Here is a 56230-nt window from a genome sequence, read left to right as displayed (position 1 = left end):
GGAGAGGAGAGGAGAGGAGAAGTTAGGTATCGGAGTCGGGCTCAACACGGCCTTCTGCCGCACGCGCAACCGCGACGTTCTCGGCGACATCGTGAACGCGGACGACCGCTGCGCCGCGGTCGGCGGCGATCGCCGTCCCCCCGAGCGTCGGCGCAAGGCGATCGTCGTCGGCGTAATCGACCGCCTCGAACATCGACTTGCGGGAGTGCCCGATCAGAACGGGACAGTCGAGGGCCTCGAACTCGGCGGTCCGGTCGATCAGCTCGAACGATTCGGCCGGCGACTTCCCGAAGCCGCACCCCGGGTCGATGACGATCTTGTCGCCGTCGATACCAGCGCGCTGAGCCCGAATGAGCTGCTCGGAGAGTTCCTCAAGGACGTCTTCGACGACGTCGTCGTAGGTGGTCGTGCGGTCCGGGTCGACCGGCACAGTGAGACTGTGCATCAAGACGAGCGAGGCGTCGTGTGCGGCGACGACGAAGGGCATCTCCGGGTCGGCGAGCTGCGAGACGTCGTTGACGATGTCCGCGCCGGCGTCGAGCGCCGCGTCGGCCACGGCCGCTTTCCGGGTGTCGATCGAAATCGGGACGCCGAGGTCGGCGATCTCCTCGATGACCGGCACGACGCGGTCGATCTCCTCGTCGACAGGCACGGGCTCGGCACCTGGGCGGGTGCTCTCGCCCCCGACGTCGATGATGTCGACTCCGTCTTCGATCATCGCTTCGGCCCGGTCGACGGCCGCATCGAGGGCCTCGTACTCGCCGCCGTCGTGGAAGCTGTCGGGCGTGACGTTGAGGATGCCCATCACCGCCGTTCCGTCGGTAGCGAGCGGCTCCAGGCCCGCCTCACGAGGCGGTTCGACGGGATCGAGGCGGTCTTCGAGTTGCGTCGCGAGGCGGCGGAGTCCGAGGCCGTCCGCCGAGAGCGTCCGTGCGAGGTCCCGGAACTGCGCGGTTGTCCCGGCGAGCACCGTCGCCACCAACTTCTCCGGGCTGCCAGCCGTCGAGCGGTAGCACTGCCCGCCGATGTCCGAGAGGTGGTCGGCCACGCGTTCGGCCTGCTCTTTGCGAAGGTAGGTCCGGAAGACCCGTCGATCGATGCCTTCGAGAGTGTCTGCAGCGGCGTCTACCGGCTGTGGTTCGTCGGCCGTCGCACCCGGGACATCGGCGTCGAAGGTGGCACCGACGAAGGCGTTCTCGACGTGCGATTGCCGCGTCCGAGAGACGGGAACGAGCCGTCGGGTCCAGCGGTCGCGGGCCTCCGCGACCGCGTACAGCGACCCGGTGACGAGGACGAAGTCGTCCTCGTCGGCTGACTCGATCGCTCGCTCCGTGGCCTCGGGAACCGACGGGACGACGTCCACCTCCGCGGCGTACTCCGCGAGTGTGTCAGCGAGGGCGTCCGGATCTTCGGCGCGGTCGAGGTCCGGCCGGGTCGCGTACGCGGTCGCGACGGGGGGAAGCGACGCAATCATCTCGTCGTAGTCCTTGTCGGACATCGCAGCGAAGACGAGATGGAGGTCGTCGTAGTCGTAGCGCTCGACGAGGTCGGCGATGGTCTCGGCAGCACCGGGGTTGTGCGAACCGTCGAGGACGGTCATCGGGTCGGTAGACATAATCTCGAATCGCCCCGGCCACAGCACCGACCGGAGACCCTCCGCGATCGTAGTGGCGTCGACGTCGGCGATCTGTCGCGCGAGCGTGGCCGCGACGCCCGCGTTGGTAGCCTGGTGAGCGCCTAACAGAGGACTCTGCGTCTCGACCGACCAGTCCGAGCCCGTGATCGAGATCTCGCTTTCGACGTCGGAATGCATCCCGACTTCGGCCGCGACGACGTCTGGGTCCGTCTCCGCGGGGCCGACAGAGATGGCGTCCGTCACCTCGCGGATCGCATTCAGGGCCGCGCCGTCGGCACCGGTGACGAGGGGCGTATCCCGGGGAGCGACCTGTGCTTTGTCGCGTGCGATCTCTTCGATGGTGTCGCCCAGTAGTTCCGTGTGCTCTAAGCTCACGCTCGTGACGGCACTGGCCACCGGGTCGACGGCGCTCGTCGCGTCGTACCGGCCGCCGATGCCGACTTCTAACACCGCCACGTCGACATCCATCTCGCTGAAGTGTCGGAGCGCCACCGCAGTGAGAACCTCGAAGTGGGTGGGCTCGTCGTCGTCCTCGCGGAGACGGTCGACGCAGGGACCGAGTTCCGCCGCGTACTCGGCGATCTTCGATTTGGGGACCTTGCGGCCATCGACGCGTACCTGCTCGCGAAAGTCGTTCAGTCCCGGCGAGGTGAATAGGCCGACGCTCACGCCCGCGCGACGGAGGACGCTTTCGAGCATCCGCGCCGTGCTGCCCTTCCCGTTCGAACCGGCGATCTGCACGCAGTCGACGTCGAGGTGCGGATCGCCGAAGTGCGAGAGCATCCGCGCCGTCGTCTCGATCCCGAGTTTGGGCCGGCGCCGCTGAAACGAGGTGAGATAGTCGGCCGCCTCGTGATACTTCATACCACGTATTCGGCAGCGGTCACCTGATTAACCTATCGCAGAGCGACCGGAACAAGAACAGTCAGAAATAGAACAAATATAGGGTCGGAGATCACGCATACGATCATATCGGATCAGAATACGCTGATGAGGGACTGTATTCACGTCACGATCGTACGTGATAAACCGTAGTGTACCCTGTAAAATAGCATTACACGTGTAGGCACGTCAATCCACGACAATAATCGTAGGTTGTCGAATTTTTTCGAAGGAGTCCGAAAAATTCGGATAGGTTCGGGTGGATGTGGCGCGCAAACGAAACACGAAATGATATATGGGATATATGTTCTCCGATACCCTTACGTGGCCTCCGAGGGTCATCCGGAGATATGACGTCGTCAGACGACAGCGAAGGCTTCCCGACAGACTACGAGATCGCACAATCAGCGGAGATGGAACCGATCGAGGACGTCCTCGACCCCTGGGGCATCGACGCCGACGACTTCGAGGCGCACGGAGATTATAAAGCGAAACTGACGCACGATACCGTCGATCGACTCCGTGATAACGCATCCGAAAAGGAAGGAAACCTCGTACTGGTAACCGGGATGACGCCCACGCCGATGGGCGAGGGCAAGACCGTCACGACGGTCGGGCTCGGACAGACGCTCAATCACGTCGGCGAGGACGCAATGATCGCGATTCGAGAGCCGTCGCTGGGGCCTGTCTTCGGCGTCAAGGGCGGCGCGGCCGGCGGCGGCTATTCGCAGGTGCTCCCGATGGAGGACATCAACCTCCACTTCACCGGCGACCTGCACGCGCTCACGTCCGCGCACAACCTCATCTCGGCGATGCTCGACGCGAAGATTTCCCAGAGCGACGAGTTCGACGTCGACATCAACGACGTGTCGTGGCCGCGCGCGCTGGATATGAACGACCGCGCGCTTCGCGACATCGTCGTCGGCCTCGGCGGGAAGACCGGCGGCACGCCGCGCGAGGAACGCTTCCTCCTCACGGCTGCCTCGGAACTGATGGCCGTGCTCTGTCTCGCAGAGGATCTCGGCGACCTCAAAGAGCGCGTCGCGCGCATCATCGTCGCCTACGGCGAGGACGGCGAGCCGATCACCGTCGACGACATCGACGCAACCGGCCCGGCCACGATGCTCCTGAAGGACGCGATCAAGCCGAACCTCGTCCAGACCATCGAGGGCACGCCCGCGTTCGTCCACGGCGGCCCGTTCGCGAACATTGCTCACGGGACGAACTCCCTGATCGCCGACAAGGCCGCCTTCGGGATGGGCGATTATCTCGTCACGGAGGCCGGATTCGGATCGGACCTCGGCGCGGAGAAGTTCATGAACATCGTCTGCCGACTCGGCGATATGACGCCGAACGCGGTCGTTCTCGTCTCGACGGTCCGCGCGCTGAAGTACCACGGTATGGGGATGTGGCCCGCAGACCTAGACGCCGTCAAGGAGGCCGGCGTCGACGAACTCGAAGCCGGCTTCGCGAACCTCGACAAGCACGTCGAGAACCTCCAGAAGTTCGGCGTCCCGGTCGTCGTCGCGCTCAACCGCTTCCCCGACGACACCGACGAAGAGATCGAGGCAGTCATCGAACACTGTCGCGAGGACCTCGGCGTCGAAATCGCCGAATCGAACGTCTTCGCCGAGGGTAGCGAAGGCGGCGTCGACCTCGCAGAGCACGTCGTCGACGCGGTCGAGGCGGGCGACGAGGACGACTTCGACCACCTGTACCCCGACGACGCGCCGATCAAAGAGAAGATCGAGACAGTCGCGACCGAGGTCTACGGAGCGGATGGCGTCAACTACACCGGCAGCGCCGAAGACGACATCGAGCGGATGGAGGAACTCGGCTTCGACGACGCGCCTGTCTGTCTCTCGAAGACGTTCCACTCGCTGAGTGACGATCCGAGCAAGAAGGGCGCCCCCGAGGGCTGGGAACTCGAAGTCCGCGAACTCTACCCCTCGGCCGGCGCAGGGTTCATCGTCGCGCTCACGGGCGACGTGCTGGATATGCCCGGGCTTCCGGCTGAACCCGCGGCTGCCGGAATGGACATCGACGAAGACGGCAACATCAGCGGCCTGTTCTAAGACGGAGGGTCGCGGCCGTTTCGTGAGTCGGTCGCGATGCCGACCCGACCGAATCTGTGTCTTTACTTTTCGGCGGCGATGACCCAGAGTGCCCGATAGAGGTCCCACAGAGTACAATCACAGCGCTCGGCGACGGCCCGGTAGGTATCGAGATAGCGTTCGTACGCGTCGGTCGTGACTGGATCGGGATACGGTTCGTCGAGTTCCCCGAGTTCGCGGAGCGTCGCCCACTGCCGCGAGTCGACGACGACGTAGCGCTCGGGGTCGATGAACTGGCAGAACGCCGATGCGATCGGGACGTCGACGCCGGCCAGGTCAGTCAGCGACGACACCATCTCGGTTGCGGTATCAGCCTCGACAGCAGCCGAGATGGCTGCGTGAACGTCCTCGTAGTCGTTCTCGTCGTACGCGTCTTCGATCGCGCGGCGGTCCGCGTTGGGAATCTCTCCCAGAAATCGGCGACCGTACCACTGCACGACCCATTCGGCGTCGCGCCAGCCGTAATCGCCGCTCGCGAACGTCTCCGGAAGCAGATCGACGTGTTCCTCCTCGACGGTCGAGAGGGCTTGCACCTCGGGATATGCGCGGCGTTTCTCGTCGACAACCGCTGCAGTGAGTTCCATACACGCGGTAGCCCCGCCAGTCGCCTCAACGTTTTCCTCCGGCGCAGAACCGAACAGGATCGGCCAGAACACAACACGTTCGTGAGTTGTCTCGATCGGTGTCGGCTCGTGTTCAGAGGTGATAGATTATCGATATATCTACAAAGAGACAACGATCGGTGGGGAGGATCTGTCGTTACAGCAGGTCGAATCGTCGGAGATGTCTCCGGATAGCCCGTTAGGCCGGAAGCCCACCGCTGGAGTCGATCGTCCGGATAAACCGGTGTACTGTATGTGAGAAAGATTCATACTTGTGGCAAGGAAGGAATACGAACGAGATGATCCATCAGCGGGAGGAGTCCAATAATGTCAAGTGAAGATCAAGATCCGGTGAAGACGATCTGTCCGTACTGTGGCGTCGGGTGCGGCATCCAGGTACAGCCAGGCGAGGAGCCGAGCGATATGCGATTTATGCCGTGGGGCGACGCCCCCGTCAACGACGGCCGCGTCTGCATCAAAGGCGGTGCGGCGACGCAGGTCGTCGACCACGAGGACCGACTCACGGAGCCGTTGATCAAGGAAGACGGCGAGTTCCGCGAGGCGTCGTGGGACGAGGCCTACGAGCGTATCGTCTCGGAGATGGAGTCCATCCGCGAGGAGCACGGCCCCGACGCGATGGGCTTTTTCGGCTCCTCGAAGACGATGAACGAGGAGAACTACCTCCTCCAGAAACTCGCGCGCCGCTACGGCACCAACAACGTCGACAACTGCACCCGGATGTGTCACGCCTCGACCGTCTGGGCGCTGCGGACGAGCCTCGGCGCGGGCGCGATGACAAACAGTATGGAGGACCTTATGAACGAGGCCGACGTGCTGTGGATCCAGGGGGCGAACCCCGCCGAACAGCACCCCATCGCGAACAGCAACTACTTCCGCCAGGCGGTGCTCGACGGCGCGACCGTCATCCAGGTCGACCCCCACGCCAACAAGACGACCCGCTCCTTCGAGATCGAGGACACCGACCGCCACCAGCACCTCCAGCTCGAACCGGGCACCGACATCCCGCTTCTCAACATCGTCCTCAAAACGGTCCTCGAAAACGACTGGGTGGACGAGGAGTTCATCGCAGAGCGCACCGAGGGCATCGAGGATCTGCGCGAGACGCTGGAAGACTTCGACAAGGAAGCCGCCGCCGAGGAGTGCGGCGTCCCGCTCGAAGACATCGAGCTCGCCGCCGAGAAGTACGCGAACGCCGACAACGCTGCCATCTTCACCGGGATGGGGATGAGCCAGCACACCTGCGGCGTCGACAACGTCCAAAACGAGATCAATCTCGCGCTCGTCACCGGCAATCTCGGTCGTCCCGGCACCGGCGTCAACCCGCTACGCGGGCAGAACAACGTCCAGGGGACGAGCGACGTCGGCGCGATGCCGAACGTCCTGCCGGGCTACCAACTCGTCGACGACGACGAGGCGCGCGAGAGCGTCGAAGACGTCTGGGGATTCGAGGTTCCCGACGAACCGGGACTGACGAACGTCGAGATCACCCACAACATCGGCGAGAAAATCCACGGGATGTACGTGATGGGCGAGAACCCCGTGATGTCCGAACCCGACGCCAACCGCGTCGCCGAGCGCTTAGAGGAAGTCGACTTCCTGATGGTGCAGGACATCTTTATGACCGAAACCGCCGAGTTCGCCGACGTCGTCCTCCCGGCGACGACGTGGGCCGAGCGGGGCGGCACCGTCACCAACACCGACCGCCGCGTCCAGCGGATGCGGCCGGTCCAGAAGGTCCACGAGAACACCAAGCACGACCTCGACATCCTCTGTGAGGTCGGGACCCGCCTGTTCGGTGAGGGCTTCGACTTCGACACCCCCGAGGAAGTGTTTGAGGAACTCCGGGAGGTCTGTCCGATCTACCACGGGATGACCTACGACCGCCTCGGGGAGGACGGCGTCCACTGGCCCTGCTACGAACCCGGCGACGAGGGCGACCCGTTCCTCTACGAGGACAGCTTCGACACCGAGAGCGGTCTCGGCCAGATCGAAGGCGTCACCCACCAGCCCCCGAAGGAGACGCCCGACGACGAGTACCCGCTCATCCTGACTACCGCGCGACTCGAAGAGCACTACAACACGGGGACGATGAGCCGGCGCTCGCCGCGCCTCAACAACCAGTACCCGGAGAACTTCGTCGACGTGCACCCGAACGACGCCGAGCGCTACGGGATCGAAGACGGCGAGAAGGTCACGATCAAATCCCGCCGCGGTGAGATCACCGTCGAGGCTCACGTCACAGAAGACATCAAAGAGGGCGTCATCTGGACGACGCCGCACTTCGCGGCCGCGTCGGCCAACCGCCTCACGAACGACGTGCTCGACGAGCGCGCGAAGATTCCGGAGTACAAGGCCGCCGCCGCCGAGATCGAAGTCGGCGTCGAGCCATCCGAGGGCAGCGACGCACCGGCCGACGACTGATCACAGCGCGCAGTCGCGACTCCCAGTTCAGTTTTTTGCGGACGGATCTGACCTCAATCGTCACAGCTCGCCAGTGACTCGCGAGCCACGGGCGTGTCGTCGTCGACGACGTCGAGGAGATCAAGTCGGTCCAGGAGCGCCCGGGTGGGAACCCCCGCTGCGCTCCAGTCGCGGGCGGCGTAGTAGCGGCGTCGCAGTCGGTCGAACCACGTCGTGTCGATGGCGCGTCCGTCCGCGGGACCGCCGGCGAGCGGACGCTCGAAGGCCGACGGGAGCGTCTCGTCCGCGGCGTCGAACCCCTCCCGGACGTTGAACAGGCGCGTGAGCGTCCAGGTGCGTTCGCCGACGCGGAGTAGTTCCGCGGGATCGGTCGGCGCTGGTGTGTCCACCGTCGAGAGCCACTCGGCCCCGAGGTCGTCTTCGAGGACGGCGCCGGCGAAGTCGTCGGCGACGAGACTCCAGAGGACCGAGGTGATCGTCTGTTCGCGGATCACCAAGCGGACGCGGTCGGCGTCGTCCCACGAATCGCCATGAAACACTTCGGTCTCGGCCGGGAGCGAGCGGCGGTGACAGGCCCCGCGGTCGCTCGTCGCGTATGCCAGCGCCATCGACGGGGATCCGCGCGGGTCGTAGGCGGGGACCTCCATCGACTTGATCGTCGGGACGAGGTCCGCACCGCCGAGCGATTCGGCGGCCGCCTCGACGCCGTCGGCGAGTGCGTCGGCGACGCCCGATTCTCGTGCAGCGATCCCCTCGATGAGATCTCGTGCCGCGTCGTCGTCGCCGAAGGTGGGCGCGCCGTCGAGCACCGGATCGAGGTCGACGGCCCCCGCATCCGCGGCGCGGATCGCCCACGCGACCGCGTTGCCGGCGCTGATGACGTCGAGGCCGAGTCGGTCGCAGACCTGTCCCAGCGTCGCGACGGCGTCGAAGTCGTCGATTCCGAGGCCCGCACCGAGCGACATCTGGGTCGCGCCGCGCGGCACCGACTCGCCAGTCTCGGTCTCGACGCGGAAGCCGCCGGGCACGTCACCCTCGCGCTCGCGGTCGACGGCCGCGTCGCGGACGGCGTCGATGCCGATGGCGTCCGCGCCGTCAAATGAGCCCTCCTGCCACCCGCGCGTGGAGAGGACGCCTACCTCGTCGGCGAAGTCGACGGTTTCCAGCGTCGCGCTCGCGGCGTGCCAGCGCCCGACGTCGGTCTCGCGGTAGCGGCGTTCGTACTCCTCGCGGAGCGCCGCGGTCTCGGAGTCGAGATCGAGCGGAGCGCCACTCGCGACGACGGCTTTCAGCCCCTTTGCTCCCATCACCGCGCCCGCGCCGCCGCGACCGGCGTGGTGGTCCCCGCCGTCGGAGGCGATCGTCGCGTATCGCACGCGGTTCTCGCCCGCGGGGCCGACGCAGGCGACCGAGCTTTCGAAGGCGTCGCAGGTCTCGACGACGTCGCGGCCCCAGAGATCGGGTGCCGGCGAGAGCGTCGCCTCGCCGTCGTCGAGTTCGAGCACGGTGGGCTCTTCGGCCTGCCCGGTGATCGCGACGCCGAGCGCGCCATCGAGCGCGCCGACGAGGTTGGCAGCGAAGTCGCCGCCGCTGTAGGAATCGAGGAACGTACCCGTCAACGGTGAGCGGGTGATCGCCGCGAACTGCGGTTCGCCGGGAAGGAGGCCGCTCAGCGGCCCAATCATAAACAGAAGGTAGTTGTCCGGGCCGAGCGGATCGGTCCCGGGTGCGAGTCGCTCGTAGAGATAGCGGGCACCGAGCCCTTTGCCGCCCACGTACTCGGCCAGCCACCGCTCCGGGATCGGGTCGCGCTCGACCGTGCCGGCGCTCAGGTCGACCCGGAGAAGATCGGTGGGAGCCGCGTCGTTCATACGAGAGACCGTAGCAGGGCGAGATTCATTAAGCGTTTGCTATGGGTAGGTTCGTGTCAGTCGCTGGACCGGGTGAGGTGTGTCGAGCGGTTCAGCGGGCGAGGTGTGTCGAGCGGTTCAGCGGGCGAGGTGTGTCGAGCGATTCGACAGGTGTTCGGTGCGGCTCGGCGGGTGCTTCGGAACGCCTCACTCGGTCGTCGCGATCGCTTCGATCTCGACGGCCGCACCCTTCGGGACGGCGCCGGCTCCAACAGCGCTGCGTGCGGGCGGTTCCTCGTCGAAGAACTCGCTGTACGCCTCGTTGAACTCGTCGAAGTCGTCGATGTCGTCGAGGAAAACAGTCGTCTTCAGCACGTCCGAGAGCGAGAGCCCCTCGGATTCGAGAATGGCTTCGACGTTGCGCAGGCACTGTCGCGTCTGGTCTGCAACCGACTCGTCGTCGAGGAGTTCGCCGTCGGTCGTCAACGGGAGCTGTCCGGCGGTGATCAGAATGCTACCGTTCGTCGTTGCCTGGCTGTACGCGCCGACTGCGGCGGGTGCGTCGTCCGTGCTGATGGTTCGCTTCATACGCAGTCGACTACCTCAGCTGGCGTCTTAAAAGTCGGTAGAGTGGCCACGACGGGCACATCGTGACAGTCTGAAAATATGTTGTGTCTTCGTCGGTTGCGTCGATAGCTCAGCGCCTCGGGGAGTCACTACCCCTGATTGATGATGACGATAGCGACGAGCGCGAGACCAATGCCGATCGCCTTCTGGAACGACAGCGGTTCACCGAGCGCGGCGACGCTGATCACGGCGGCCGTGACGAAGTACATCCCACCGATCGTCGAGACGACGGCGGTCGATCCGACCGTGACGCCGACGAACGTCGAGACGACGCCGACCGCGGCCGCGACACCCGCGACAGCGGAGTAGAGCAGTCCGCGCTGCGTCACCGCCAGCGACGCGTCGGAGTAGACTACGTAGAGGCCTGTGACCACTGTCGCGGTCAGGTACGACGCGAACGCGGCCATCTCGGGGTCGATCGTGTTCGAGGCGACGTCGCCGAAGATGATCCAAAAACCCCACGCGAGCATCGTACCCATACCGAACAGGATCGCAGGGTTCACACGGGCACACCTCCGCGTGAACGGGTCCAGCAGACGGCGACTCGTCTCCGAATTGAGACGCCGATCGGCAGACAAGCCAGTCGGAGTACTATCTGTTTTCGTGACATATTCGATGCTACACCGCTGGGGATGTTTAGCCTGCCGGTGGGACACAAAAAGACAACGAGACAACAGTACAGTTTTTATCTCCGATACTCGAAGGTATGATAGTGGTTGACTCACGCGACGAGACCGGCGAGCGGCCGTTCGAGGAGGTGTTCTATCCGACGGATCGCGTCCCGTTCGTCGAGTGGCGGGAGTTTTCGGGGGCAAAGCCGACGGTCGCGCTGACTGCCGCGGTGACGGTACTCGCGTTCGTAACCGGGCTCTCGAACCTGAGCCAGGCGCAGCCCGTCGTCGCCGGGCCGCTCGCGGGCGTCCTGCCGATGGCGGAGACGTTCGTCCGCTTTGCGGGCGTCCTGTTCGCGTTTCCACTGGGGATCGTAACGTTCGGACTCCGACGACGGAAGCGACTCGCGTGGATGGCAGCGACAGCGCTCCTTCCGGGGCTCGCACTGCTGCCGCTCACGACGGGGCGAACGACAGAGATCCCGCTGTTGCTCCTTATCCTCGTCACCTTCCCGCTCCTCGTCTGGAACCGGGAGGGGTTCGAGCAGACGCTCGACCTCTCGTCGTTTCAGATCGCGTCGCTGACCTCGATCCTGGGCGTCGGCCTCTACGGAACCGTCGGCTCCTACGGCCTCCGCGGACAGTTCATAGGTCTCGACGGCTGGGGCGACGCGATCTACTACGTCATCGTCACTATCGCGACGGTCGGCTACGGCGACATCACGCCGACGACGGCGGAAGCGAAACTGTTCTCGCTATCGGTGATCCTGTTCGGCACGGGCGCGTTCACCGTCGCAATCGGCGCGCTCATCGGCCCCGCGATCGAATCCCGGATGGCGGCTGCCTTCGGAACTATGACCGCATCAGAACTCTCACTCCTCGAGGATCACGTGGTGGTCCTCGGATACGGCGACGTGACAGAATCGTTCCTCGAACGGGTCGGCGACGAGACTGACCTCGTCGTCGTCACGCCCGACGCCGACGCCGCGTCCCGGTTGACCGATCAGGGAATCGAAGTCCTGACCGACGATCCCACGGACGAGTCGGCGCTCGAAGACGCACGAGTGGACGTCGCGAGCGGCGTCGCTGTCGCGGGCGACGACGACGCCGAGAACGTCTTAGCCGTCCTCGCGGCGCGAAACGTGAATCCCGACGTTCGGATCGTCGCCGTCGCCAACGAGGAGACGCACGTCGGCAAACTGGACGCCGTCGGAGCCGACGAGGTGATCGATCTACGGGCGATCGGCGGGCAACTCCTCGGAGCGTCCGTGTTGAATGGAAGCGCGGACGGGACCGCCCGCGACGACTTGCTGGGAGTTTCGGTGACGGGGGACCGCTCCGATGGATCGGACGACGCAACGGGCAATGCGGAGGGGACGTGACCACCGTGTCCAAAGCGGCGCCGAACTCGGCTGCAGTGACAGGCAACAGAATGATAGTGCCTCCTGCTAACAGATAACGTATGAGTACGACTGACGGCACGGGTTCCCAACAGATGTTGGCGAGCGCCCTTCTATTGGCGTTCGTCGGATCTGGCGGGGTCGTCTTGGTCGGGTTCTTCTTCCCCTCCTTCGTCGGTCAGGCGCTCGGAGGGCAGACGTGGCTCGTACTCGCACTCGTGTTTTTCGGCTCCGGTCTCGGGTATCTCGCCGCGCTGCCGTACGAGCGGATCCGCCCGGACGTCTCAAGCGAGTCGTCGCTGCTCCGCATCCGACGCGGTTCCGTGCGTGCGGTGCTCTCAGATATCGTCTCAGTCCACGATCCGGTGACACTCGGGCTACCGATACTCGTCTTCACGCTCTACTTCGGATTCCAATTCACGTTTCCCGGAACCACGGCGGCGGTCGTCGACGGCCTGACGAACTCCGTACTTCGAGGGCTGGGACCGGTGCTGTTGGGGACCGTGCTCCTGTCGGTCGGCTACTGCGCAGTGCTGCTGTTCAGCTCCTGGGGCGACGTCAAGCTCGGCGGCGAGGACGTCGAACCCACCTACACGTACCCGACGTACTTCGCGCTCGTGTTCACTGCGGGAATCGCTGCCGGCATCGTCTTCTGGGGGCCCGCAGAGGCGCTCTTTCACTATCGACAGCCGCCGCCGTACTTCGACGTGGCCGCGGGCTCTGAGGCCGCGATCGGGGCGGCGCTCGTGTACGCGCTCTTTCACTGGGGGATCTCGGCGTGGAGCGCCTACGCGGTCGTCGGGATTCCGATCGCCTACTTCGTGTTCGAGCGCGGGGCGCCCCTCCGGGTGTCGTCGATTCTGACGCCGTTCCTCGGCGTCGACGGACTGGACTCCTCGTGGAGTCGCCTCGTCGACACGCTCGCGGTGTTCGCGACGATCGGCGGCGTCGCGACCTCAATCGCGCTCGTCTCCCAGCAGTTCCTGGCGGGCGTCGAGTACCAGTGGGGCGTTCCACCCGGCGGGCTCGGTCCAGTGCTGTTCGTCGGAGGGCTGGCCGCGGTCTACGTCCTCTCTGCGGTGTCGGGGTTGCATCGGGGCATCCGCCGGATCGCGGGCCTCACTGTCGTCTTGTTCGGCCTGTTCGCGCTCTTGCTCCTCGTCGTCGGCCCGCGCTCGTTCATCGCAGAGCGCGCGGCGACCGCACTCGGGGCGTACGTCGTCAACTTCGTGCCAATGAGCCTGTACGCGACCGGGTCGTGGGTCACCGAGTGGACCGTCTGGAACTGGGCGTGGTGGTTCTCGTGGGCTCCGTTCGCGGGAATGTTCCTGGCTGCTCTGTCTCGCGGACGACGGCTGCGAACCGTCGCATTCACGAGCGTCGTGGCCACGTCGGCGGCGACCGGCGTGTGGTTCCTCGTTTTCGGCGGGACGTCGCTGTCGATCCAGCACTCCGGACGGGCTGACGTCCTCGCGGCCATCGCGGAACGCGGCGGTTCGGAGGCGGTTGCGGGCTTTCCCCTGCTGTCGGCGCTGCCGCTCGGCGACCTCCTCTTATTCTTGTTCCTGGCGCTCATCGTCGTGTTTATGGTAACCTCCGCGGACACGTCGACGCTGATCGCCGCGATTCTCGCGTCGCGGCGAGGTGTCGCTCCGTCCCGAGGAAGCATCGCGATCTGGGGTGCGTTTCAGGCCGCCGTGGCTCTTGCCGTGCTTCTCGTCGGAGGGGCGGAGACGCTCCAGGCGCTGGCCGTGCTCACGGGCGCTCCGTTCGCTATTCTGGCGCTCCTCTCGTTGTCGGGGCTGTCGCTCGCGCTCTATCGTGAGGAACGCGGCCAGGACCACACCTCGATCGTGCGGCAGGCGTTCGATCGACTGCCGGAGGTTCAAACCCACCACGACGTCGAACCGCCGGATCGGAAACAGTGAGGGAGCCGCCGGTGCGTTCTCACCGCCGATCGACAGAGGACGAGCCTCGGGTGACGTCGCTCCCACCGTCTCGACGAACAGTTCATACGCGCGGTGACGACGTTAGATCACGCTCGGTGACAACGTTAGATCACGCATCTGATACGGAATCCGCTAACGGGGTAACGACGGGTCGCCAGAGACGTCGACGCCGGCCAATCAGAGAAAACCGAAATACCCGCGTGAAAGCGGCTTTCTGAAGCGGTAGCGCGGAGTCCCTTTCCTCAAGGAGCGACCCGAGGGAGCGAGTAGGGAGAGGAGGAGCGCGTTCGTATAAATCACAACCACCTAATTATAAGTAGTCATCTTGCTACATTGAAATTGTGGCAGACGACTACGTGCGTCGGACGGCAATCACTCGTCTCGAAGTTACGGACGAGCAACGCGACTTCCTCGAAGAAACCATCTCCGAGTGGAAGCGTGGCTGCCAACTCGCCACGGATATGGCGTGGAACGTCTGCAACGCTAAGAGCGACGTCCAGCCCCTCGCCTACGACGACGTACGCGAACACACCGACCTCGGCAGTCAGCACGCGATTCTCGCCACCCACCAAGCCGCCCAAGCCATCACCGGTTGTCTCGAACGCCGCTCGGAAGGCAAGACGGTGAGCAAGCCCACCTTCACCGCACCGACCGTGAAGTACGATACGCGGACTATGACGCTGTTTGACGACGATACGGTGTCGCTCTCCACCACGGAGAGTCGCGTCCGGTGTGACCTTGCGCTGCCCGATGCCGACGACGGCTACCAACACAAGTACCTTGACTCCGACGAGTGGAGTGTCACGGAAAGCACGCTCACCGCCCGTGACGGCGAGTACTTCTTGCATATCGGCTTCCGCCGATCGAAGACCGACACCGAGCGGAACACTGCCGAGGACGGAACGGTTCTCGGGGTCGACCTCGGTATCGAAAACCTCGCCGTCACCAGTACGGCGTACTTCTTCAGCGGGCGGAAGCTAACCCACGACCTCCGTGAGTTTGAGAGGGTACGTGCTGGACTCCAACAAACCGGGACGCGAAGCGCCCACCGAACGCTCGAACAGTCGAGTGGTCGTGAACTTCGCTACGTCCGTGACGTACTCCACCAAGCGTCCAACGCTATCATAGACGAAGCACTCCGATACGACTGTGACATAATTGCGTTCGAGGACTTGACGAACCTCCGCGACCGAACCGGTGCGTCGTGGGGGCACAAATGGGCGTTCCGAACGCTGTACGAGCAAGTGGAGTACAAGGCCGAGGCAGAAGGTATCTCGGTGAAGCAAGTGGGGTCGGCGTACACGTCTCAGCGGTGCGCCGAGTGTGGGTTCACGGCGGATGAGAACCGCCCGACCCGAAACGACTTCCGGTGCGTGAAGTGCGAGGCGGAAGCGAACGCGGACTACAACGCGGCGAAGAACATCGGGATGCGGTATGTCCGTCGAGGCCAACAGTCGTCTCGACGGACGGGCAACAGTCAACTTGCCCTCAAGTCTGGAACAGTGACACCGAAGCGCGGATTTACCGCCTACCCGGAAGGGTTCGAGGCCGAGTTCACGGACAAGCCCCGTCCTCAACGAGCGCGTCAGCGCGAGTAGGGCGGGGTAGTTGACTGTGTTGACTATTCCTCCCAGATACATATCCGGGTCGAGAAGAAAGTACATTTCAGAGGATTCGTGGGACCGCACGATACCGTACGCGCGTGCCCGCGGACTACGAACATATGACAACTACGATAGACGGCAACGAGGTCGGGGATGGGATTCGAGCGGACGTATCGGACTCAGTCGAGGCGCTTCGAGACGAAGGGGTCACACCCGGACTGGCGACGGTTCTGATGAGCGACGACGGAGCGAGCAAGACGTACGTCTCGATGAAGCAGCAAGCGTGTGACGAACTCGGCATCGAGAGTTATCACCACGATATCGACCCGGGGGCTCCGGCGGAAGTGTTGTTCGACCGCATCGACGAACTGAACGCCGATCCCGACGTGCACGGAATTCTCGTCCAGATGCCCGTGCCGGACCACGTCGACGAGCGGGCCGTGTTGAACCGAATCGAACCGGAGAAAGACATCGACGGGTTCCACCCCGAAAACGTCGGTCGCCTCGTCGCGGGGAACGCGCGGTACAAGCCCTGCACCCCCCACGGCGTACAGAAGTTGTTGGAGGCCTACGACATCGAAACCGAAGGGAAAGACGCCGTCGTCGTCGGCCGCTCGGACATCGTCGGCAAACCGATGGCGAATCTGCTCATCCAGCGCGGCACGGGCGGGAACGCGACGACGACAGTGTGTCACTCGCGGACACAGGACCTCGCCGAAAAGACGCGGAACGCGGACATCGTCGTCGCGGCCGCCGGCGTTCCGGAGATGATCGACGCTGAGATGCTGAGCGAGGGCGCGGTCGTGATCGACGTCGGGATCAATCGCGTCGACGCCAACACCGAGAAAGGGTACCAACTCGTCGGCGACGTCGACTTCGAGAGTGCCAAAGAGAAAGCGAGCGCGATCACGCCCGTCCCGGGCGGCGTCGGCCCACTCACGATTGCGATGCTGATGTACAACACCGTCAAAGCTGCGAGCCTGCAGTCAGGCGTCGACGTCGACCTGCCGTAGGGAGATAGCTGGGGAGGGAGTCGAGAGCAGTCCGGTGGCTCTTTCAGCCCCCCAGTCCGAGACGCGGTATGGCCGAACCCGCCGCACACCACGTCGGCATCACTGTCTCGGATCTCGACCGCGCCGTCGCGTTCTATCGCGACGTACTAGGACTCGACGTCCTGACCCGGTTTTCCGTCGGTGGCGACGCGTTCGCGAGGGGCGTCGACGTCGACGGCGCGAGTGCCGATTTCGCTCACCTCGATGGCGGCGGCGTTCGGATCGAACTCGTGGCTTACGAGCCAACCGACGAGACGCAGGCCGAATCCGAAATACACCTGAACGCGCAGGGCGCAACGCACGTCGGCCTCTCCGTCGACGACGTAGCGGAGTTCTACGCCGAACTCCCTGAGCGCGTCGAGACGCTATCGGAGCCCCAAACGACCGAAAGCGGAACGACCATCTTCTTCCTCGAGGATCCCGAGGGGAATCTGATCGAGATACTCTCGACCTGAGGAATTTTTTCGTCGAGACCGACCACGGAACCATCACGATCGATAGTCAAGTATCCAGGATTCGAGGTGAATATTAAATGATTCTTCAATACGGATCCGGATACGTGGATGAGAAATAAAAAAACCCGAACGAGTACTGACGAAGCCTCATAACGATCCGGATACTACGAGGAAATACAATGGCTACTGCAAGCAAAAAGAACCACGCCCGCGGTGAATCGACCGAGACCGACTTCTATCTGCCTGCCGCGTCGATTTCGACGGCCCTCGACAAAGCCGGTTCTATCGTCAGCCGGCTCACGGGCGGTCACGGCGTAGTGCTGATCCCCGACTCGTACAACAAGTAATTGGACGCTCCCGCTTCGCGGGTGACGCGATGACTTATACTGAGGCAGGAGAATCTCTCTTCCCCCCTCCCTCCACTATGTCCGCTGTTCTCCGTCGATAGACGGGACGGTTCTGTCCGGATAGCGCATACGTCTCCAACGTGGATCTGTCACGATTCGCAGAGAGACGATGCGACAGGGCGCTCTGACTGATTGGGCACCCTCACGACGATGCCGAGCGGGCACACCACTATGTCCGCTGTTCTAGGTAGGATTCCGATAGGGGAAGCATCCGAGTGCAAGACACATTTTACCAGAGATAGAGCAGAGACGAGATCAACGAACCCTCCCCCTCCACTATGTCCGCTGTTCTGCCGTACCCCTTGGTCGTGTTTGCGGTGTCACTTGCAGACGGGGGAGCACACACCCCCTCCACTGTGTCCGCAGTTCTGGCGCCTAGAGGTGGTGAGGGGTGGGATAGATATTGGAGATCGTCGTGCAAACCCAAACGTCGCAGATTAGCTCAAAAACCGTCATAAGACGCGTTTTCAGTGAAGAAAGAGTAACTAGAACGGAGACGCTAATTGAGAACAGACGAGCGGAACCCCCGACGAGGCAGCTGACGCAAGTACTATACTGCCGTCGATGACACCCACCACGATGTCCGCTGTTCTGTCTATTAGCCCGTAGCCAGGTCAGTGTCGGTTCGTAGGAACCACGCACCCAACAGTTCAGTAGGTGGCGTACGGCCAACTGCATCTACCGTACGATCGGAACGCTAGCGACTACTAGGTCAAGTAGTCGCTGTGTTTTCACCACTACGGACCCCATCATCTGCAGCTATAATAAAACCAACGAAAATAATACTCCAATTATTTCCTTCCCTTCTTTGTGCTCTGAACAGCGGACATAGTGGAGGGGGTGTGTTCCCCGAGATGTTTATAAAGAACGAGAACAGCGGACACTGCGGACACGGTGGTTTTATTATCCTCGTGGCATATCAACGACGTATGGTCCTCTTCGAGCGGGACAACGAAATCTATCGCGACCGGGACGCCTTGCGGGAGGACTACCAGCCCGACGAGCTCGTGGGCCGGGACGAGGAGCTCCAGACGTACCAGGCAGCGCTCCAGCCCGTGATCAACGGTGAGCAGCCGAACAACATCTTCCTCTACGGGAAGACCGGTGTCGGCAAGACAGCGGCGACGAAGTACCTCCTTTCACACCTTCGAGAGGACGCCGCACAGTACGACGACATCGACCTCTCGGTCATCTTTCTGAACTGCGACGGTCTCACGAGCTCCTATCAGATTGCGACACGTCTCGTCAATAGCCTCCGCTCGGAAGCGAACCAGATCTCCACGACCGGATACCCGCTCGCGTCCGTCTACGAGATGCTCTGGGAGGACCTCGACGCCCGCGGAGGGACTGTCCTCGTCGTCCTCGACGAGATCGACCACGTCAACGACGACAGCATCCTCTATCAACTGCCTCGGGCTCGGGCGAACGGTGACCTCGAAACAGCGAAGGTCGGGCTCATTGGTATCTCGAACGACTTCTCCTTCCGGGACGACCTCTCCCCGAAAGTCAAGAGCTCGCTGTGTGAACAGGAGATCCACTTCCCCGCGTACAACGCGGAGAATCTGCGTGCGATCCTCGAACAGCGCGGCGACGTCGCGTTCCACGACGATGTCCTCAGCGACGAGGTCATCCCGCTCTGTGCGGCCTACGGCGCGAAAGACGCCGGTGACGCGCGCCAGTCGATCGACCTCCTGATGAAAGCGGGCGACCTCGCCCGCGACGAGGAGACCTCGGTCGTGACCGAAGAACACGTGCGGCGTGGCCGCCGTGCACTCGAACGCGGCCGCATTAAGGAGGGGATCAACGGATTGACCGAGCACGGTCATCTCGTTCTGTACGCGCTCTTGACGCTGGATCTCGACGGCGAGGCGCCGGTCCGCTCCCGCGACGTGCGTCCGCGCTACACGCGCTTCGCGGAACTCGCGAATCGTGACCCGCTCGTCCCGCGTCGGATGCGGGATCACCTGAGCGAACTCGCGATGCTCGGCATCGTCTCCGTCTCCGAACGCAACGAGGGTCGCCGCGGCGGGACGTACCGAGAGTACGCGCTCGATATGGACGTCGAACTCATTCTCTCGGCGATGATGGAGACGGTGGAACTCGTCGGCGTTCACGATTCCATCGCGTCCTACGTCGAGGAGGACGACGCCGACGGGAGCCCCACGCTCGAAGACTTCACGGAAGTCTGAGGTCACCGTCGATTGCCGCCGGTTCGTCTCTTCTGCGCCGCCCGCCACACCACTATGTCCGCTGTTCGGACCCGTTCGCCGCTGTTGCCGACCATTTCTCGGGATCCGCCAGTCTGCACCCCACCGTGTCCGCTGTTCGACTCCGATCGCCACTGTGTCTGGCCCTCTGGTTCGCGGATAACAGCGGACACAGGGGTGTGGGGGTGTTGGTATACGAGCCGAGTCCGTAGCTTTCGTTTAAATTCTGCTCACGCGTAACAACAGTTCGACGTACCCTGCACTCGACAGTTGTGTTCCTCCTTCTCATATCTATTCAGTAATTGTGTTCGCCAGTTTTGTTCATTAATTGTGTTCACTAACTACATTTGCTGTTTTTATTTACCGGTCACGTTTTGTCACCCACCTAAAAGCGATCCCGCTGCTTATAACGAGTTACCCGCATTGTGTACCCAGTGTATGTTCGGGACGAGTGGGATTCGCGGCCCAGTTGGAGATGTCGTCACGGCCGACCTCGCTCTCGACGTCGGGAGAGCGGTCGCAACAGACACTCGGACGGTCGTCGTCGGCCGCGACGCGCGGACGACGGGCGCGGTTCTCGCCGACGCCCTTTCGGCCGGCCTGCGCGAGTGCGGTACAGACGTGATTCGCCTCGGCGTCGTTTCGACGCCGACGCTCGCGCGAAGCGTAGAGTGGTTCGACGCCGACGCCGGAGTCGGAATCACGGCATCGCACAACCCCGCACCAGACAACGGAATCAAACTTTGGACACGCTCTGGGCAGTCGTTCCCTCCCGACCAGACGGCCGCTATCGAGGATCGACTCGCGTCGGACGTGGTCGACCACGCTGCCTGGGATGGCTTCGGTACTGAGACGAACGCCGCCGCCGACCCCTCCCAGCGTCACGTCGACCGCCTCGTCGACGTGTTCGACCCGGGCGGGGATCAGCCTCTCACCGATCTCTCGGTCGTCGTCGATCTGGGCAACGGTACCGGACGCGCCACCGTCGATGCGCTCTACGAACTCGGCGCGACGGTTCACACGCTCGACGGGCAACGCGACGGTCGCTTCCCGGCGCGAAAGAGCGAACCGAACGCCGATACCCTGACCGCTCTCGCGGCCGCGGTACCGGCGCTGGATGCCGACGTCGGGATCGCGCACGACGGCGATTCGGACCGGATGATGGCCGTCACGGGCAGTGGCGAGTTCGTCCCTGGCGACCTCCTCTTGGCACTGTTCGCACGCGACGCTGTCGAACGCGCGAGGACGAACGCCGAGTTCGCTGACACGGCCCCGCACGTCGCGGTCCCGGTCGACACGAGCCTCGTCGTCGCCGACGCCGTCACCGGCGCCGGGGGCGACGTGGAGTACACCCCAGTCGGCGACGTCCACGTCGCCGAAGCGGCCAGCGACGAGGCGTTCGTCTTCGGCGGTGAGCCGTCGGGGGCGTGGATCTGGCCGGGCGAGACGCTCGCTCCCGATGGCCACCACGCGGCGCTCAGTCTCGCGGTGCTCGTCCAGCAGCGAGGCCCACTCGCTGCGCTCGTCGACTCCCTGCCGGCCGAACAGTTTACGACTCGCCGTGCGAACGTCGAAGTCGACGACCGGGCCGAATCGATGACCGCAATCGAATCGGTCTTTCGTGATCGCTTCGACGAGATCGATACGATCGACGGACTGCGCGTCGAGACCGACGAGGGATGGTTCCTCGTCAGGCCGAGCGGGACAGAACCGCTCGTTCGAGTGACTGCGGAAGCACGCGAGGAGAGCCACGCCGACGAACTTCTCGAGCTGGCGCTGGAAGTTGTGAACGCGGAGTCAGTCGGGGCAGCAGACGCGTAGTCGTCGCGTGGCCGCTGTCTGTACCCGACGCTTGGCCCATTGCCAACGCGATTTGTAGCTCTCTCCACTCCCTCGTATGCCTTGCCTGAACAGCGGACATTGTGGTGTCCCTGGACGGTAGTATACTAAGCCGAATATCTATATAGGAAATAAATAATCGAATATTTCGAAACAATTCCAATTAATATATTATATCCTAATTATCTGTAGAAGTCTACATTACCGCTCTCATACGACTCAAAATCTATTTTCAGAAATTGGTACAAAATATATTTATTCTAAGTAACTGTCGACGCGGCGTCGGTCAATTCGGGTCGTCGTCTCACCAGATGATGGATTGTGGTAGTGTGTACATCCGAGTGTTTCGGCGATCGAAGTTCGACCGCACCGGGAAGGCTTTATGTTGGCCCGCATCCGGAGTATCTGGTATGAATACGGTGGCCGGCCACGGCGGGGATGTCGCGTGAGCGACCAATACATCACCTCCGAGGATCACCTGCCCGCCGACACCGACGGCGAACTCACGTTGCAGGTGATGGACCAGGAGACGAAACATATCTTCACCACGCGGGCCCGCATCGCTCGCGACCCAGCGGAGCTAACCGACCCAGACCCGCTTACCATCCTCCGAGGCCCTCACGAGAACCGCGAGGAGCAGTGGTACATCCAGATCATCGAGACGGACGTCGGCGAAGCCAGCGTCGACGAGACGGTGCTGAAAGAGTGTTTCGAGGAGAGTCAGGAGGGCTCGAACGTCTTGACCGCCCGGGGCGAAGACGTCAAGACGTTGGTCTCGTACCTGGTGGAGACCGGAGAGTACGATTCGGTCTCGACCGCAGTCCGGTCGCTGCTGCGCGATCACCTCTCCGAGACGCGCCCCGAACTCGTGGAACGCTACGTCGACCTCCGAACCGAACGCGAACGCGAGGAGATGGAACTCAAACTCGGCGGCGGCGAGAAGGAATGAGCCGGCCGAATAGAGATGCTGGACGACCGCCGCGTCCGGACGGAGGCACTGTCGCTGCACCGGGACCCGAGGAACCGGCCAGCAGTCTCCGAACCTACCTGGCAGGGCTGGAAGCCGTCGGCGAACTCAACCGCATCGAGACGCCAGTCTCCTGGAACCTGGAAGCGAGCGCGATCACGATGCTCGCGAACGACCGCGACGACCGCGTGCCGGTCTTCGAGTCGGTCACCGAAAGCGAGATTCCGGCCCGGCTGGTCGGTGATCCCTACCGCGGCCCACGGAACCGGCCGTGGGCCCGCCCGGCACGGGCGCTGGGGCTCCCCCCCGATCTCGACGGCGAGGAGTACTACGAACGCGTCATCGATCGACTCCGACGACCGATCGAACCGACGATCGTCGACGACGAGACGGCGCCGTGCAAGGCCGTGATCCGGCGCGGGAGCGACGCGGACCTCTTCGCGCTCCCGTGGCCGTACATCCACGCCGCCGACGGCGGCCGCTACTCGAACCTTCATACGATGGTGGCTCCCGACCCTGACTCGACGTGGACTGACTGGTCGTCCCATCGCGCGATGATTCAGGACGGCGACCGCGCGAGCGTCCTCCTGCTGGCAGGCGAGCAGACGCCAAATCTGTTCTACTACCGGTACGAGCGCCGCGAGGAACCGATGCCCGTCGCGATCGCGGTGGGCGTCGAACCCGCCGCTCAGTTCACCGCGTCGATGTGGATCCCGACCGGAAGCGACGAGGCGGCCTTCGCCGGCGGGCTGAAAGGCGAACCAATCGAACTCGTCGAGTGTACGACCAACGACCTCAAAGTGCCCGCCAGCGCGGAGCTCGTCATCGAGGGTCAGATCCTCCCAGGCGAGCGGCTAGACGAAGGCCCGTTCGGCGATTACTTCGGCTATATGCACGGTCCGCGGCGCTCGATGCCGGTCCTGGAAGTCGAGGCCGTGACTCACCGCGAGCAGCCGCTGATTCCCTTCTGCGTCGAGGGATCGGGCGTCGGCTACTCCCAGAACACGAGTTCGACGACCGAAGTCGCGTGCGTCGGTCCGGACGCGACGCTCGGTCTCCGGGCCGCTGGCTACGACGTCGAGCGCTGCGTTCCGTGGCGCTTCACCCCTCGAACGGTCTACGTCGTCTCGACGGACGTCCCGCGGCCGGGCTATCTCCACGAACTGGCGAACTTCATCTTCACTACCTGGGGAATGCTGCACGTCGACTTCTTCGTCTTCGTCGATCCCGACGTCGATCCCCTGTCGACGCGCGAAGTGCTCGAAGCCCTCGCGCTGTATGCCGATCCCGAAGAGGATTTCCACCAGTTCGGAGCCGAAGCGATGCCGAAAGTCCCACTGAACATCTATCAGACGCCCGAAGAGAAGGGGGACGCCGAGACCGGCACCTCCAAATCGAAGACGGCGAAGGCGTACATCGACGCCACCGCGGGTACAGACGCCGCCGCGCGCGACGGGGCGAGATCGGCTCCCGACGAGCAACTCCGCGAGTGCGCCCGCGAGATCCTCTCGGGTGCCGGCGTCGATCTGTCTACTGCCGACCTCGCCGGCGGGCCGAACGGCGATGTGGACTCCGCAAGCGGAGGTACCGAGCGATGACTGACTTTCGGACCCACCTCGATTCGCTCCGGGCGGCCGACGACCTCGTCGAGATCGGCGACCGCGCCCACTGGGCGGACACTGCCGCGGCGGTCGCCGGAGAAGCAGCCAGAGAGAACGGTCCGGCGGTCCTTCTGGGCAACACCGGCGGCACGGCGCGCCTCGTCAGTGGCGCACTCGGCGGGCCGGATCGCCTCGCAGTCCGTTCCCGCGAGCCGTGGTCCCGCGTCGGCGCAGCCCTGGACCTTGGCCTCGAAGCCGACTACCTCGACGTTCTCGATGCGCTGGTGGCTGCCCGGCGAGGAGGGCCGACTCCGGACACTGCACCGGCGTCAGCAACGGAGACGGGAGTCGACGTCAGATCCCTCGGCTTACCCGCTATCGACGGTGCGGACGTGCCAGTCGTCACGCTCGGTCTCGCGGCCATTCCAGCAGCGAGTGCCGACGACGGGCCGGACGCAGACGATTCGGCTGGACCCACCGTCGAGCAGACGCACTGGCTCCCCGTTCGCGGGTCGATTCACGGGAGCGATACGCTTCGGCTGTCGGTGCCGTCGGACCCCGTTCAGCACGTCACGGGCGACACGCCGATCACGATCCTGTTGGGTGCCCCGCCGGCGGCGCTCGTCGGGGCCACGATGCGGTGGGTCGGCGACTCGCACGTCGCGGGCGCGCCGCACGTCGCGAGCGCTCTCGGATCCATCTCGGTTGCAGCGACGCCAGCCGGCGCGGTTCCGGCCGCCAGTGAGGTGGTCGTCGAAGCAACGGTCGGTGACGATCCACCGACGGTCGGTGCGGACCAACGGGCGACGTCTGGTCGAGTGACTGACGACCAGCCGACGAGTGAAACCGGCCCCGCCGGCCCGCGAGCCCCGTGGGAAGACGCTGTCGCGACCACGACGTTCGAGGCGCGCGTCGAGACCGTACGAAACCGCGAGGAGCCGTTGATACCGTTCTCGCCGACCGGTGCGCCGATGGCAGACGGGCGGACGCTTCTCTCGATCATCGAGTCCGCGCGACTGTACGGCCGCGTGAACAACTACTGGGGCGTCGCGCCCGTCGAGTGGCTCGCGTTGCCGGCGGAGGCCGGCCTCGGAATCTGCCTCGTCGCGAGCGAGATTCTCTACGCCGGGTTCGAGTGGCAACTGGCGAACACCCTCTTTTCGTTCTCGCGCCTGTTCGACAAGGTCGTCGTCCTCGACACCGAGACGGCGCCGATGGATCTCGGGCGGGCCTTCGACGACATCTGGGTGAAAGCCCACCCCGCGAACGACTGGGAGTTCTCCGACTCGGAGGCGCCTGCCGCGACTGCGACCCACTACCGACGCGACGGGTCGACGGGTGCGAACGTCTACGTCAACGCCGCCTGGGACCCCCGCTGGGACGAAGAGTACATCGCACCGCGAGTCACGTTCGAGACGACGTACCCCGAGGACCTCCGTGAAGCCGTACGTACGGACTGGATGGACCTCGGATTCGACAACGGTCCCGAACACGAACCCGGCCACACAGAACGCGCGGACGATCCCCGTGAGAACTGACGATGTCTGAAGAACCCCTCGCTGTCGAACGTATCGCTCACACCGCGGCCAGTCCCGAAGGCGCAAACAGCACGTACGTCGTGCCCGACCGCGGCCTCGTGGTCGATCCCGGACCGCCGGGAGACGACTCGTGGCAGACGCTCACCGAGGAGTTGTCTGCAGTGGGTCTGCCGATCGGCGCCGTCGAGACGGTCCTCGTGAGCCACTGGCACGCGGACCACTCCGGGCTGGCTCCGCGCCTGGCTGCTGCCGCAGATGCGGAGTTGGTCCTCCACGAGGCGGACGCCCCGCTAGTCGCCGACTACGCGGTCGAGCGAACGCGCCGCGTCGACCGCGACGCCCGTCGGCTCCGCGAGTGGGGCGTCCCCGACGAGACGGTCGAGGCGATCAAATCGGGGGACGACCCCTCGCCGATGCCCGATCAGTGTCCGGTGCGAGCCGTTTCCGACGGCGACCGCATCGCCGGGCTCGAAGCCTTCCACACGCCGGGCCACACGAGCGGGCACCTCTCGCTCGCCGCGTCCGACGCGCTCTTTCTCGGCGACGCCGTGCTCCCGACGTACACGCCGAACGTCGGCGGATCGGACACGCGGATGGACGCGGCGCTCGCCGTGTATCTCGACACGCTCGACCGCATCGAATCGCGCGCTCGCAGCGTCGGAGTTGCGAGCGACGTGACCGGGGATGTTGCGAGCGACGCGACCGGCGACTCTTCTCTCCGCGCGTTCCCCGGCCACGGCTCGTCGGTCGATCTCTTGGATCGGATCGGCGTCATTCGCGAGCACCACGCCGACCGCGTCCGAGAGATGGTGCGAGCGCTCCCCGACTCCGGCCCAGGGCGAACACCCTGGGAGGTTGCGGGGGACTGTTTCGGCGAGATGACGGGAATCCACGCGAAGATGGGCGCGGGCGAGGCTGCGGCGCATCTCACGTTTGCTGCCGACCGCGGACTCGCCGTCTGCGTCGAAAATTCCTCGGTCCGCGATTCCCCGGTTCGGTACGTCGCCGCCGACGCGGACCTGTCTGACCCGCTCGCGGACCGTCGCTGAGTGTACGCTCGCCCCCCGACGAGGGCACCGAGTCGCGCGCCGGCGGTTCCGCGAGGGAAGTCACGTTACAGATAAGTCCCCTCACCGTCCAGAGGTAGGTATGACGCTACTGGAGCGCGCTCTTTCGAAAGAGCACCACGACGTTCTCGACCGTGCAGAGACGTTCACGACGGAGACGCTCGCCCCCCGCGCCGAGGAGATTGAAAAGACGCGGGAGTTCCCGCGCGACGTCGTCGAGGCCGCTGGCGACGCCGGCCTGCTCGGGATCTTGATCCCCGAGGAGTACGGTGGTCTGGGCGGCGACTTCGTCTCGTACTGCCTAGCGCTCGAACGGATCGCCGAGGAGAGCGGGGCGGTCGCCGAGATCATTCAGGGCCACACGTTCGCGATGCTGCCGATTCTGAACTTCGGCAGCGACGAACAGCGCGAGCGCCTGCTGCCGAAGATGGTCGCCGGCGAGTCCGTCGGTGCGATGCTCCTGACCGAACCCGGCGCGGGGTCCTCGCCGACCGAACTCCAGACGGTCGCCGAAGCGACCGACGACGGCTACCACATCTACGGCGAGAAGTCCTTCGGGACGAACGCGGGCGTCGCAGACGTTCACCTCGTCGTCGCGCGCAAGCGCCCCCAGCCCGAGGATTCCCACGGCGTGAGCGTCTTCATCGTTCCGAGCCCCGAGGACGTCGAGGGCTTCACCTTCGAGCGCGGCGAGTACCTCGGAATGCACGGCCACGTGACCGGCGACGCCACCTTCGAGGACGTCGCGGTCGACGCCGACGCCCTCCTCGGTCAGATCGGCGGCGGCTTCCGGATCGCGATGGGAACGATCGATATGGCGCGCACCGGCCTCGGAGCGATCGGCCTCGGCATCGGGCGGGCAGCGTTCGACGAAGCCGTCGACTACGCGGGCGACCGCGAGCAGGGCGGCAAAGCCGTCGGCGAGTATCAGGCCGTCCAGGTGCTCGTCGCCGAGATGGACTCGAAACTGGAGTCGGCCCGCAACCTCGTCTACGACTCCGCGATCCGCATCGCCGACGGCGAGGGCGACACCCGCGTCTCCTCGCGGGCGAAGTTCACCGCTAGCGACGCCGCGGAGTTCTGTGCCCGGAACGCGATGCAGATCTTCGGCGGGAAGGGCTACCGGACGGACTACCCGCTGGAGCGCTACTACCGCGACGCCCGCATCCTTTCGATCATCGGCGGCACCTCGGAGATCCAGAAGACGACCGTCGCGAGTGAGGCGCTGGGGCTCTGAGCGACGATGCCACGCAACTACGACAAGATCGCACTCACCGAGGACGAACAGGCGGACCTCTTCGAGGCGGCCGACGTCGCCCGCTTCGCCAGCGTCGGCCCCGACGGCCTCCCGCACGTCGTCCCGGTTGCGTTCACGATCGTCGACGGCCAACTCTGCTTCGAGACCGACGCCGACTCGGTGAAGGTCAAGAACGTCGAGGCGACTGGTAAAGCCGCCGCCGTCGTCGACGCGGGCGAGGCAGAGTTCAATCAGCACCGCGGAATCCAGTGGCGCGGGTCGGCGCGGGTCGTCGACGACCGGGAATTCGAAAAGGAGATCGAACGCGGGCTGTTCGGGACCGTCAAGTCCGTCCCGGACGCGGGCCGACACCAGCGCGTCAAGATCGCGCTCACGCCCGAACGGACGGTTTCCTGGGACTTCCGAAAAATCGGCTAACGGTTGCTGTAGCGACCACCGAACAACGAGAGTATTTTTCCGGTGATCGCCGGCTCGTGAGAGCGATCACCGGCGGACGGTCGCCCGCCCGTACGAAAACGGTATGGGATGACAGCAGGGTGAACGGTTGGGGAGTCGGCTGATACTGCTCAGCGCGTTCCGTCGCGCTCGCGCCCGGTGTCGGGCATCGCGCCGTCGTACTTGATCCGCTCGAAGATCGTGTGGCAGCCGTTGCAGTAGAACTGGCTCTTCGAGACCTCCGAGCCGAACGTCGATTCCAGTTCGGTGTCGGCAGACCCACAGAACGGGCAGACCGCCTCGACCTTCGCGCTCTCTTTTTGATGCTTGTCGCCGGCGGTGTCGTCGCTGCCGGGATCGGCGCGGCCACCGTCCGCGTTCGGGGTAGCGTTCGATGAACTCATTCGATCACGTACTCCTGGTTGGAGATTCCCTGTAGCTGTTCGACGACGCTCGGTTCGACGTGACCCTCGCCGCTGCGGCGGCGCGTTTCGTCCCACGCTTCGGGCTCGGGAACGTCCTCCTCGAGCGGGGGCACCGAGACGTCAGTTCCTGCGAACAGTTCCTCGTAGTGTTCGTGGAACGCGCCGCGGATCTCCGCGATCGACCGGTCCGTGAAGTCGGCGGAGACGAGCGGGTCCTCCGAGGAGCCGTAGCTCGACGGGCCGATGAACGCGAGGATGCCCGGGAAGTACCGCTCCAGCGCCGCTTCGACGGCCTCGGGCTGGTCTTCGGCCAGCGTCTCCAGACGGGCGTCGTGGTGTTCGAGGTGGAAGTACTCGTCTTCGCCCATCTTCTGGACCATTCCGGTGAAGTCGTCGTGGACGATCGCATCGAGCAGCAGCCACGCTGCGCGGTCGGCCAGCGCGACCTGCACGATGAAGGTCGGCCAGTTTTCGGCCTCCTCGTCGAGGATCGAGGCGTTCGCGTACTCCTCTGCGCTGCGGCTGGATTCGAGCCAGTCGTCTTCGACGCCCTGCTGCGTGAGCAGGCGGAACAGCTGTCGGACCTGCCCGATCTCGTCTTGGGCGTTACTGGCGCCCGAGATGTCGTCTTCGAGGTTCGGGCCCTTCAGCATCCACTCGCCGTAGCGCTGACCGAGCAGGAGCTTCGTGTCGGCGATGGCCTTCACGTAGTCGACTGCCGCCTCGGGCCAGGCGTTCTCGGCTTCGGCGCTCATCGCGCCCTCCCGCCCACGATGGGCTGTTCGTCGACTTCGAGCAGGTGTTCCTCACGGACGACGCCCATAAACTCCCAGTCCTCCTCGTCGTAGGTTCGGTGCGCGTAGATCCGTGCCAGACGGTCCGAATCGGCCTGGACCGTCCCGGCGTGGATCATATCGTCGCCGGCTCTGTGCCGGGTGAACACGTGGTATTTCATATTGCGATCCCCGCGTCTTTGAGTTCTTCGTGTGCCTTCTCGGTGAGCATATCCTTCGACCAGACGGGATCCCAGGTGATCTCGATTTCGACGTCGCTGACGCCGCGAACCGTTCGCAGCGCTGCGCGGACGTCGTCTTGGATCATATCGTACGCCGGGCATCCCATACACGGGTAGGTCATCGTCACCGTGACGTCTCCGCCGTCGGCCTCGATGTCGTAGATCATCGCCATATCGACGAGACTGACCGGGATGTGTGGGTCTGGGACGGTGTCGAGGGTGTCCCAGAGTTCCTGTTCGAACTCGTCGGCGTCCTCACCGGGGCCGATGTCGAAACCGACGGTTCCAGCGTCTGCGGCGTTCGTGCTCATCTCAGACACCCACTTTGATCTCTCCGGCCTGCAGCATATTGACGTACTTGTCGTTGGCCGGACCGCGGTCCCGCCAGCGGTCGAGTACGTCGTCCCAGCCGATCGGCTCCTCGAAGCGCCAGTCTTTGTTCTCGGCGTCGAAGGCGACTGGAGCGTCGTATTCGAGGACGTACTCGTCGGCTTCCTCGTCGTAGTGAGCGGGCACGTCGAGACCCAGGTCGTTGGCCAGCGGGACGGTGTGGCTCATCCACTCCTGGCGGAGTTCGTCGTTCGTCTTGCCCTTGATGCGGTAGTCGAGCTGGTCGGTGTTGTGCTTTTGATCGTCCGGGAGGCCGAACCACTCGATGCCCATCGGGAACATCCAGTCGACGGCGTCTTGGACGAGCCGCTTGGTCTTGTCGGACTTGTTGGAAAGCCGACGCATCCAGGTCTCGCCGTGGCGAAGGTGGAACTGCTCTTCCTTGCCGACCTTCCGCAGGGCGCGCTTCCAAGGGGCATAGGAGGTGTTCTCCTCGATGTCGCTCAGGAGCACCATCCCGGCGCGGTCGAACATCCCGTGGGCGCTGACGAGTTCGGCGAAGGTGTCGAGGTGCTGGTCGAAGCCGTAGGTGTTGCGGAACTCGTGGGGCTCACGCTCGTAGATGAGTTCCTCGCGGTCCTCCCCGAGGTCTTCCAGGAGCCGGTAGGCGATGTGGCCGTGACCGAGTTCGTCCTGAATGACGCTGACACAGGAGGCGCGGGCGTCGAGCGTCGGCGCGTTCATCGATTGCTCGTAGTACGCCGGCGCACTCATCAGCTCGGTGTCCGCCGAGACTTTGAGCGTCGCCTTCAGCGCCTTCTTATAGCCCTCTGTCATTTCGGACTCGTCTTCGATCATCCGACCGTTCTGGATCTGCTGTTTGAATCGTTTTTCCGTTGGCATGGCTTGTGAAACGCCTTCACTCCTGGGTTAGTGTGGATCGTTATTAAGGTTTCTCCCCAACGACGTATCGAGGACTCAATCTTTCGTGTGCCCCCGCGCATAGCCGCAGGCGCGCCTCCGCGCCCTATCCAGTTCCTCGCCCGCCACGGAAAGGTCCTCCATCCCTTCCCTTCGACGGTCCGATCGTCGAGTCAACCGCCAATCAGCTCCCGCCGACCTGGACGCGAATCTTTTAGGAGGACCGGTTCGGTACGGAGAGTATGGGAATCCAAACACGATATGCCACTGAAGCGGATGGCGATGAAATCTTGGACCTCTGGCACGGCTTCACCAGTCATCTCTCGGAGTACGACGAGCGATACAGCCACAGCGAAGAGGCCAACGAACGCTGGCTCCAGTACTTCGAAAATCAGCTCGTCGACTCGAAGTACGGCATCGTCCTGCTGGCCGAAAGCGACGACGCCGACGAACCGATCGGCGTTCTCGAAGCCCGCGTGATGGGTGATCACCCCATCTTCCAACTGGACAACCACGGATACGTCAACGGCCTGTTCGTTCGCGAGGACTACCGCCGACAAGGTGCGGCCGCGAAGATGCTCGAAGCAGCGGCCGAGTGGTTCTCCGAGGAACCGCGCGACGTCGACTACTACCGCATCGACGTCCTGGCGGGCGACGAAGGCGCCAAAGAGATGCTCGAAGCCCACGGGCTCGAACCGGTCGAACACGTCTACGAACAGCGTCTCTAATATGGTCGAATACTACGACGTCGAGTTCGTCGACGAGGGGCGGACCATCCAGGTCGCAGAGGACAAACCTATCCTGGAGGCCGCTGAGGAAGCCGGGCTCGATCTCCCCTACCAGTGTCGGATGGGCGTCTGTGGGGTCTGCTCGGCGATGCGCGTCGAGGAGGGCGAGGTCGAGCAGGTCGAGGGGATGTTCCTTTCCGATTCGGAGAAAGAGGAAGGATACGTTCTCACTTGCGTGGCCAAACCGCGGTCAGACCTGAAACTGCGCTCGCACGAGAGCCCCTGACTCCGCGTCGCCCCTGGCTGTTTTCTGTCCCGCTTCGTTCCTGACGATCTGCCATCACGTCGTGACCCCGGTCCGCGTATCGGAGCTGTATACAAAGATGTATACATCACTGTTTTCGGATCCTCCACGATTGTTTGACTGACTCCGACTCTCGGCATTACACACGTAACGCTGTAATGCACTGCGCGCCGAACTACCGTGATCTTGCGCCGATCGGTCAGAGCTGCCGCTTCTGTATACGATTCTGTATACGCCGGTATCGGCGGCAAGCGACGGCATCGTCGTTAAGTATTAATGGACCGACGGTGAATCGACAGACGATGTCAGACACCGACTTCGAAACCATCGAATGGTCTTACGACGAGGAGACCAGTCTCGGCCGCATCACGCTCGATCGACCCGAGGCGATGAACGCCATCAACATCCAGATGCAGCACGACCTCATCGACGCCTTCGACGCCTTCCAGGCGCTCGACGACGAGGGCGACGGCATCGCCGTACGAGCCGTCATCGTCGATTCCGCGGGCGAGAAGGCCTTCTGTTCCGGCCTCGACGTCGGCGAGATGAGCGACTTCTCGACGTACCACGAGAAAAAGCGCGTCCCGGATCTGTTCTGCGAGATGTGTGCGGCCTTCGAGGAGTACCACGCTCCGGTCATCGCGGCTGTCGACGGCCTCTGTCTCGGCGGCGGCTTCGAGATCGTGATGTCTTCGGACTTCCGCTTCGCCGTCGAAGAGGCCACGTTCGGCCAGCCTGAGGTCAACTTCGGCGTCCTCCCCGGCGGCGCAGCGGCCCAGCGCCTCACGACGATCGTCGGCGCGATGCGCGCGAAAGAGATCACGATGACCGGCGAACGCATCGGCGCTGTCGACGCGGCCGAGGAAGGCATTCTCACAGACGTTGTCGCCGACGAGGACGAACTCGAAGCGGAGGTCGACGAGTTGGCGTCCGAACTCGCAAGCAAGCCCCCGCTCGCGGTCCGCTCGATCAAGCAGGCCTCGAACATCACCCGAAACGTCGGCTACGACGCCGGGATCGAGTTCGCCAGTCACGCGTGGCCCGCTCTGGCGCAGTCAGACGACTACGCGAAGGCGATCGACGCCTTCGGCACCGACGAACAGCCCGAATTCGAGGGGAAGTGAGCACTCGTGGCGGCTCCCTCCCCCGACATCCGTGAGTCGTTCGACTTCACGGATCAGACCGTCTGTGTGACCGGGGCGGCCCAGGGCATCGGCGAGGCCGTCGCTGAGGCTTTCGCTGCGCTCGGCGCGAACGTCGTCATCGCGGACCTCGACGGCGACGGCGCCCAAGACGTCGCAGACCGTCTCGCCGACGAGCACGACGTTCGCGCGATCGGCCTGGAAACCGACGTTTCGGAGTACGACGCCGCCGTCGCGATGGTCGAAGCCACCGTCGAGGAGTTCGGCGCGCTGGACGTCCTCGTCAACAACGCCGGTCTGATGGGAACGCAGCGGTTCCTCGATTCCGAGCCCGAAGACTGGCAGGCGAAACTCGGCGTGTCGCTCTTCGGCACGCTCAACTGCACCCACGCTGCGCTGCCCGGAATGGTCGAGCGCGGCGAGGGATCGGTCATCAACTACTCCAGCGCCTCCTACCGAGGTAACGACCCCGGTCTGGCCGTATACGGGGCTGCGAAGGCCGCCAACCGCTCGTTCACGAAGACGATGGCGGCCGAAGTGGGCGACTCTGGCGTCCGCGTGAACTGCGTCTCGCCCGGAACTGTCGAGACGCCCGCAACCGCTGGATTCGTCGAGAAGTACCGCGAGAAACTCGGCGACTCCTACGCACTCGGCCGCGTCGGCCAACCCGAGGAGGTCGCACGCGGGGTCGTGTTCCTCGCGAGCGACGCCGCGAGCTGGATCACCGGCGAGACGCTCCACATCGACGGCGGCTATATGCGCCGCTGAGGGCTCCTCGGCTTTCGACGACTACTCTCTATCTTCACGCGGCCGCGCTCGCGGCTGCGATAAACACTTATGAATCCGTCTGCACCGACAATCAAACACCCGCAGGTATAGTTACTGCCTTGCAGGTGGCCGTCTGCCTCAGATCGAGCTACCCGAGATCTGTTCTGTACCACAATAATTGTGGGGGGATAGGTGTGACGCGGCCGGCGTCACACCCGCCGACTGTGCCTATTGCTCGGCTGCCACCTACTGCTCGTACTGTTCGCGCGCTCGCTCCCGGAGCTTGACGCGCTGGATCTTGCCCGTTTCGGTCCGCGGGAGCTCGTCGACGTACTCGACGCGGCGCGGATACTTGTACGGCGCCAGCGTGTTCTTGACGTGATTCTGGAGCGTCTCGGTCAGTTCCTCGCCTGCTTCAGCCCCGTCTGCGACGACGACGTAGGCTTTGACGACCTGGCCGCGCTCTTCGTCCGGGGCGCCGATGACGGCGACCTCGGAGACTTCCTCGCGCTCTTCGAGTACGGCCTCGACTTCGGGACCGGGGATGTTGTAGCCGCTGGAGATGATGAGGTCGTCCTCGCGGGACTTGTACTCCAAGCGACCGTCCTCGCGGTGGACGTAGATGTCGCCCGGGAGGCTCCAGCCGTCGACGAGCGCTTCGTCCTGTTTCTCCGGCCGATTCCAGTAAGAGATACCCGTGGGGCCGCGTACGGCGAGCATCCCGGCCTCGCCGCGGGGGAGTTCCTCGCCCGTGTCGGGGTCGATGACCTTACACTCGTATCCGGGCACCGGATAGCCCGTCGCGCCGGGGTCGATCTCTTGGCCCTCGCGGTGGCTCACGAAGATGTGGAGCATCTCCGTCGTGCCGATCCCGTCGTAAATCTCGACACCGTAGCTGTCTTTGAAGTTGTTGAACGTGCTGTGGGTCAGCGGTTCGCCGGCGCTCATCGCCATCCGCAGCGAGGACGTATCGTACTCCTCGGGCCCGTCGGGGTGCTTCGAGAGCATCTGGTTGTACGCGGTCGGGATGGAGCACAGGATCGTGATCCCGTGGTTCTCGACGGCTTCGAGGAGGTCACCCGGCGAGGCGTTCTCGACGAGACTCGACGTGGCACCGAAACGCAGCGGGAACGTCACCAGGTCCCCGTAGCCGTAGGCGAAGGGTAGGGGTGGATTACCCCCGAAGACGTCGTCTTCGGTCGCGTTGAGACAGTACCGGGCGTACGCGTCGGCGGTCGAGAGCACCTGTCGGTGCGTGTGCGTCGCGCCTTTTGGCTGGCCAGTCGTCCCAGACGTGTACAGCATCAGCGCGAGGTCGTCGCGCTCGGTCGCGTAGGCGTCGAGTTCGTCGCTGGCTGCCTCGGTCAGTTCGTCGTAGTCAGCGTGCTCGTGTTCGACCCCGTTTCGCTGGACAACGATAACGTTCTCGACGGTGTCGAGGTCCGGCAGCGCCTTGTTGATCTCCTCGAGGAGGTCGTCGTAGACGACTACCGTCGACGCCTCCGCGTTGTTGATGATGTGTACCAGTTCTTTCGCGCGCAAGAGTTTCATCGACGGCAGCGCCACCGCGCCGACCTTCTGAGCCGCGAGACAGGAGATGACGGCTTCCGGACGGTTGGTGAAGCGGACGACGACGCGATCGCCGGGCTCGACGCCCTGATCTAGGAAGGCGTTCCCCAAGCGGTTGACGCGCTCTTGCAGTTCCGTGTACGTGATTTCTCGATCCTCGAAGCGGATGGCGACGTTGTCGCCGCGCCCCTCCTCGACGTGGCGGTCGACCAACTGCTCGGCGACGTTGATCTCTTCGGGATAGTGCAGTTCCGGTAACGCGTGAACGAGCTGTGGCCCGTTGTCGGGAAGATACGACTCCGGTATATTCTCTTGCATCGCTTACTTCGAGTATCAGAATTTATCAGCAAATAGTTTGCGGTTGACTGTCACAGACGCCCCGTCATTTTACGCCGTTACAGTCTTTCTCGGGCCGCCTGTTCGGGGGCCTCGAAACTGACTGACGGCCCGTGTACGCCGACCCAGTTCCAGCGCGCGTGAGCAACCGGCGAGCGTCGTAGCGGCTATTTTTGCCTCCCGATTGTAATACCGACGACACTTCTCGCCGCTGTCTCGGCATTTGACCCGATTTACCGTCCGTAACACCCCCTCTTAGGTGGCGATAACGTTTGGTATATGACACGAACCGTCACATTCAAATCCCGTTACACAGTGAATGATGATGACAATGTCAAGGAAGACCTTCGACAGGCGGGCAATTCTGAAAGCGACCGGCGGGGCTGCGACGATCGGACTGCTCGCTGGGTGTTCGAGCAACGGTGGCGACAACGGTGGGGACGGCACCGAGACCGACGACTCGGGCGGCGGCGATACCACGACGACGACGACCTCCGGAGGCAGCGGCGACTCGGACGCTATCAACATCGGGTCGGTCCAGCCGCTCTCGGGTGGTTTCACTCCGTGGGGGCAGGCGCACTCTGCGGGGCTGGCGTTCGCCGTTCAGGAGATCAACGCCGACGGCGGCGTCCTCGGCGGCCGCAACCTGAACATCGTGGAGGCGAACTCCGAAAGCGACCCGGCTGAGGCGTCTTCGATCTTCGAGCGCTTCGCCGAGCAGAACGACATCGTCGCCGCCACCGGCCCGGTGAGCTCCGACGTCGGGATCCGCACGTCCCGGACGGCACAGGAACTCGGCATCCCGATGATTATGCATATGGCCGGCTCGGACGAGACGATCACGCCCGAGACGCTCCACTCGTTCCGCCTGGGACTGCTCCCGGCGGCGACGACGATGCAGGCGCAGGCACAGTTCGTCGACGACGCCGGGTATCAGTCGGTCGGTGCCATCGTCGGCGACTACGCGTGGGGACAGTCGGTGAAGACCGGCATCGAGGAGAACTTCGGCATCGACGTCAACGTCCAGGTCGCACCCGTCGGTGCCAGCGACTTCTCGTCGTACATCCGCCGGATGCCCCAGGACGTCGAGATGGTCGTCGCGACGGGCCACCCGCCAGGCTCGCTGACGATCACCCAACAGCTCTACGAGTTGGGGTACGAGCCAGAGATCATCACCGGTCCCGGCCTCCCGCCGGCCGTCATTCGCTCCGCGCTGGGTGAGAACGCGAGCCGCGGCTTCACGCACCTGCATATGAGCGACGTCTACACGGACGAGTACGCCGAAGTCGCACAGCGCTTCGGCGAGGAGGTCGGGAGCCAGTTCGACACGCACACGTCTTACGGCTACGTCACGGGCAAGATGATCGCACAGGCGATCGAAGACGCCGGCGAAGCCAACCCCGAGGCCATCACCGAGGCGATCCGGGCCATTGAGTTCGACACGCTGTTCCCCGAGCCGATTCAGTACTCGGAATACGGCGAACTCAAGAACCAGGTCCAACTCTACAGCACGTTCTCGCTCGATGCCCCGTCGTACTACCCCGACGGCAACTACAGCCTGCAAGAGAGCTTCCGGACCGACCCGCTTCCGGCACTCCCGCCCGAAGCCTGAGCTGACTCGGGAGCACCCTTCACGAGGGTTCGCCCCTCCCGCTGTGCGCGGCCGCGCTCGGCACCGCACGCCTCTCGCTATTATGACTCCAATTTCACACGAAAACGCATCCGAAGTCGAAAAGTATACACTGGTATCCGTAATCTGGGGCAATAGATGGTAACAGTTAGCACATTGGCGGCACTCGCCGTCGACGGGCTCGCGTTCGGCGCGTCCCTGGCGCTTCTCGGCGTCGGGATCACGCTAGTCTACGGTTTGGGTGAGGTGTTGAACCTCGCGATCGGCGCGTTCGCGGTTATTGCCGCGATCACGGCCGCGCTCTTGGTCGATGGGGGTATGTCCCTCCCGATCGCGATCCTCGCGGGGCTCGCGTTCGTCGGCGTGTTCGGATTACTCGTCGACCGGACGCTCCTCTCGTTGGTCTACCGTTCGGAGGGCGAAGAGCGGATCCTGCTGGGCATCTTCACGACGCTCGGCCTCACGGTGTTGCTCGAAGGCGTGATGGTCAACTACGTCTCCTCGCGGTACTCGCTCCCGCTCGGCATCTCCCCGATCGACGTGGGCGCGACCGTCGTCACCGGCACGTCGGTCGTGAGCATCATCGTTACTGCCGTGATCATCGCCGTCCTGTTCCTCTTCCTGAACCGGACATTCCTCGGGAAGGCAACGCGGACGATTTTCCAGGACGAGCGCGGCGCACGGCTGGTAGGCATCGATCCCCGAAAGCTCCGCACGCTGGTGTTCGTCCTCTCGGCGGTCGTCGCCGGGCTGGCGGGGATCCTCGCCGCGGCGCGCTCGAACGTCAGCGTGGCGAACAGTTTCCAGTTCACGACCTTCGCGCTCATCGTCTCGATCGTCGGCGGGATCCGAAGCCTCGTGGGAGCGGTCGTCGCCGGCCTCGTGCTCGGCTTGATCAACACGTACGCGAACTTCTTCATCGGTTCGTACTTCGCGACGATCATCCTCTTCGGCGCGGCGATCGTTTTCCTCCTCGTTCGTCCGGAGGTGATGTCGTCGTGAACACCGATCGGCTTCCGGGTGCCCGCAGCCTCGCGCTCGTCGGCATCCTGTTCGTGATCGCTCCCCTGCCGGTGCTCGGCAGCGGCTACTACATCGGCGTCCTCTCGCGGATCCTCCTGTTCGCGCTGTTCGCGCTCGCGCTGAACATCGTGTTCGGGCACAACGACCAGCTGTTCCTCTTTATGGGGGGACTCGGTGGCGTCGGTGCGTATACGACTGCTCTGGTCGCGGACTCGTTCGGCGTGACGCCGTGGATCGGGCTGCCGGTGGCCGCGCTGCTCTGCGGTGTCATCGCGATGTCGGTGAGCTGGGTGTCCGCGCGGCGGCGCTTCACGGTCATCCTGATCTCGATCCTGACGCTAAACCTCCAGTTGGTGTTCTCGGAGGCGTTCATCGGCGCTCGGGACCTCACGGGCGGCTCGACGGGCTTCCCGTACGAACTGTTCTCGCTGTCGGGTGTCGCCGCCGCGGTCGGCGTCCCCACGGCAGTGGTGCTGTACTACCTCATTCTGGCGTTCCTGCTCGCCGGGATGGTGCTGTACCTCTGGCTCATCAAGTCCTCTCGGTACGGGATCGCCTTCGAGGCCATCCGCGAGGACGAGCTGGCGGCCGAATCCATCGGGATCGACGTGGTCCGCTACAAGGCCATCGCGGGCTTCATCGCGGGCGTGCTCATCGCGATCGCCGGCACGCTGCTGGCCCGCGAGGCGTCCTACATCACGCCCTCGATCTTCACGTTCCTCGCGGTCGACGTGATCGCACTGATCGTCCTCATCGTCGGGGGTATCCGGCGGACCTACGGCCCGATCGTGGGCGCGATCATCGTCGAAGTCATCGAGGCGGCGCTCGGGACCTACGCGGCCAACTGGCGGACGGCCATCTTCGGCGGCCTGCTGATCATCCTGTTCCTGTACTTCCGCAGCGGCGTCATCGTCGCCGCAGAGGACCTCCTCGAAGACTGGGACATCTCGCTCGGTGGCGGCAACGGCGGAACGCCCACAGAGGCCGACGCAGAGAGCTAATCTCTCGCGTCGCTTCTGCGCTCTCTTTCTGTAATCGCCCGACGAGATCGCCTTTGTGTTGTTCGATAAGGCAAAACCGTTATTACACAAAGGCGGTCTGTATATAGGTACCAATGCTTAAGGCCGCGAACATCCGCAAGAAGTTCGGCGGTCTCGTCGCCATCGACGGGGTAGACCTGGAGATCGGACGTGGCGAGATCGTCGCACTCATCGGCCCGAACGGTGCTGGGAAGACCACGCTGTTCAACACCATCACGGGCGTCCTCGACCCCGAGGAGGACACCGAGATCACGTTCAACGGTGAGGACATCGTCGCGCTCGACACCCACGAGATCGCTCGCTCGGGACTGCTTCGCACCTTCCAGATCGTCCGCGTCTTCGGTGAGATGACCGTCTTCGAGAACGCGCTCGCCGGCGCGCTGTTCGGCAGCGACGAGTCGATCTCACAGGAGGAAGCAGAGGAACGCGCCCGCGAGGCGCTCGCGTTCGTCGGTCTCGAAGAGAAAGCGGAGATGGAGGCCGGGAACCTCCCGATCGCCCAGCAGAAACAACTCGAACTCGCCCGCACTGTGGCGTCGGACCCGGATCTCGTCCTACTCGACGAGATCGCGAGCGGACTCACGCCGGGAGAGATCAGCGAACTCTCGAATACGATCCGTCGCCTCCGCGACGAGCGTGGCATCTCGGTCTTCTGGATCGAACACATTATGGACGCAATTATGGGAACTGCAGATCGCATCATCGTACTGAAGAGCGGCCGGAAAATCGCCGAAGGAACGCCAGAAGAGATCCAAAACGACGAGGCCGTCGCCGAGGCGTACCTCGGGGAGGACCACTCGTGATCGAACTCGACGGCATCGACGTCTCCTACGGCAACATCCAGGTCATCTGGGACCTCGACTTCCAGGTCACCGAGGACGACGGCGTCGTCTCGATCGTCGGCCCCAACGGCGCGGGGAAGTCGACGCTGCTCCGCGTGATGTCGGGTCTGCACCCGGTCGATGACGGTACCGTCCACGTCTGGGGTGAGGACGCGTCGACGCTCAGCCCGTCCGACATCGTCCGCAGGGGCTTCGTCCACGTCTCCGAGGAGCGGAACCTCTTCGGCGATATGACGGTTCGCGAGAACCTGGAGATGGGGGCGTACACGAAACGCGACGACCTCGAAGCGACGATGCAGGAGGTGTTCGAGCTGTTCCCGATCCTCGAAGAACGCGCAGATCAGCGCGCGGAGTCGATGAGCGGCGGCCAACAGCAGATGCTCGCGATCGGCAGGGGGCTGATGGCCCAGCCGAAGATCCTCGCGTTGGACGAGCCCTCCGAGGGGCTCGCGCCGCAGATCACCGACCGCGTCTTCGAGAAGATCGAAGAGATCAGCGAGGACATTACGGTCCTCTTGGTCGAGCAGCACGTCAACCGTGCGCTCGCGATGGCCGAACGGGCATATCTCTTAGAGAACGGCCGCGTCGTCCGCGAGGACACCGGACAGGGACTCTTAGAGAGCGACCACGTCAAGGAAGCGTATCTGTAAGATGGTCCGGTATTTCGAGGAGATAGCGGCGGACGAAACGCACGACCTCGGATCCTACAGAGCGGACCGCGAGGAGTTGCTGTCGTTCGCCCGCCGATACGACCCACAGCTCATCCACACCGACCCAGAAGTGGCCAAAGAGACGATGTACGGCGGACTCATCGCCAGCGGCTGGCACACCGCGAGTGCCTGTATGGCCCTCCTCGTCGAGGAGTTCCTCCGGGAGACAGCGACGCTCGGCTCGTTCGGGCTCGAAGAGCTCCGCTGGCGAACGCCCGTCCGTCCCGGCGACACCGTCTATGTCGAACTCGACGTGTTGGACACGACGCCGTCGAGCAGCCGTGAGGACCGCGGGTACGTCGACCTCGAAGTCAGCGCCGAGAACGGCGACGGCGAGGAAGTCATCTACTGGCGGTCGACCAACATCTTCCTCACCCGCGCCGCCGGCGACGCGTGGCCTCTCGGTGCGGACGGATAGGCCCGCCCGCAGAGACATCGACCCAACAGCGCTACGTCTGCCGCCGTGACCAGCCCCCTCACTTCTCGCTGCTGAGCCGTTCGCCACCGACGTAGAGCGACTCTGGGTCGTGCTCCGTATTCTCCGTGTACGCTTCGTGGTACTCCATCAGTTGGAACAGCGTTCCCGTCGCGTTCCGCGGCGACACGAACGCTTCTGTCCACTCTCCGTAGGATTTCCGATCGACGACGTCGACGCCGGCGGTGTCGAGTTGCTCGATCGTCGCGTCGATGTCGGCTACTTCGAGGGTCACGTGATGGAGGCCGGGCCCGTGCCGCTCTAAGAACGCCGTGAGGAACGACTCCTCGGCGATCGGTTCGATCAACTCGATCCGCGACGCGTTCCCTAGGCTGTAGTAGACCCAGCGGAACTCTCCGTCGACCGTGTCGTCGAGCAGTCGCTCACAGCCCAGCGCGTCCAATACGGGCGCTGCGTCCTCGACGGATTCGACTGCGATGCCGACGTGATCGACGTGGATGGGCGTCTCGTGGTTTGAGGTACCGTCGCCTGTCATTGCTGTGTTTCTGTGCGCGAGCCGAGGTTACAAAAGCGTCACTGGCGACGACCGCCTTCGTCACCGATTCGATCTGCACCGGCCCGTCCAGGTCCTCCGCTTATACTGTCGGACAGAAGTCCGTGAATCGTGTTGTCCCCCGCGGGGTGCCGATACGCTTCACATCGTTCTGTCCGACAGTATTACTCCTGCCGGAACGGCGCCAACATCTCGTCGGTGAACTGGGTGGGCTCGCCCTCGCGATCGAAGCACCCGTACTCGGAGACGCCCTCGATACGCGTCTCGTCGTCGGTTCGGAACGTATGTGCGATCCGCACCGTCTCCTCGTCGACCGCTTCGACGTCGCACTCGACTTCGAGTAGCGAGTCGAAGAGCACGGGGGATTTGAAGTCCCAGTGCCAGTCACGCAGGCGGAACGGCTGTCGTTCGCCGGCGAGTTCGCTCAGTTGGGGGCCATCGTTCGAGACGAACGATTCGAGCGCGATATCGGCGAATCGGGGATACTCCTCGAAGTAGGCCAGTTCGGAGCCTTCGATGTGTGGGCTGTGCACTCGGAAGTACTCCTCGAAGGTCGGATAGGCGTCGGCGTCGTGGGCTCCGCCCGTGGGGCCTATGTCTACCTCCCGGTCGGCCTGGAGTTCGCGGAGCCGTTCCCGCGTCGCTTCCGGGAGACGCAGCGCGCCGCCTTCCGGTGCAATCGTCACGTGGGTCATTCGCGCTGTCGAATAAAGGTCGCCGTCGGCGTCGACCGCTTCGTAGAGGAGTTCCACGCTGGAGTTGCCGACGCTGAGCGGCGTGACTTCCACCGAAACGGTGTCGCCGAACGTCGGATACCGGTGGATCGTCGCGTCGAGTCCGACCGGCGCGTACGGGATGGCGTCGTCGGCGACGAGGGCCTCGAACGGATACTCGACCTCGTAGGCGATTTCCTGCGTCGAGATGAGCTGCCAATCGAAGAACATCGCGTGGTGTACCAGTGGTCCCGCAAGCTCGCCGAAGCGAACAGAGTGATTGTCGATAGTTCGCATACCTCGGGGGTCGATAGCCGGTGACAACATAGTTTAGGTGCCGGCAAGAACCCGGGACGGTTCGGGGACGTTACATCTCATTTGCAAATCATCACTCTCGGTTGACCGCCAGCGTGTGATCGGGTAAGCACTCAGCATTAGTTGCAAATGATACTATAGCCCTCTGGACACCACTCGGGGTTCCGTTACTCGAACCGCCTGGAACTTCGCCCTGTCTCACCGTGGCTCTGTTCAGCACTCGGAAATGTTTGCTTACCTGAATTGAGGCGCTAAGGCCCCTTCCTCAACGAGCGACCGGAGGGAGCGAGTAGGGAGGGGATACAGCGTTCACGAGAGCGGGGACCGCCTCTACGAGCGCCGCCGGACGATCGACCGGGCGCTCGAACAGGTCCGCAAGCGGGCCCAGCAGTTCCAACAACTGTCACTCACAGAGTTCGAGACCGGAGCGCAAGCACCGTCGACGACCGGTACCAATACCAGCGATCCCGAAGAAACGGCAGCCAAAGAGTCGATCGGCGAATCGCCCCCCACAACGGAGGAATCCGGTTCGCCCGAGATAGACGAACGAATATCACGAATCGAACAGTAATTAGAAGAACTCATAGAAGCAACACGTATATCTGGCGGGGACGAAGCGGAGTCCTCGACGGATACGGTCGCCGAAACAGAGCGAGAGGTATCCGAACAGACCGACGCAGTGGTATCCGAAATGACGGACGCGGAATCGGATCCTGCCGAACAGGAAATCGAAGGTATCAGCGGCCTCGGACCGACGTACAACGACCGTCTGGCAGCGGCCGGTATCGACACACTCGGCAGTCTCGCGGACAGCGATCCGACTGACATTGCAGCGGCGGCGAACGTGACCGAAAACAAGGCACAGGACTGGATCGATCGCGCCAACGAACTCGTGCGCGAACAGCGTTCGACGACGTGAAAATCCCCAATTATATCATTTTCATAGGCATAAAAGGAAACCTATCTTTATCCATCCAAATTTTCCATTGTCCAATGGAGTCGCCGACCAACGGATGTCCTGGAGACCGTCTACGGCAGACCGGCCCTCTCGTCGGCAAGGCGGTTCCTGCTCCGACCCGTCGCGAAAGCAACATCGAAGTACGACACGGTCGAAGGCTGGGCTGTGATACTTGACGCGCGCCGTGTGATACCTGGAGGGCACCGTGATGGCTGAGTCCGGTCCGATCGAGATCAATACGTTCTCGCCGGTGTGGACCGCTGGGTGGCAGTGGCCGTGGGTAGTCGTGATGGCGCTCATCGTCGCGGGGAACTTCCTCTTCGTGAGCGATCAGATCTACCTCGGTACTGGCCTGCTGATCGGTGGATTGGCGCTGACCGGCCTCGGCGTGCGTGCCGTCGTGAACGGGGCGGCGGACGCGCTTGCCGACGGAACGAACAAGCTCTGCCGGGCCGCGGCGGGGATCGACAGCGAGGTGGACGAAGCGTCGGTGTACGCCGTGACTGCCGCGAAGGGCTCCGTCCTCGGTCTCGACGCCGCGAAGGGCTCCGTCCTCGGTCTCGACGTCGCGAAGCGCTACCGGGCGACCGTCCTGACGGTTGGCGAGGACGCCGTGACGGTCTACGACGATGCGATGGTGAATTTATTCAACACCAAATGGTCGCTTGCGACGGACTCCGAGGAGATTCCCTACGAGCGGATCGACGGGATCGCGTACGCTGACGGGTCGGTGCAACTCTGTCTTCCCGACGGTGAGCGGTCGTACCCGGCGGACGAACGGCCGGCGGACCTGATCGCGGCGATCGAGCAGCGTCTCTCGGCTGGTGAGACCTAACTACCATTTCAGCGCTTCCGGCGGACTACGGACGCCGTAGACCGAGCCAGGACAGTCGATTTGGTCGGTCTACGCGGGGAGTTCCGCCCTCGGGACGGTCCCGTCTCCATTCCAGTTACGGGACTGGTAGTACTCTCTGATCGCGTCTTCGAGGCCGGGCAGTTCGTCGGCGTACGGTAGGCTGTCGTCGTCGCTGTCGAATCCGCGCTGGTTGTTGAAGTGCCGTTCCAGCGTCACCGTTCGGCTGCCGACGGACAGCAACTCCTCGAAGTCGGCACCGAAGAGCATCTCGTACCGTTCCGGCGTCATATAATCGCGCGAGAATTTACAGATAATTCCGCTGTCGTTGAGCGCCATCAGGTTCTCGCGTTCGACGAGCCGTTCGGCCTTGCCCTCGAACCCGACGGGATCCATCGCTTCGTCGTCGGGGACGAGCGGGTACTCGACCGAATAAAACGTGGCGTACATATGATCTGCGCCCCGGTTCGCCACTGCGTACGAGAGCGCCTGCCCGTGCAGAACGCGTCCCTCGTGTGCGGCGAAGTCCATATTCTTCACCGACCAGTTCTCGACTCCCAACTCACCGTGAACGCGGCCAATACCCTCTGCGAGCGTGTCGCCGACGCCTTCCCGGTGGGCGATCTTGTCCAGCAAGTCGAGGATCAACTCGGTGTCTCCGAAGGCGTCGTTGGCCGCCAGGTACGCCGCGACCGTGTTCCCCGCGGAGATCGCATCGAGGCCGTACACGTCACAGCGCTCGTTCGATTGCATCACGTCCACGATGTCGTCGACGCCGGAGTTCGATCCGAACGCCATCGCCACCTCGAACTCGGGGCCCTCGGTCTCGACGCCTCGCGCTTCGTCTCTCGTCGGCAGTTTGCACGCGAACGCGCACGACGAGCACGTTCCTTTCTTGTATTTTTTCTCGGCTACCGCATCCCCGTTGATTCCTTCGACGCCCGCAAACGACTGCTCGGAGAAATAATACGAGGGCAGTCCGTTCACCTCGTTCGCGAGGTCCATCACCGCGACCGTGCCCTGCTGTTTCATAATGTGGTCGTCGGTGGCGGCCTCACGATGGATTTCCATTTGGCCCGCTGGGACGTCGATCTCCGGCGCTGCGTCCCCGTCGAAGGTGATCGCCTTGACGTTCTTCGAGCCGAGGACGGCACCGAGCCCTCCGCGTCCGAACGCCCGCTCTTCGGTCGTCATCACCGACGCGAAGCGAACCTCGTTCTCCCCGGCCGGACCGATGCACGCGACGTGGTCCGAATCGAGGCCGTGCTCCTCGCGAATGTACGCACACGTCTCGGGCACGGTCGCGGCTGCAAGATCCGGCACTTCCTCGAATTCGATCCCGTCGCCCCTGACGTGGACGATCAGGAGCGTATCGCTCGCGCCCGTGAGTTCGACGACGCTGTAGCCCGTGTCCGCGAAGTGCCGCGACATAAATCCGCCCGCGTTCGAGGACAGGAGCCCGTCGGTCAACGGCGACACCGCAGTGGCGTTCATCCGCCCGGTGAAACTCATCTGTGAGGCCTGCATCGGCCCGGTACTGAGAAAGAGGCGGTTCTCGGCACCCAGCGGATCAGCGTCGAACGGGACCCGGTCGTGAGCGAGCTTCGTGCCGACCGCTCGGCCGCCGATGTACGATTCCAGGACGTCGTCGATCGATTCGGTCGTCGCATCTCGCGACGTGAGGTCCACCGATAGCAACGGACCAGAACTGTGCAGCATTACCGGTAGACGGATTCCTACCGGTATAAAACTCAGTATCGGACGCCGCCGAGTACGTCGACGGGCAGAACACTGCCGCGACGGGTGGACTCGCTCCGGAGGTCGAGCGGGAGACGCCCGTGGATAGAACCAAGTTGTGTCTCTCCGATATCCAAGTCGATGGCAGAAACGAATCCTGCACCACTGGTTCGACGCGCCGCAGACATCGAGTACGAGGCGGTCGAGTTGGCTGATGGACTCGAAAAGGGCGTTCTGCTGGGAGACGACCAGCAGACGCCGAACTTCAATATGCGCCGGTTCGTGTTGGAACCGGGCGCCCGCGTCCCACGTCACACCAACGAAGTCGAACACGAACAGTACGTTCTCGAAGGCGAGTACGTGGTCGGTATCGGCGAGGTGACGTACTCCGTCTCCGCGGGCGACTCGCTGCTGATCCCCGCGGGTGTCGAGCACTGGTACCACAACGAAAGCGACGAACAGGGGTCGTTTCTCTGTCTCGTGCCGAAGGCTGCAGACGACATCACAATACTCGAGTGAGTTCGTCGAGGGGGGTCTCACACCGCAGCGCCGCCAGTCGAATCGCGTTCTCGCACTGGGGCGCCACCACTACGGACCGCCTCTCACGTCGATCCGGAGGCGTCACTCGTCGCTGACGCGTCCGTCTGCACCGGCCGAAGGGAGAGTGCGCCGATCCCCGCGCCCATCACCAGCACGGCACCGATGTAGAAGGCGGTCGACCACCCCAACATCGCGATGAGCGCGCCAGTGACGGTGCCGCCGAAGACTCCGCCGGGGACCTTCGCGGTATAGATCGCGGCGTAGTTCTCCGAGGAGCGTGCCTCGCCGTAGTAGCGGCCGACGAGGCTCGGGAAGATCGCGAACACCGGGCTCCGGAAGAACGCCGCCGCGCCCACGAACGCGACGAACAGCGACGCGTACCCGCGAGCCCCGCTCGCGACGGCCCCAGCGAGTGCCACCCCGCAGAGCACGAGCGACGCGCCGGCGGTCCGTTCTTCGCCGATACGATCCGACAGGCCGGCGAGCACTAACAGCCCGCCCCCGTCGGCCAGCGCGATGATCGAGGCGACTGTCGTCGCAGTCGCCGGCGAGAGACCGAGGCCGGTCGTGAAGCCGACCGACTGCCCGATCAACATCAATCCTACGCCGTTGACGACGACCATCACCCCGTAGAACACCCAGAACTGCCAGGTTCGCGCGGCAGTTCGCCAACCGACCGCGTCGTCCGCGTCGTCGGAACCCTTGAGGGAACCATCCGTCTCCGAGGGAGCCGTCCCGCTGGGGTCCGTCGTCGTAGACGATTCCGGACTCGACGGCCCCACCGACGGATCACGGAGCAACCCCGCAGCGAACAGTCCGACGATCCCGACAGCGACGCCCAACAGGAGCAGGGTTCGCGTGAAGGCGGCGTCGATCGCCCCCCTGACCAGCGGGATCACCACGAAACTCACCCCACCGTAGGCCATCGAGACGATGCCGGTCGCCAGACCGCGGTACTCGTCGAACCACTTGACGGGCGTGTTGACCGCGACCGTATAGGCGATGCCCGCGCCGAGACCGCCGATCGCGTAGGACGCATACACCACGGGAAGAGTGGGGGCCACCCCCAAGCCGGCGTAGCCCGCGAACATCAACGCGGCCGCCGCAAAGAGCAGTTTTCGCGGGCCGTACCGATCCCGGATGCTTCCGGCTGGCAACTGGACGAGCGTCTGGGCCACCACGAAGAGGGTGAACACCGTCCCCAAGGCAGTCTGTGAAGCGGGAATGCGCGCGCCGACGGCGGCACTGAGCGACGACCACACGAACTGGTAGGTGCCGGCTCCGCCCATCACGGCCGCCCCCAGCGCCACGAACAGCCACCGACGCGTCGATCGCTTCCGACTCATCGTACTCACTACGACGCTGGGTCAACGGCTTATAGTGGTCGATCTGCGGAACTGCAACGAGTACCGATCAGTCACATCGAAATCAGCACGATCGCCAGGATGCTGAAGAAGATTCCCGCCAGCTTCCGGGGCGTGAGCGCTTCGTCGAACGCGACGATGCCGATGACCGAACTCACGACGATAAAGAGCCCGTAGATCGGCACGACGATGCTCACTGGTCCCAGTGCGAGCGCTCGATAGTACGTCAGCAAGCCGACGGTAAGCAGGATGCCGAGGGCGACGACGTGTGGCGTATATCGGTGCCGCAGATACGGCAGGGGTGACTGCCCGCGATAGAGCAACACACCGCCGACAACGACGAGGAGCACGAAGTTCGAGAGGAAGACGGTGGGCGTACTCGGGATCACCTCCATCGCGATTTTCAAAAGCGGCGCGACCAGACTGTAGGCCACGAACGCGAGGATCGAGAACTGCAGGTACTGCCGCGCCATCATTCGGCCCCCGAACTCAGATAGACCGCGAGAATCGCGGACGTGATGCCACCGACTCGCGTGAGTGTGATGGCCTCGTCGAGAAAGAGAATCCCGATGACCGAACTCCCGACGATGAACATCCCGTAGATCGGCACGACGACGCTCACCGGGCCGCGTTGCAACGCGATGTAGTACGAGAGGATCCCGATCCCGAGAAACACTCCGCCGACGTAGATGTACCCCGCCGCCGGCAGGAACACGTAGGACAACAGGTTCGTGTCCGTTACGGCCATCACGCCGAGCGTGAGCACGAGGAAGACGACAGTAGCGACGAACAGCGACACTGTCGGGGGAACCTCCTGTGTCACCTTGCTGGTCAGCGGTGCGAGCATCCCGTACGATACGAGCGCGACGATCACCCACGGAAGGTACTCCATACGGTATCGTAGTATGTGCACGTCTTCACTCACCCGATCGCACGCAGTCGTGCGGTCGGGTACGCAATCGGTTGCAACTGCTCCGATAGCTCATATCCCGACAGTACAAGTGGCTCCGGATCGGACCGCAATGGCACGATGGACGAACTCCTCGAAGTCGTCGACGTCGTCGCCGACTCGGGATTTGAGGGTGTCGTCACCTGGCTGCTCCGTCTGATCGGCCTGCTTGCCCTCTTCGGAGGGCTCGGGCTCTGGCTCGGCACCGAACTGGGCCTGCTCTGGCTGCCGGCGGTTCTCATCCTCGTCGGGTTCGTCCTCCTGGTGGCGCCCAGTGTGCTCTTGCTGTTCGCGGAGTTCGCGTGAGGGACGGTCGCAGACGCGACTCTCGACCGAGTAGACATTCTCCGGTACTGCACGCTGTCGTGCGACCGACCGAGTGAAGAGGTGGAACCGAGACGCTATCGTATGGACGTTGTCGTTACTGGCGGACGCGGAGAGACCGGGCGCTGGATCGTCGACCGACTCACCGAAGAGCACGCGGTGACGTGTCTCGATCGGCGTCTCCCGGAGGACGACGGCCACCCGGACGTCGCATATCGTGCGCTCGATCTCACAGACGCGGGGAGCGTCTTCGACGTGCTCACCGAGCTGCGTCCGGACGCCGTCGTTCACTGGGCCGCGATTCCGACGGCTGGAACCAGACCGAGAGTCGACACCTACCGAAACAACACTCTTGCGGCACACAGCGTCCTGACTGCCGCCGGACGCATCGGGGCGCGAATCGTGCAAGCGTCCTCCGATGGGGCGTACGGCTTTTTCTTCGCCGAGGAGACGCCCATCCCGGACGAACTCCCGATCACCGAGACGCACGCTCGCCGCCCGGAGGACGAGTACGGACTCTCGAAGGTCGTGACTGAAGAAATCGGGAAAACCATCGCCCGCCGCGACGACGTGCCGGTCGTCTCCCTCCGCCCGTCGTGGATACAAACTCCCGGCGAGTACGCGTGTCGCGACGACGAGTACACCACTGACTTGGCGGCCGGCGCCGGGAACTACTGGTCGTACGTAGACGTCCGCGACGTTGCAAATCTCGTCGCGGAAGCCCTCGTCGGCGACGTCGACGGCCACGAGGCGTTCAACTGCGTCGCCGCAGACAACGCGCTCGGTCGACCGCTCCGCGAACTGATGGCCGAGTACTACGGTGACGTCCCGGAAGCGTGCTCTGTGACTGGTGACGCGGCCGCCTACGACACGACGAAGGCCAGCCGGGTCTTCGATTGGGAACCGACGCGGTCCTGGCGCACTGCCGCTACCGAAGCGGTTCCCGAGCCACAGGTGTAAGGAGATCTCAGGGGTGGCGTCTCGACTCTGGAGGGGACGTCGCTACAACAGGTAGTCGCAGTCGACTCCGCTAGCGACGTTGGTCGGTCGCGGTATCCGGAATCCGGTGCTGGGTGAGCCCCGACAGGAGGTCGCCCGTCATCTGCGCGAAGGTCGCGACGACAGTGACGGCGAAGACGCCGACGGCGGCTGTCAGCAGCGGTTCGCTGGCGAGCAGTTCCCCGACGAACGCGGCCACGATCGAGATGATCTGCAGCCCGAACAGGCGGTCTAGGCGTTTCATTACTCACTCTATGCTACTGTCTCGAAGGTAATAGGCCGTGCGCGAGACGTGTCACCAGGGGAGTTGGTGACGTGCGCTACGGGCTTCGATGTCGCAGCTGCGCCCGCCGAACCACGGGCGAGTCAGTCGTCGGCGACCCCCCCGCGCTCGACGTTCGTGACTTCGATGCCGCCGGAGAGTTCGGTGTTGGGATACGGCATATCGATTCCCTCGGCATCGAGTCGCTCCTTGACTGCTTCGAGGAACTGCGCGCGGACCGCACCGTAACTGCTCTCGTTCGGGTCGATCCAGATCCGGCCCGAGAGCACGACCGCCGAGTCACCGAGCGACGTCACGGGAGCGCTCGGTTCGGGGTCGCTCAGGACGCCCTCAAGGCGCGACCCCTCGTCGATGATGGCCTCTCGTGCCTGTTCGATGTCGTCTTCGTAGCCGATCCCGAAGCCGACCGCCACCCGACGTTGATCGTTCGCCACGTTGTTGACCACGGCCGCGCCGGCGAGGTCGCTGTTCGGGACGGTGACGAGTTCGTTGTCGAACGTATCCAACTTCGTCACTCGGAGTTGGATCTCCCGGACGACCCCGCTGTTCCCGTTCCACTCGATCCAGTCGCCGACCGTGAACGGTTCGTCTTGGATGATGAACACGCCGGCGACGAAGTTGGCGATGAGGTCCTGGGCGGCGAAGCCGACGGCGAGCGCAAGCGCGCCACCGAGGGTCGCGAACGCGGCCAGGACGACCCCGAAGCCAGCAACCGTTGCGGCCAACGCCACCGCCACGACGCCGACGATTACGACGGTCGTGTTCACCGCCAGCCCAACGAGCGTCTCGTCGAAATCCCGGTATCTGAGGCTCCGCTCTACCGCCCGGGTCACGAAGTACTTCCCGAGTAGGTAGATGATCAAGAACGCGACGACGAACAACACGACTGTCGTGACTGCACCGACGAGCGCGGGGACGTACTGCTGTGGATCGACCGACACGCCTTGTTGTAAAAGTAACATATTGCGTCCTCTCAGAGATCTACCAGATACTTAATAGCTCGTCCGGAGACGGTGCCGTAGCGGCGCTTTAGCCGTATGAGCCCCCCGCCCCGTCCCCGCTCAACTGCGTGTGACGTCGAATGCGACGACGCGCCCCCGACCGTACATAACGAACACCTCGGCATCGCGATCACCGTCGATGTCGGCGAGCGCCGGACGGGTGTAGATGGCGTCCTCGCGCTCGTACGTGGACACGACTTCACCGGAGCGCGGATCGACGAGCGAGACGATCCCGTCGTTCGTCGGGGCGACAAGTTCGATCGCCCCGTCGCCATCGACGTCCCCGGCTGACGGCGGCGGCATCATCTGAATGTCCCCGGTCGTAAGCGTCGTCTGCCACTCTGTCGTCCCGTCACTCGCGGCGAGGCTGTATAGCACCCCGTCTCGGGCGACCGCGTAGACCTCCTCAGCTCCATCGCTGTCGCCGTCTACGACCGCGTTGACTGCCGCGAACGATCCCAGATCTCGCTCCCAGACGATGCTGCCATCTCCATCGACCATCGCAACGCGACCGCCCTGAGCGGTCGCGACGACAACCTCCGCGTCGTCGTCGCCGTCAGCCTGGCCCGTCGCCATCCACGTGATCGAGCTATCGAACGAGACTGGGTCGTCCCAGACCGGCGTTCCGTCGTGCTCGAAGAGGTGGAGTTCGCCCGAGCCTCCCGCCCCGACGGCGACTTCCAGTCGGTCATCGCCGTCGAAGTCCTCGACGGCGGGCTGGCCCCACGTGTACGAACCGAGCTGTCGGGTCCAGACCGCCGTCCCGTCCCCGCGGACGACGGAGACCGTCCCGCGAACGTCGACGACGACGATTTCGGGCCGGTCGTCACCCACGAGATCGGCGACAATCGGTTGCGTGTATCCGTACGACGTGAGTTCGTACTCGAATTCGACGTCGCCCGAGCGTGGGTCGAACGCTATGAGCTTGTTTTCCGTGGTCGCCGCGAGGACCTCCTCGACACCGTCGGCGTCGTAGTCGGCGACGGTCGGATCTGCAACGGAGTGAATCGCACAGTCCGACGCCGGAATCTGGTAGTGCCAGCGGGGATCGCCGGTCGCCGCGTCCAGCGCGGCGAGCTCACAGTCGTCCGTGCCGGTCGTCCCGCTGATCGGCAAATACACGAGTTTCTCGCCGTCGACTTCTCCTACTGCCGGCGCGTGATGATTCCCGCTCACCTCGCGTGCCGTGTCACTCACCCACGAGACTGCCAACTCGCCGCCGGGCTGGCCGTTCTGTACGACTGCTCCGGCGACGAGGCTCGCGAGAGCGACGAGGAGGAGCGCGAGAGCCAGAAGCGTTCGACGGCGCATTCGACTTCGAACTTCGGGACGTATCTAAATAAATCGACCTCACAGGCCGACTGATTCGAGCGGCCGATCTCCGCTTTTATCCCCGGCGTTTTTGCTCGCGCCTTTCGTAACTCTCGGCGATGGAGCGTCGTCAGTCCGTCCAAGTGGCGAGCGTCGCACTCCTCAGCCTCGGGGTGCTCGCGCTCGCACCCGACGGGGCGAGCGCCCACGACGTGACCGGCTCACGCTTCGATGCGCCGCTCCCGCTTCCGCTGCTCCTCGCGGGCGCTGGCGGCACGGTCGCACTCACTGCACTGTGGCTCGCGTTCACGAGCCACTCGCCCACGACGACAGAGGGGCGCACGCTCGCGACGATCGATGCCTCGACGGCTCGCTGGCTTCGATCTTCTGGTCGCGTCCTGTTCTTCCTCGGCGTCCTCACGTCGCTCGCGTTCGGCTACGCCGGGCGCCAGGTCGCCGCCGAGAACTTCGCCACCGTGTTCACCTGGCCGGTCTGGTTTCGCGGCGTCGGCTTGCTTGCGATCCTGGCTGGCTCCCCGTGGCAGACGCTCTCCCCGTGGCGGACCGTCTATCGTGGTCTCTGCCGACTCGAAGGCCGACAGCTAGCCGTCCGGGGTGCGTATCCATCTTGGCTCGGCGCGTGGCCCGCGCTGGCCGGCTTTCTGGTCCTCATCGGCGTCGTCGAGAACCTAACCGTCATTCCCCGGTCACCGATCCTCACGACCGTCGTAATTTCTGTCTACGCGATCGCTATGCTCTGCGGTGCGGTACTTTTCGGCCCGGTCTGGTTCGAGCGGGCCGACCCGCTCGGCGTACTGTACCGACTGTTTGGTCGGGTCGCCGGCGTCTCTATCGACCGATCTCCGAACGGCGCTATCGAACTCTCGTTCCGTGCCTCCTGGCACGGGTGCACCAGCGCCGTCTCGGGGCCGGCCATCGTCGTGTTCGTCGTCGCCGCCATCTACACTGTGAGTTTCGACGGCTTCACCAACACACGACTGTATCAGACCGTGCTGTTCGGTGTTCGAGAGATACTCCAAACCGGCCCGCCGACGAGCGTTCTCCTCTACAGTTTCGGTCTTGCACTGTTCGTCGGGACGTTCGTCGTCACCGTGCGACTCGGCGACGCGCTCGGGTTCTCGACGGATGCGGCCGCCGGGGCCGCGGCGGACGGTTCGGGGAGGCTAGCCTGGCGGGGAGCCGCCCGGGCGTTCGCGCCGACGGCCCTCCCGATCGCAGCGGCGTACGACGTCGCTCACAACTACCCCTACGTCGTGCGGAGCACGGCCCGACTGTTCGAGATCAGTGTCGACCCACTCGGTATCGGGGGTGCCCCGCTTGACCCGCTGGGGTGGCTCTCGCTGCCGGCGTTCTGGGGTTCACAACTCCTGCTGGTCGTCGTCGGCCACGTCGTCGCAGTCGTCGCAGCCCACCACGTCGCAGTCGAGCGCTATCCGTCGGTCTCAGCCGCCCGACGGGGACATTTCCCGCTCGTCGTCCTGATGGTGGGGTATACGATCCTCTCGCTGTGGATCATCTCACAGCCGGTGATCGGGGGATGAGCGCGTCTCCCAGTCACCGGGTCGATTCTCGTGATCAAGAGTTGCTGTCCGTTGTTTCCTGGAGTGGAGAGATATGGAGACGGGAGAGATCGGCAGCGCCCCGACAGGTGGGCGCCTGTGAGCGGAAACACCGCGGGAAATGGGGACTGCCCGCGGTGCGACGGAGACTCGGTAGTGGGTTGGGTAACGGGCAAAGCCCGCAGTCAGCGAGAGGACCAACGATAATAAAAATCGCACGCCGATATTCAGGCTCTGCACATTGACCGGAGTGATCCGTTCGCGGGGACTGGACTTCTACAGGTAGAACAGGGCAAGTGCCCTGGGGCTTGTGCCCGAAGCACTTCACTTAGTCGTCGAGGTACGAATCGAGAGGAACCCGCTCGACGCCGACGGTGTCGTAATCCTGCTCGGTAGAGAGGACGGTGTCGTCGTTGAGATGGGCGATACCGGCGTGTACCGAATCGAGCGGTGTCGTTCCGTACTCTTCGATAAACGAGACGGATACGAGAAGCGCCTCTTCGTGTTCTGTGGGGCGGATCGGCACGAGTTCCAAGAGGTTCGGAACGATCGTGGCGGCGTCGACGGTGTACTCGCCTGTGTCTTCGTCGTACCAGTACACCAGAAACTCCGTGTACGCGGTGAGGGACGTGTAGACGTCCTCGGATTCGAGTGCGGCTTTGGCGTTCTCCTTCAGCCAGTCCTCGGGCTTTGCGAGGGCAAACAGAAAATCGCTCTCGACGTACATCCCGCGTCAGGCCTCGTCTTCGTCGTGTTCGGCGGCGACTTCGCGAGCCGCTTTCGAGCGCGCTTCGGCCGTGAGTTCGTCGACGTCTTTGCCCGCCAAGGCATCGCCAACTTCCTCTTCAATCGCGGCGAGCGGGTCGTCGGCGACGGGGAACAGTGCGACGTGTGAGGGGAGTTCGACGATGCGGTATTTCCGGCCGTGCTTCTCCCGGATCTCCTTTGGGAGGTAGATGCGCCCGCGCTTGTCGGCCTTCGAGGTCAT

Annotated in this window: 54 protein-coding genes; 32 read left to right on the top strand and 22 right to left on the bottom strand. The window is 63.9% G+C overall.

Features of this window, described 5'->3' with window-relative positions:
* Positions 1-22: 22 nt before the first annotated feature.
* On the bottom strand, positions 23-2500 hold the full coding sequence (gene folP, locus RBH22_RS16605; RefSeq protein WP_306678374.1) for a dihydropteroate synthase: 2478 nt from the start codon (positions 2498-2500) through the stop codon (positions 23-25).
* Positions 2501-2868: 368 nt separating this feature from the next.
* Here folP and RBH22_RS16600 point away from each other — a divergent pair, with 368 nt between their 5' ends.
* Positions 2869-4593 carry a formate--tetrahydrofolate ligase gene (locus tag RBH22_RS16600; RefSeq protein WP_256289308.1) on the top strand — a complete coding sequence of 575 codons (1725 nt, stop codon included), beginning with the start codon at positions 2869-2871 and terminating at the stop codon, positions 4591-4593.
* Positions 4594-4655: 62 nt separating this feature from the next.
* Here the strand turns inward: RBH22_RS16600 and RBH22_RS16595 are convergent, their stop codons facing one another.
* Positions 4656-5216: a hypothetical protein gene (locus RBH22_RS16595; RefSeq protein WP_306678372.1), complete on the bottom strand. Its 561-nt coding sequence runs from the start codon at positions 5214-5216 to the stop codon at positions 4656-4658.
* Between the two features lie 345 nt (positions 5217-5561).
* Between RBH22_RS16595 and fdhF the strand changes: the two genes are divergently transcribed.
* Positions 5562-7676 carry a formate dehydrogenase subunit alpha gene (fdhF, locus tag RBH22_RS16590; RefSeq protein WP_306678370.1) on the top strand — a complete coding sequence of 705 codons (2115 nt, stop codon included), beginning with the start codon at positions 5562-5564 and terminating at the stop codon, positions 7674-7676.
* A gap of 53 nt (positions 7677-7729) precedes the next feature.
* Here the strand turns inward: fdhF and RBH22_RS16585 are convergent, their stop codons facing one another.
* The 3 genes from RBH22_RS16585 to RBH22_RS16575 form a co-directional block, all read right to left on the bottom strand.
* Positions 7730-9547, bottom strand: coding sequence for an aldehyde ferredoxin oxidoreductase C-terminal domain-containing protein (locus tag RBH22_RS16585; RefSeq protein WP_306678368.1), 1818 nt, complete (start codon positions 9545-9547; stop codon positions 7730-7732).
* Positions 9548-9733: 186 nt separating this feature from the next.
* A complete protein-coding gene (locus RBH22_RS16580; RefSeq protein WP_121570016.1) occupies positions 9734-10114 on the bottom strand; it encodes a Rid family detoxifying hydrolase in 381 nt (126 codons plus the stop codon).
* Positions 10115-10242: 128 nt separating this feature from the next.
* Positions 10243-10656 carry a DMT family transporter gene (locus RBH22_RS16575; RefSeq protein ID WP_256289304.1) on the bottom strand — a complete coding sequence of 138 codons (414 nt, stop codon included), beginning with the start codon at positions 10654-10656 and terminating at the stop codon, positions 10243-10245.
* 209 nt (positions 10657-10865) lie between these two features.
* On the opposite strand from RBH22_RS16575, the gene RBH22_RS16570 reads away from it, so the two are divergent.
* The 14 genes from RBH22_RS16570 (at position 10866) to RBH22_RS16505 (ending at position 28525) form a co-directional block, all read left to right on the top strand.
* Positions 10866-12146 carry an NAD-binding protein gene (locus RBH22_RS16570; protein ID WP_306678365.1) on the top strand — a complete coding sequence of 427 codons (1281 nt, stop codon included), beginning with the start codon at positions 10866-10868 and terminating at the stop codon, positions 12144-12146.
* Between the two features lie 80 nt (positions 12147-12226).
* Positions 12227-14092, top strand: a complete 1866-nt coding sequence (locus tag RBH22_RS16565) for a BCCT family transporter (RefSeq protein ID WP_306678363.1) — start codon at positions 12227-12229, stop codon at positions 14090-14092.
* A gap of 362 nt (positions 14093-14454) precedes the next feature.
* Positions 14455-15711, top strand: a complete 1257-nt coding sequence (locus RBH22_RS16560) for a transposase (RefSeq protein WP_306678361.1) — start codon at positions 14455-14457, stop codon at positions 15709-15711.
* A gap of 125 nt (positions 15712-15836) precedes the next feature.
* Complete coding sequence (locus RBH22_RS16555; protein WP_306678359.1) at positions 15837-16730, top strand: bifunctional methylenetetrahydrofolate dehydrogenase/methenyltetrahydrofolate cyclohydrolase; 894 nt, start codon at positions 15837-15839, stop codon at positions 16728-16730.
* Between the two features lie 68 nt (positions 16731-16798).
* Entirely contained in the window at positions 16799-17224 is a 426-nt protein-coding gene (locus tag RBH22_RS16550; protein ID WP_306678357.1) for a VOC family protein, read from the top strand.
* Between the two features lie 179 nt (positions 17225-17403).
* Positions 17404-17571 (top strand): hypothetical protein, encoded by a 168-nt coding sequence (locus tag RBH22_RS16545; protein WP_199723065.1) that lies wholly within the window; start codon positions 17404-17406, stop codon positions 17569-17571.
* Between the two features lie 989 nt (positions 17572-18560).
* A complete protein-coding gene (locus RBH22_RS16540; protein ID WP_306678354.1) occupies positions 18561-19820 on the top strand; it encodes an orc1/cdc6 family replication initiation protein in 1260 nt (419 codons plus the stop codon).
* A gap of 456 nt (positions 19821-20276) precedes the next feature.
* Positions 20277-21659, top strand: a complete 1383-nt coding sequence (locus tag RBH22_RS16535; RefSeq protein WP_306678352.1) for a phosphopentomutase/phosphoglucosamine mutase — start codon at positions 20277-20279, stop codon at positions 21657-21659.
* Between the two features lie 463 nt (positions 21660-22122).
* Complete coding sequence (locus RBH22_RS16530) at positions 22123-22626, top strand: hypothetical protein (protein WP_256289298.1); 504 nt, start codon at positions 22123-22125, stop codon at positions 22624-22626.
* Complete coding sequence (locus RBH22_RS16525) at positions 22623-24242, top strand: UbiD family decarboxylase (RefSeq protein ID WP_306678349.1); 1620 nt, start codon at positions 22623-22625, stop codon at positions 24240-24242. The genes RBH22_RS16530 and RBH22_RS16525 overlap by 4 nt, the downstream gene beginning before the upstream one ends.
* Entirely contained in the window at positions 24239-25783 is a 1545-nt protein-coding gene (locus RBH22_RS16520) for a UbiD family decarboxylase domain-containing protein (RefSeq protein WP_306678347.1), read from the top strand. The genes RBH22_RS16525 and RBH22_RS16520 overlap by 4 nt, the downstream gene beginning before the upstream one ends.
* Before the next feature lie 2 nt (positions 25784-25785).
* Complete coding sequence (locus RBH22_RS16515; RefSeq protein ID WP_306678345.1) at positions 25786-26832, top strand: MBL fold metallo-hydrolase; 1047 nt, start codon at positions 25786-25788, stop codon at positions 26830-26832.
* Between the two features lie 100 nt (positions 26833-26932).
* Complete coding sequence (locus tag RBH22_RS16510) at positions 26933-28087, top strand: acyl-CoA dehydrogenase family protein (RefSeq protein ID WP_306678343.1); 1155 nt, start codon at positions 26933-26935, stop codon at positions 28085-28087.
* Between the two features lie 6 nt (positions 28088-28093).
* Entirely contained in the window at positions 28094-28525 is a 432-nt protein-coding gene (locus RBH22_RS16505; protein WP_256289293.1) for a pyridoxamine 5'-phosphate oxidase family protein, read from the top strand.
* A gap of 149 nt (positions 28526-28674) precedes the next feature.
* On the opposite strand, the gene RBH22_RS16500 is transcribed toward RBH22_RS16505, so the two are convergent.
* The 5 genes from RBH22_RS16500 to RBH22_RS16480 are packed head-to-tail and all read right to left on the bottom strand — an operon-like array spanning position 28675 to position 31216.
* Positions 28675-28947: a hypothetical protein gene (locus tag RBH22_RS16500; RefSeq protein ID WP_256289292.1), complete on the bottom strand. Its 273-nt coding sequence runs from the start codon at positions 28945-28947 to the stop codon at positions 28675-28677.
* Entirely contained in the window at positions 28944-29723 is a 780-nt protein-coding gene (locus RBH22_RS16495; protein WP_256289291.1) for a Phenylacetic acid catabolic protein, read from the bottom strand. Before RBH22_RS16495 ends, RBH22_RS16500 begins: the two co-directional genes overlap by 4 nt.
* Positions 29720-29923 (bottom strand): phenylacetic acid degradation PaaB family protein, encoded by a 204-nt coding sequence (locus RBH22_RS16490; protein ID WP_121570033.1) that lies wholly within the window; start codon positions 29921-29923, stop codon positions 29720-29722. The genes RBH22_RS16495 and RBH22_RS16490 overlap by 4 nt, the downstream gene beginning before the upstream one ends.
* Positions 29920-30294: a metal-sulfur cluster assembly factor gene (locus tag RBH22_RS16485; RefSeq protein WP_121570034.1), complete on the bottom strand. Its 375-nt coding sequence runs from the start codon at positions 30292-30294 to the stop codon at positions 29920-29922. Before RBH22_RS16485 ends, RBH22_RS16490 begins: the two co-directional genes overlap by 4 nt.
* Position 30295: 1 nt before the next feature.
* A complete protein-coding gene (locus tag RBH22_RS16480; RefSeq protein WP_306678340.1) occupies positions 30296-31216 on the bottom strand; it encodes a Phenylacetic acid catabolic protein in 921 nt (306 codons plus the stop codon).
* A 260-nt stretch (positions 31217-31476) separates the two neighbouring features.
* Here RBH22_RS16480 and RBH22_RS16475 point away from each other — a divergent pair, with 260 nt between their 5' ends.
* The 4 genes from RBH22_RS16475 (at position 31477) to RBH22_RS16460 (ending at position 34176) form a co-directional block, all read left to right on the top strand.
* Positions 31477-31962, top strand: a complete 486-nt coding sequence (locus tag RBH22_RS16475; protein ID WP_306678338.1) for a GNAT family N-acetyltransferase — start codon at positions 31477-31479, stop codon at positions 31960-31962.
* A 1-nt stretch (position 31963) separates the two neighbouring features.
* On the top strand, positions 31964-32248 hold the full coding sequence (locus RBH22_RS16470) for a 2Fe-2S iron-sulfur cluster-binding protein (RefSeq protein WP_306678336.1): 285 nt from the start codon (positions 31964-31966) through the stop codon (positions 32246-32248).
* A 320-nt stretch (positions 32249-32568) separates the two neighbouring features.
* Positions 32569-33390, top strand: coding sequence for an enoyl-CoA hydratase/isomerase family protein (locus RBH22_RS16465; RefSeq protein ID WP_306678334.1), 822 nt, complete (start codon positions 32569-32571; stop codon positions 33388-33390).
* Positions 33391-33396: 6 nt separating this feature from the next.
* Positions 33397-34176, top strand: a complete 780-nt coding sequence (locus tag RBH22_RS16460) for an SDR family NAD(P)-dependent oxidoreductase (RefSeq protein WP_121570039.1) — start codon at positions 33397-33399, stop codon at positions 34174-34176.
* Between the two features lie 246 nt (positions 34177-34422).
* Here RBH22_RS16460 and RBH22_RS16455 read toward each other — a convergent pair whose 3' ends face one another.
* The gene (locus tag RBH22_RS16455; protein WP_306678332.1) at positions 34423-36063 is read right to left on the bottom strand and encodes an acyl-CoA synthetase; all 1641 of its coding nucleotides are present in this window, start codon (positions 36061-36063) and stop codon (positions 34423-34425) included.
* A gap of 349 nt (positions 36064-36412) precedes the next feature.
* On the opposite strand from RBH22_RS16455, the gene RBH22_RS16450 reads away from it, so the two are divergent.
* From RBH22_RS16450 to RBH22_RS16425, 6 genes are all read left to right on the top strand, one after another.
* Positions 36413-37693 (top strand): ABC transporter substrate-binding protein, encoded by a 1281-nt coding sequence (locus RBH22_RS16450; protein ID WP_306678330.1) that lies wholly within the window; start codon positions 36413-36415, stop codon positions 37691-37693.
* 156 nt (positions 37694-37849) lie between these two features.
* The gene (locus RBH22_RS16445; protein WP_306678328.1) at positions 37850-38713 is read left to right on the top strand and encodes a branched-chain amino acid ABC transporter permease; all 864 of its coding nucleotides are present in this window, start codon (positions 37850-37852) and stop codon (positions 38711-38713) included.
* Positions 38710-39735 carry a branched-chain amino acid ABC transporter permease gene (locus RBH22_RS16440; RefSeq protein ID WP_306678326.1) on the top strand — a complete coding sequence of 342 codons (1026 nt, stop codon included), beginning with the start codon at positions 38710-38712 and terminating at the stop codon, positions 39733-39735. The genes RBH22_RS16445 and RBH22_RS16440 overlap by 4 nt, the downstream gene beginning before the upstream one ends.
* A gap of 113 nt (positions 39736-39848) precedes the next feature.
* Positions 39849-40577, top strand: a complete 729-nt coding sequence (locus tag RBH22_RS16435; RefSeq protein ID WP_256289281.1) for an ABC transporter ATP-binding protein — start codon at positions 39849-39851, stop codon at positions 40575-40577.
* The gene (locus RBH22_RS16430; RefSeq protein WP_306678324.1) at positions 40574-41266 is read left to right on the top strand and encodes an ABC transporter ATP-binding protein; all 693 of its coding nucleotides are present in this window, start codon (positions 40574-40576) and stop codon (positions 41264-41266) included. The genes RBH22_RS16435 and RBH22_RS16430 overlap by 4 nt, the downstream gene beginning before the upstream one ends.
* 1 nt (position 41267) lies before the next feature.
* Positions 41268-41744 carry a MaoC family dehydratase gene (locus RBH22_RS16425; protein ID WP_306678322.1) on the top strand — a complete coding sequence of 159 codons (477 nt, stop codon included), beginning with the start codon at positions 41268-41270 and terminating at the stop codon, positions 41742-41744.
* A 58-nt stretch (positions 41745-41802) separates the two neighbouring features.
* On the opposite strand, the gene RBH22_RS16420 is transcribed toward RBH22_RS16425, so the two are convergent.
* Together RBH22_RS16420 and RBH22_RS16415 are read right to left on the bottom strand one after the other, a co-directional pair.
* Positions 41803-42297, bottom strand: a complete 495-nt coding sequence (locus tag RBH22_RS16420) for a VOC family protein (protein ID WP_306678320.1) — start codon at positions 42295-42297, stop codon at positions 41803-41805.
* 182 nt (positions 42298-42479) lie between these two features.
* On the bottom strand, positions 42480-43325 hold the full coding sequence (locus tag RBH22_RS16415) for a thioesterase family protein (RefSeq protein ID WP_306678318.1): 846 nt from the start codon (positions 43323-43325) through the stop codon (positions 42480-42482).
* A 709-nt stretch (positions 43326-44034) separates the two neighbouring features.
* Between RBH22_RS16415 and RBH22_RS16410 the strand changes: the two genes are divergently transcribed.
* Positions 44035-44262, top strand: a complete 228-nt coding sequence (locus tag RBH22_RS16410; RefSeq protein WP_306678316.1) for a helix-hairpin-helix domain-containing protein — start codon at positions 44035-44037, stop codon at positions 44260-44262.
* 247 nt (positions 44263-44509) lie between these two features.
* The gene (locus RBH22_RS16405) at positions 44510-45136 is read left to right on the top strand and encodes a hypothetical protein (protein ID WP_306678314.1); all 627 of its coding nucleotides are present in this window, start codon (positions 44510-44512) and stop codon (positions 45134-45136) included.
* A gap of 69 nt (positions 45137-45205) precedes the next feature.
* On the opposite strand, the gene RBH22_RS16400 is transcribed toward RBH22_RS16405, so the two are convergent.
* Entirely contained in the window at positions 45206-46873 is a 1668-nt protein-coding gene (locus tag RBH22_RS16400; RefSeq protein ID WP_306678312.1) for an aldehyde ferredoxin oxidoreductase C-terminal domain-containing protein, read from the bottom strand.
* Between the two features lie 159 nt (positions 46874-47032).
* Here RBH22_RS16400 and RBH22_RS16395 point away from each other — a divergent pair, with 159 nt between their 5' ends.
* On the top strand, positions 47033-47410 hold the full coding sequence (locus RBH22_RS16395) for a cupin domain-containing protein (protein ID WP_306678310.1): 378 nt from the start codon (positions 47033-47035) through the stop codon (positions 47408-47410).
* 83 nt (positions 47411-47493) lie between these two features.
* On the opposite strand, the gene RBH22_RS16390 is transcribed toward RBH22_RS16395, so the two are convergent.
* The 3 genes from RBH22_RS16390 to RBH22_RS16380 form a co-directional block, all read right to left on the bottom strand.
* Positions 47494-48777, bottom strand: coding sequence for an MFS transporter (locus RBH22_RS16390; protein ID WP_306678308.1), 1284 nt, complete (start codon positions 48775-48777; stop codon positions 47494-47496).
* A 71-nt stretch (positions 48778-48848) separates the two neighbouring features.
* Positions 48849-49268, bottom strand: a complete 420-nt coding sequence (locus tag RBH22_RS16385; protein ID WP_256289271.1) for an EamA family transporter — start codon at positions 49266-49268, stop codon at positions 48849-48851.
* Positions 49268-49687 carry an EamA family transporter gene (locus RBH22_RS16380; RefSeq protein WP_306678306.1) on the bottom strand — a complete coding sequence of 140 codons (420 nt, stop codon included), beginning with the start codon at positions 49685-49687 and terminating at the stop codon, positions 49268-49270. The genes RBH22_RS16385 and RBH22_RS16380 overlap by 1 nt, the downstream gene beginning before the upstream one ends.
* A 138-nt stretch (positions 49688-49825) precedes the next feature.
* Here RBH22_RS16380 and RBH22_RS16375 point away from each other — a divergent pair, with 138 nt between their 5' ends.
* Together RBH22_RS16375 and RBH22_RS16370 are read left to right on the top strand one after the other, a co-directional pair.
* The gene (locus tag RBH22_RS16375; RefSeq protein ID WP_306678304.1) at positions 49826-50050 is read left to right on the top strand and encodes a hypothetical protein; all 225 of its coding nucleotides are present in this window, start codon (positions 49826-49828) and stop codon (positions 50048-50050) included.
* A 102-nt stretch (positions 50051-50152) separates the two neighbouring features.
* Positions 50153-51028 carry an NAD(P)-dependent oxidoreductase gene (locus tag RBH22_RS16370; RefSeq protein WP_306678302.1) on the top strand — a complete coding sequence of 292 codons (876 nt, stop codon included), beginning with the start codon at positions 50153-50155 and terminating at the stop codon, positions 51026-51028.
* A gap of 70 nt (positions 51029-51098) precedes the next feature.
* Here the strand turns inward: RBH22_RS16370 and RBH22_RS16365 are convergent, their stop codons facing one another.
* The 3 genes from RBH22_RS16365 to RBH22_RS16355 form a co-directional block, all read right to left on the bottom strand.
* Positions 51099-51311, bottom strand: a complete 213-nt coding sequence (locus RBH22_RS16365) for a hypothetical protein (RefSeq protein WP_121570056.1) — start codon at positions 51309-51311, stop codon at positions 51099-51101.
* A gap of 122 nt (positions 51312-51433) precedes the next feature.
* Positions 51434-52312, bottom strand: a complete 879-nt coding sequence (locus tag RBH22_RS16360) for a mechanosensitive ion channel family protein (RefSeq protein WP_306678299.1) — start codon at positions 52310-52312, stop codon at positions 51434-51436.
* 99 nt (positions 52313-52411) lie between these two features.
* Positions 52412-53662 carry a PQQ-binding-like beta-propeller repeat protein gene (locus RBH22_RS16355; RefSeq protein ID WP_306678298.1) on the bottom strand — a complete coding sequence of 417 codons (1251 nt, stop codon included), beginning with the start codon at positions 53660-53662 and terminating at the stop codon, positions 52412-52414.
* A 119-nt stretch (positions 53663-53781) separates the two neighbouring features.
* Between RBH22_RS16355 and RBH22_RS16350 the strand changes: the two genes are divergently transcribed.
* Positions 53782-55224: a hypothetical protein gene (locus RBH22_RS16350; protein WP_306678296.1), complete on the top strand. Its 1443-nt coding sequence runs from the start codon at positions 53782-53784 to the stop codon at positions 55222-55224.
* A gap of 346 nt (positions 55225-55570) precedes the next feature.
* Here the strand turns inward: RBH22_RS16350 and RBH22_RS16345 are convergent, their stop codons facing one another.
* Both RBH22_RS16345 and RBH22_RS16340 read right to left on the bottom strand, forming a co-directional pair.
* Positions 55571-55969 (bottom strand): PIN domain nuclease, encoded by a 399-nt coding sequence (locus RBH22_RS16345; protein ID WP_306678294.1) that lies wholly within the window; start codon positions 55967-55969, stop codon positions 55571-55573.
* A gap of 6 nt (positions 55970-55975) precedes the next feature.
* Positions 55976-56230: AbrB/MazE/SpoVT family DNA-binding domain-containing protein (locus RBH22_RS16340; RefSeq protein WP_306678292.1), on the bottom strand; the 255-nt coding region annotated here is incomplete at its 5' end.

The organism is Halobellus sp. H-GB7, assembly GCF_030848585.1.
Taxonomy (GTDB): domain Archaea; phylum Halobacteriota; class Halobacteria; order Halobacteriales; family Haloferacaceae; genus Haloquadratum; species Haloquadratum inordinatus.
The sequence above is the reverse complement of the archived record's forward strand: the minus strand, read 5'-3'. Positions and strand labels throughout refer to the sequence as shown.

What these genes read in the sequence shown, in the direction of transcription:
- folP (WP_306678374.1), bottom strand. Translation starts at nt 2,500, where the DNA reads ATGAAGTATCACGAGGCGGCCGACTATCTCACCTCGTTTCAGCGGCGC.
- RBH22_RS16600 (WP_256289308.1), top strand. Translation starts at nt 2,869, where the DNA reads ATGACGTCGTCAGACGACAGCGAAGGCTTCCCGACAGACTACGAGATC.
- RBH22_RS16595 (WP_306678372.1), bottom strand. Translation starts at nt 5,216, where the DNA reads ATGGAACTCACTGCAGCGGTTGTCGACGAGAAACGCCGCGCATATCCC.
- fdhF (WP_306678370.1), top strand. Translation starts at nt 5,562, where the DNA reads ATGTCAAGTGAAGATCAAGATCCGGTGAAGACGATCTGTCCGTACTGT.
- RBH22_RS16585 (WP_306678368.1), bottom strand. Translation starts at nt 9,547, where the DNA reads ATGAACGACGCGGCTCCCACCGATCTTCTCCGGGTCGACCTGAGCGCC.
- RBH22_RS16580 (WP_121570016.1), bottom strand. Translation starts at nt 10,114, where the DNA reads ATGAAGCGAACCATCAGCACGGACGACGCACCCGCCGCAGTCGGCGCG.
- RBH22_RS16565 (WP_306678363.1), top strand. Translation starts at nt 12,227, where the DNA reads ATGAGTACGACTGACGGCACGGGTTCCCAACAGATGTTGGCGAGCGCC.
- RBH22_RS16555 (WP_306678359.1), top strand. Translation starts at nt 15,837, where the DNA reads ATGACAACTACGATAGACGGCAACGAGGTCGGGGATGGGATTCGAGCG.
- RBH22_RS16550 (WP_306678357.1), top strand. Translation starts at nt 16,799, where the DNA reads ATGGCCGAACCCGCCGCACACCACGTCGGCATCACTGTCTCGGATCTC.
- RBH22_RS16545 (WP_199723065.1), top strand. Translation starts at nt 17,404, where the DNA reads ATGGCTACTGCAAGCAAAAAGAACCACGCCCGCGGTGAATCGACCGAG.
- RBH22_RS16540 (WP_306678354.1), top strand. Translation starts at nt 18,561, where the DNA reads ATGGTCCTCTTCGAGCGGGACAACGAAATCTATCGCGACCGGGACGCC.
- RBH22_RS16535 (WP_306678352.1), top strand. Translation starts at nt 20,277, where the DNA reads ATGTTCGGGACGAGTGGGATTCGCGGCCCAGTTGGAGATGTCGTCACG.
- RBH22_RS16525 (WP_306678349.1), top strand. Translation starts at nt 22,623, where the DNA reads ATGAGCCGGCCGAATAGAGATGCTGGACGACCGCCGCGTCCGGACGGA.
- RBH22_RS16520 (WP_306678347.1), top strand. Translation starts at nt 24,239, where the DNA reads ATGACTGACTTTCGGACCCACCTCGATTCGCTCCGGGCGGCCGACGAC.
- RBH22_RS16515 (WP_306678345.1), top strand. Translation starts at nt 25,786, where the DNA reads ATGTCTGAAGAACCCCTCGCTGTCGAACGTATCGCTCACACCGCGGCC.
- RBH22_RS16510 (WP_306678343.1), top strand. Translation starts at nt 26,933, where the DNA reads ATGACGCTACTGGAGCGCGCTCTTTCGAAAGAGCACCACGACGTTCTC.
- RBH22_RS16505 (WP_256289293.1), top strand. Translation starts at nt 28,094, where the DNA reads ATGCCACGCAACTACGACAAGATCGCACTCACCGAGGACGAACAGGCG.
- RBH22_RS16500 (WP_256289292.1), bottom strand. Translation starts at nt 28,947, where the DNA reads ATGAGTTCATCGAACGCTACCCCGAACGCGGACGGTGGCCGCGCCGAT.
- RBH22_RS16495 (WP_256289291.1), bottom strand. Translation starts at nt 29,723, where the DNA reads ATGAGCGCCGAAGCCGAGAACGCCTGGCCCGAGGCGGCAGTCGACTAC.
- RBH22_RS16490 (WP_121570033.1), bottom strand. Translation starts at nt 29,923, where the DNA reads ATGAAATACCACGTGTTCACCCGGCACAGAGCCGGCGACGATATGATC.
- RBH22_RS16485 (WP_121570034.1), bottom strand. Translation starts at nt 30,294, where the DNA reads ATGAGCACGAACGCCGCAGACGCTGGAACCGTCGGTTTCGACATCGGC.
- RBH22_RS16480 (WP_306678340.1), bottom strand. Translation starts at nt 31,216, where the DNA reads ATGCCAACGGAAAAACGATTCAAACAGCAGATCCAGAACGGTCGGATG.
- RBH22_RS16475 (WP_306678338.1), top strand. Translation starts at nt 31,477, where the DNA reads ATGGGAATCCAAACACGATATGCCACTGAAGCGGATGGCGATGAAATC.
- RBH22_RS16470 (WP_306678336.1), top strand. Translation starts at nt 31,964, where the DNA reads ATGGTCGAATACTACGACGTCGAGTTCGTCGACGAGGGGCGGACCATC.
- RBH22_RS16465 (WP_306678334.1), top strand. Translation starts at nt 32,569, where the DNA reads ATGTCAGACACCGACTTCGAAACCATCGAATGGTCTTACGACGAGGAG.
- RBH22_RS16455 (WP_306678332.1), bottom strand. Translation starts at nt 36,063, where the DNA reads ATGCAAGAGAATATACCGGAGTCGTATCTTCCCGACAACGGGCCACAG.
- RBH22_RS16450 (WP_306678330.1), top strand. Translation starts at nt 36,413, where the DNA reads ATGTCAAGGAAGACCTTCGACAGGCGGGCAATTCTGAAAGCGACCGGC.
- RBH22_RS16445 (WP_306678328.1), top strand. Translation starts at nt 37,850, where the DNA reads ATGGTAACAGTTAGCACATTGGCGGCACTCGCCGTCGACGGGCTCGCG.
- RBH22_RS16435 (WP_256289281.1), top strand. Translation starts at nt 39,849, where the DNA reads ATGCTTAAGGCCGCGAACATCCGCAAGAAGTTCGGCGGTCTCGTCGCC.
- RBH22_RS16425 (WP_306678322.1), top strand. Translation starts at nt 41,268, where the DNA reads ATGGTCCGGTATTTCGAGGAGATAGCGGCGGACGAAACGCACGACCTC.
- RBH22_RS16420 (WP_306678320.1), bottom strand. Translation starts at nt 42,297, where the DNA reads ATGACAGGCGACGGTACCTCAAACCACGAGACGCCCATCCACGTCGAT.
- RBH22_RS16415 (WP_306678318.1), bottom strand. Translation starts at nt 43,325, where the DNA reads ATGCGAACTATCGACAATCACTCTGTTCGCTTCGGCGAGCTTGCGGGA.
- RBH22_RS16410 (WP_306678316.1), top strand. Translation starts at nt 44,035, where the DNA reads ATGACGGACGCGGAATCGGATCCTGCCGAACAGGAAATCGAAGGTATC.
- RBH22_RS16405 (WP_306678314.1), top strand. Translation starts at nt 44,510, where the DNA reads ATGGCTGAGTCCGGTCCGATCGAGATCAATACGTTCTCGCCGGTGTGG.
- RBH22_RS16400 (WP_306678312.1), bottom strand. Translation starts at nt 46,873, where the DNA reads ATGCTGCACAGTTCTGGTCCGTTGCTATCGGTGGACCTCACGTCGCGA.
- RBH22_RS16395 (WP_306678310.1), top strand. Translation starts at nt 47,033, where the DNA reads ATGGCAGAAACGAATCCTGCACCACTGGTTCGACGCGCCGCAGACATC.
- RBH22_RS16390 (WP_306678308.1), bottom strand. Translation starts at nt 48,777, where the DNA reads ATGAGTCGGAAGCGATCGACGCGTCGGTGGCTGTTCGTGGCGCTGGGG.
- RBH22_RS16385 (WP_256289271.1), bottom strand. Translation starts at nt 49,268, where the DNA reads ATGGCGCGGCAGTACCTGCAGTTCTCGATCCTCGCGTTCGTGGCCTAC.
- RBH22_RS16380 (WP_306678306.1), bottom strand. Translation starts at nt 49,687, where the DNA reads ATGGAGTACCTTCCGTGGGTGATCGTCGCGCTCGTATCGTACGGGATG.
- RBH22_RS16375 (WP_306678304.1), top strand. Translation starts at nt 49,826, where the DNA reads ATGGACGAACTCCTCGAAGTCGTCGACGTCGTCGCCGACTCGGGATTT.
- RBH22_RS16370 (WP_306678302.1), top strand. Translation starts at nt 50,153, where the DNA reads ATGGACGTTGTCGTTACTGGCGGACGCGGAGAGACCGGGCGCTGGATC.
- RBH22_RS16365 (WP_121570056.1), bottom strand. Translation starts at nt 51,311, where the DNA reads ATGAAACGCCTAGACCGCCTGTTCGGGCTGCAGATCATCTCGATCGTG.
- RBH22_RS16360 (WP_306678299.1), bottom strand. Translation starts at nt 52,312, where the DNA reads ATGTTACTTTTACAACAAGGCGTGTCGGTCGATCCACAGCAGTACGTC.
- RBH22_RS16355 (WP_306678298.1), bottom strand. Translation starts at nt 53,662, where the DNA reads ATGCGCCGTCGAACGCTTCTGGCTCTCGCGCTCCTCCTCGTCGCTCTC.
- RBH22_RS16350 (WP_306678296.1), top strand. Translation starts at nt 53,782, where the DNA reads ATGGAGCGTCGTCAGTCCGTCCAAGTGGCGAGCGTCGCACTCCTCAGC.
- RBH22_RS16345 (WP_306678294.1), bottom strand. Translation starts at nt 55,969, where the DNA reads ATGTACGTCGAGAGCGATTTTCTGTTTGCCCTCGCAAAGCCCGAGGAC.